General features: G+C 68.0%; 58 protein-coding genes (2 of these 58 only partly in view). 38 read left to right on the top strand and 20 right to left on the bottom strand.

Annotation, left to right across the window (positions count from 1 at the left end):
• Positions 1 to 684: the 3' portion of a LacI family DNA-binding transcriptional regulator gene (locus tag CJ179_RS42235; RefSeq protein ID WP_095865418.1), read on the top strand. 327 nt of this gene lie to the left of the window's left edge; 684 of the gene's 1,011 nt are visible here — the last part of the coding sequence; the start codon falls outside the window, past its left edge; the stop codon is at positions 682 to 684.
• 45 nt (positions 685 to 729) lie between these two features.
• On the opposite strand, the gene CJ179_RS42230 is transcribed toward CJ179_RS42235, so the two are convergent.
• Both CJ179_RS42230 and CJ179_RS42225 read right to left on the bottom strand, forming a co-directional pair.
• Complete coding sequence (locus CJ179_RS42230) at positions 730 to 1,533, bottom strand: sugar phosphate isomerase/epimerase (protein ID WP_095865417.1); 804 nt, start codon at positions 1,531 to 1,533, stop codon at positions 730 to 732.
• Between the two features lies 1 nt (position 1,534).
• Positions 1,535 to 2,692: a dihydrodipicolinate synthase family protein gene (locus CJ179_RS42225; RefSeq protein ID WP_095865416.1), complete on the bottom strand. Its 1,158-nt coding sequence runs from the start codon at positions 2,690 to 2,692 to the stop codon at positions 1,535 to 1,537.
• A 167-nt stretch (positions 2,693 to 2,859) separates the two neighbouring features.
• Here CJ179_RS42225 and CJ179_RS42220 point away from each other — a divergent pair, with 167 nt between their 5' ends.
• From CJ179_RS42220 to CJ179_RS42210, 3 genes are all read left to right on the top strand, one after another.
• Complete coding sequence (locus CJ179_RS42220; protein WP_072942614.1) at positions 2,860 to 3,609, top strand: SDR family NAD(P)-dependent oxidoreductase; 750 nt, start codon at positions 2,860 to 2,862, stop codon at positions 3,607 to 3,609.
• The gene (locus tag CJ179_RS42215) at positions 3,606 to 4,439 is read left to right on the top strand and encodes an aldo/keto reductase (RefSeq protein WP_095865415.1); all 834 of its coding nucleotides are present in this window, start codon (positions 3,606 to 3,608) and stop codon (positions 4,437 to 4,439) included. Before CJ179_RS42220 ends, CJ179_RS42215 begins: the two co-directional genes overlap by 4 nt.
• Positions 4,440 to 4,528: 89 nt before the next feature.
• Positions 4,529 to 5,173 carry a dihydrofolate reductase family protein gene (locus CJ179_RS42210; protein WP_095865414.1) on the top strand — a complete coding sequence of 215 codons (645 nt, stop codon included), beginning with the start codon at positions 4,529 to 4,531 and terminating at the stop codon, positions 5,171 to 5,173.
• A gap of 81 nt (positions 5,174 to 5,254) precedes the next feature.
• Here the strand turns inward: CJ179_RS42210 and CJ179_RS42205 are convergent, their stop codons facing one another.
• A complete protein-coding gene (locus CJ179_RS42205) occupies positions 5,255 to 6,049 on the bottom strand; it encodes an IclR family transcriptional regulator (RefSeq protein WP_072942609.1) in 795 nt (264 codons plus the stop codon).
• Between the two features lie 87 nt (positions 6,050 to 6,136).
• Here CJ179_RS42205 and CJ179_RS42200 point away from each other — a divergent pair, with 87 nt between their 5' ends.
• The 3 genes from CJ179_RS42200 to dmpG are packed head-to-tail and all read left to right on the top strand — an operon-like array spanning position 6,137 to position 8,969.
• A complete protein-coding gene (locus CJ179_RS42200) occupies positions 6,137 to 6,973 on the top strand; it encodes a 2-keto-4-pentenoate hydratase (protein ID WP_095865413.1) in 837 nt (278 codons plus the stop codon).
• On the top strand, positions 6,970 to 7,941 hold the full coding sequence (locus CJ179_RS42195; protein WP_095865412.1) for an acetaldehyde dehydrogenase (acetylating): 972 nt from the start codon (positions 6,970 to 6,972) through the stop codon (positions 7,939 to 7,941). Before CJ179_RS42200 ends, CJ179_RS42195 begins: the two co-directional genes overlap by 4 nt.
• The gene (gene dmpG / locus CJ179_RS42190) at positions 7,938 to 8,969 is read left to right on the top strand and encodes a 4-hydroxy-2-oxovalerate aldolase (RefSeq protein ID WP_072942604.1); all 1,032 of its coding nucleotides are present in this window, start codon (positions 7,938 to 7,940) and stop codon (positions 8,967 to 8,969) included. The genes CJ179_RS42195 and dmpG overlap by 4 nt, the downstream gene beginning before the upstream one ends.
• Here the strand turns inward: dmpG and CJ179_RS42185 are convergent.
• Entirely contained in the window at positions 8,952 to 10,424 is a 1,473-nt protein-coding gene (locus tag CJ179_RS42185) for a catalase (protein WP_072942603.1), read from the bottom strand. The genes dmpG and CJ179_RS42185 overlap by 18 nt on opposite strands.
• A gap of 298 nt (positions 10,425 to 10,722) precedes the next feature.
• Here CJ179_RS42185 and CJ179_RS42180 point away from each other — a divergent pair, with 298 nt between their 5' ends.
• The 15 genes from CJ179_RS42180 (at position 10,723) to CJ179_RS42110 (ending at position 25,618) form a co-directional block, all read left to right on the top strand.
• Positions 10,723 to 12,357 carry a methane monooxygenase gene (locus CJ179_RS42180; RefSeq protein ID WP_072942602.1) on the top strand — a complete coding sequence of 545 codons (1,635 nt, stop codon included), beginning with the start codon at positions 10,723 to 10,725 and terminating at the stop codon, positions 12,355 to 12,357.
• Between the two features lie 85 nt (positions 12,358 to 12,442).
• Positions 12,443 to 13,486: an FAD-binding oxidoreductase gene (locus CJ179_RS42175; RefSeq protein ID WP_095865411.1), complete on the top strand. Its 1,044-nt coding sequence runs from the start codon at positions 12,443 to 12,445 to the stop codon at positions 13,484 to 13,486.
• Between the two features lie 51 nt (positions 13,487 to 13,537).
• Positions 13,538 to 14,644, top strand: a complete 1,107-nt coding sequence (locus CJ179_RS42170; RefSeq protein WP_072942598.1) for an aromatic/alkene monooxygenase hydroxylase subunit beta — start codon at positions 13,538 to 13,540, stop codon at positions 14,642 to 14,644.
• The gene (mimD, locus tag CJ179_RS42165; protein ID WP_072942597.1) at positions 14,641 to 14,982 is read left to right on the top strand and encodes a propane 2-monooxygenase effector subunit MimD; all 342 of its coding nucleotides are present in this window, start codon (positions 14,641 to 14,643) and stop codon (positions 14,980 to 14,982) included. Before CJ179_RS42170 ends, mimD begins: the two co-directional genes overlap by 4 nt.
• 118 nt (positions 14,983 to 15,100) lie before the next feature.
• Positions 15,101 to 16,147: a zinc-binding dehydrogenase gene (locus tag CJ179_RS42160; RefSeq protein WP_095865409.1), complete on the top strand. Its 1,047-nt coding sequence runs from the start codon at positions 15,101 to 15,103 to the stop codon at positions 16,145 to 16,147.
• A 65-nt stretch (positions 16,148 to 16,212) separates the two neighbouring features.
• A complete protein-coding gene (locus CJ179_RS42155; RefSeq protein ID WP_095865408.1) occupies positions 16,213 to 17,265 on the top strand; it encodes an amidohydrolase family protein in 1,053 nt (350 codons plus the stop codon).
• Positions 17,262 to 18,005, top strand: coding sequence for an iron-sulfur cluster assembly protein (locus CJ179_RS42150; RefSeq protein WP_095865407.1), 744 nt, complete (start codon positions 17,262 to 17,264; stop codon positions 18,003 to 18,005). The genes CJ179_RS42155 and CJ179_RS42150 overlap by 4 nt, the downstream gene beginning before the upstream one ends.
• Positions 18,002 to 19,027: an NAD(P)-dependent alcohol dehydrogenase gene (locus CJ179_RS42145; protein WP_072942590.1), complete on the top strand. Its 1,026-nt coding sequence runs from the start codon at positions 18,002 to 18,004 to the stop codon at positions 19,025 to 19,027. The genes CJ179_RS42150 and CJ179_RS42145 overlap by 4 nt, the downstream gene beginning before the upstream one ends.
• A 46-nt stretch (positions 19,028 to 19,073) precedes the next feature.
• Positions 19,074 to 20,723: a chaperonin GroEL gene (gene groL / locus CJ179_RS42140; protein ID WP_095865406.1), complete on the top strand. Its 1,650-nt coding sequence runs from the start codon at positions 19,074 to 19,076 to the stop codon at positions 20,721 to 20,723.
• 112 nt (positions 20,724 to 20,835) lie between these two features.
• Entirely contained in the window at positions 20,836 to 21,162 is a 327-nt protein-coding gene (locus CJ179_RS42135; protein ID WP_072942586.1) for a putative quinol monooxygenase, read from the top strand.
• A gap of 48 nt (positions 21,163 to 21,210) precedes the next feature.
• The gene (locus CJ179_RS42130; protein ID WP_095865405.1) at positions 21,211 to 22,581 is read left to right on the top strand and encodes an FAD-binding oxidoreductase; all 1,371 of its coding nucleotides are present in this window, start codon (positions 21,211 to 21,213) and stop codon (positions 22,579 to 22,581) included.
• A complete protein-coding gene (locus CJ179_RS42125) occupies positions 22,578 to 22,898 on the top strand; it encodes a hypothetical protein (protein WP_095865404.1) in 321 nt (106 codons plus the stop codon). Before CJ179_RS42130 ends, CJ179_RS42125 begins: the two co-directional genes overlap by 4 nt.
• A gap of 190 nt (positions 22,899 to 23,088) precedes the next feature.
• Positions 23,089 to 24,837, top strand: a complete 1,749-nt coding sequence (locus CJ179_RS42120; protein WP_095865403.1) for a sigma-54-dependent Fis family transcriptional regulator — start codon at positions 23,089 to 23,091, stop codon at positions 24,835 to 24,837.
• 179 nt (positions 24,838 to 25,016) lie between these two features.
• Positions 25,017 to 25,259: a hypothetical protein gene (locus CJ179_RS42115; RefSeq protein WP_072942579.1), complete on the top strand. Its 243-nt coding sequence runs from the start codon at positions 25,017 to 25,019 to the stop codon at positions 25,257 to 25,259.
• The gene (locus CJ179_RS42110; RefSeq protein WP_179377874.1) at positions 25,256 to 25,618 is read left to right on the top strand and encodes a hypothetical protein; all 363 of its coding nucleotides are present in this window, start codon (positions 25,256 to 25,258) and stop codon (positions 25,616 to 25,618) included. Before CJ179_RS42115 ends, CJ179_RS42110 begins: the two co-directional genes overlap by 4 nt.
• Before the next feature lie 21 nt (positions 25,619 to 25,639).
• Here CJ179_RS42110 and CJ179_RS42105 read toward each other — a convergent pair whose 3' ends face one another.
• Positions 25,640 to 26,539, bottom strand: coding sequence for a DMT family transporter (locus CJ179_RS42105; RefSeq protein WP_095865402.1), 900 nt, complete (start codon positions 26,537 to 26,539; stop codon positions 25,640 to 25,642).
• A 36-nt stretch (positions 26,540 to 26,575) separates the two neighbouring features.
• Positions 26,576 to 27,205 carry a TetR/AcrR family transcriptional regulator gene (locus CJ179_RS42100; RefSeq protein WP_005249163.1) on the bottom strand — a complete coding sequence of 210 codons (630 nt, stop codon included), beginning with the start codon at positions 27,203 to 27,205 and terminating at the stop codon, positions 26,576 to 26,578.
• A gap of 254 nt (positions 27,206 to 27,459) precedes the next feature.
• On the opposite strand from CJ179_RS42100, the gene CJ179_RS42095 reads away from it, so the two are divergent.
• The 7 genes from CJ179_RS42095 (at position 27,460) to CJ179_RS42065 (ending at position 35,508) form a co-directional block, all read left to right on the top strand.
• Positions 27,460 to 28,293, top strand: coding sequence for an SDR family NAD(P)-dependent oxidoreductase (locus CJ179_RS42095; RefSeq protein WP_072942574.1), 834 nt, complete (start codon positions 27,460 to 27,462; stop codon positions 28,291 to 28,293).
• Positions 28,290 to 30,362 carry an acetate--CoA ligase family protein gene (locus CJ179_RS42090; protein WP_095865400.1) on the top strand — a complete coding sequence of 691 codons (2,073 nt, stop codon included), beginning with the start codon at positions 28,290 to 28,292 and terminating at the stop codon, positions 30,360 to 30,362. The genes CJ179_RS42095 and CJ179_RS42090 overlap by 4 nt, the downstream gene beginning before the upstream one ends.
• A gap of 19 nt (positions 30,363 to 30,381) precedes the next feature.
• Entirely contained in the window at positions 30,382 to 31,581 is a 1,200-nt protein-coding gene (locus CJ179_RS42085; protein WP_072942570.1) for an acyl-CoA dehydrogenase family protein, read from the top strand.
• A 4-nt stretch (positions 31,582 to 31,585) separates the two neighbouring features.
• A complete protein-coding gene (locus CJ179_RS42080; RefSeq protein ID WP_095865399.1) occupies positions 31,586 to 32,314 on the top strand; it encodes an enoyl-CoA hydratase/isomerase family protein in 729 nt (242 codons plus the stop codon).
• Between the two features lie 74 nt (positions 32,315 to 32,388).
• A complete protein-coding gene (locus CJ179_RS42075) occupies positions 32,389 to 33,798 on the top strand; it encodes an MFS transporter (protein ID WP_095865398.1) in 1,410 nt (469 codons plus the stop codon).
• A 161-nt stretch (positions 33,799 to 33,959) separates the two neighbouring features.
• Positions 33,960 to 34,334 carry a nuclear transport factor 2 family protein gene (locus tag CJ179_RS42070; protein WP_095865397.1) on the top strand — a complete coding sequence of 125 codons (375 nt, stop codon included), beginning with the start codon at positions 33,960 to 33,962 and terminating at the stop codon, positions 34,332 to 34,334.
• Between the two features lie 70 nt (positions 34,335 to 34,404).
• Positions 34,405 to 35,508, top strand: a complete 1,104-nt coding sequence (locus tag CJ179_RS42065) for a DUF6777 domain-containing protein (protein ID WP_095865396.1) — start codon at positions 34,405 to 34,407, stop codon at positions 35,506 to 35,508.
• 9 nt (positions 35,509 to 35,517) lie between these two features.
• Here CJ179_RS42065 and CJ179_RS42060 read toward each other — a convergent pair whose 3' ends face one another.
• Positions 35,518 to 36,327 (bottom strand): CPBP family intramembrane glutamic endopeptidase, encoded by an 810-nt coding sequence (locus CJ179_RS42060; RefSeq protein WP_072942562.1) that lies wholly within the window; start codon positions 36,325 to 36,327, stop codon positions 35,518 to 35,520.
• 184 nt (positions 36,328 to 36,511) lie between these two features.
• On the opposite strand from CJ179_RS42060, the gene CJ179_RS42055 reads away from it, so the two are divergent.
• Both CJ179_RS42055 and CJ179_RS42050 read left to right on the top strand, forming a co-directional pair.
• Positions 36,512 to 37,654 carry a TIGR03364 family FAD-dependent oxidoreductase gene (locus CJ179_RS42055; RefSeq protein ID WP_095865675.1) on the top strand — a complete coding sequence of 381 codons (1,143 nt, stop codon included), beginning with the start codon at positions 36,512 to 36,514 and terminating at the stop codon, positions 37,652 to 37,654.
• Positions 37,655 to 37,703: 49 nt separating this feature from the next.
• Positions 37,704 to 38,405: a phosphonatase-like hydrolase gene (locus tag CJ179_RS42050; protein WP_095865395.1), complete on the top strand. Its 702-nt coding sequence runs from the start codon at positions 37,704 to 37,706 to the stop codon at positions 38,403 to 38,405.
• A 93-nt stretch (positions 38,406 to 38,498) separates the two neighbouring features.
• On the opposite strand, the gene CJ179_RS42045 is transcribed toward CJ179_RS42050, so the two are convergent.
• Positions 38,499 to 39,254: a GntR family transcriptional regulator gene (locus CJ179_RS42045; protein WP_072942558.1), complete on the bottom strand. Its 756-nt coding sequence runs from the start codon at positions 39,252 to 39,254 to the stop codon at positions 38,499 to 38,501.
• A gap of 122 nt (positions 39,255 to 39,376) precedes the next feature.
• Between CJ179_RS42045 and CJ179_RS42040 the strand changes: the two genes are divergently transcribed.
• Positions 39,377 to 40,339, top strand: coding sequence for an alpha/beta fold hydrolase (locus CJ179_RS42040; RefSeq protein ID WP_072942556.1), 963 nt, complete (start codon positions 39,377 to 39,379; stop codon positions 40,337 to 40,339).
• Here the strand turns inward: CJ179_RS42040 and CJ179_RS42035 are convergent.
• Genes CJ179_RS42035 through CJ179_RS42025 form a run of 3 tightly spaced genes read right to left on the bottom strand, consistent with a single transcriptional unit; the run spans position 40,320 to position 42,336 of the window.
• The gene (locus tag CJ179_RS42035; RefSeq protein WP_371851553.1) at positions 40,320 to 40,643 is read right to left on the bottom strand and encodes a hypothetical protein; all 324 of its coding nucleotides are present in this window, start codon (positions 40,641 to 40,643) and stop codon (positions 40,320 to 40,322) included. The two genes, CJ179_RS42040 and CJ179_RS42035, sit on opposite strands and share 20 nt — an antisense overlap.
• Positions 40,640 to 41,485, bottom strand: coding sequence for a DUF692 domain-containing protein (locus tag CJ179_RS42030; RefSeq protein ID WP_095865394.1), 846 nt, complete (start codon positions 41,483 to 41,485; stop codon positions 40,640 to 40,642). Before CJ179_RS42030 ends, CJ179_RS42035 begins: the two co-directional genes overlap by 4 nt.
• A complete protein-coding gene (locus CJ179_RS42025) occupies positions 41,482 to 42,336 on the bottom strand; it encodes a TIGR04222 domain-containing membrane protein (protein ID WP_095865393.1) in 855 nt (284 codons plus the stop codon). The genes CJ179_RS42030 and CJ179_RS42025 overlap by 4 nt, the downstream gene beginning before the upstream one ends.
• Before the next feature lie 149 nt (positions 42,337 to 42,485).
• On the opposite strand from CJ179_RS42025, the gene CJ179_RS42020 reads away from it, so the two are divergent.
• On the top strand, positions 42,486 to 43,136 hold the full coding sequence (locus CJ179_RS42020; protein ID WP_095865392.1) for a maleylpyruvate isomerase family mycothiol-dependent enzyme: 651 nt from the start codon (positions 42,486 to 42,488) through the stop codon (positions 43,134 to 43,136).
• Between the two features lie 3 nt (positions 43,137 to 43,139).
• Here CJ179_RS42020 and CJ179_RS42015 read toward each other — a convergent pair whose 3' ends face one another.
• The 5 genes from CJ179_RS42015 to CJ179_RS41995 form a co-directional block, all read right to left on the bottom strand.
• Positions 43,140 to 43,481 (bottom strand): hypothetical protein, encoded by a 342-nt coding sequence (locus CJ179_RS42015; RefSeq protein WP_072942546.1) that lies wholly within the window; start codon positions 43,479 to 43,481, stop codon positions 43,140 to 43,142.
• Positions 43,482 to 43,634: 153 nt separating this feature from the next.
• Entirely contained in the window at positions 43,635 to 44,303 is a 669-nt protein-coding gene (locus CJ179_RS42010) for an SDR family oxidoreductase (protein ID WP_072942544.1), read from the bottom strand.
• Between the two features lie 56 nt (positions 44,304 to 44,359).
• Entirely contained in the window at positions 44,360 to 44,764 is a 405-nt protein-coding gene (locus tag CJ179_RS42005) for a TIGR03668 family PPOX class F420-dependent oxidoreductase (protein WP_072942541.1), read from the bottom strand.
• Positions 44,764 to 45,351 (bottom strand): hypothetical protein, encoded by a 588-nt coding sequence (locus tag CJ179_RS42000; RefSeq protein ID WP_095865391.1) that lies wholly within the window; start codon positions 45,349 to 45,351, stop codon positions 44,764 to 44,766. Before CJ179_RS42000 ends, CJ179_RS42005 begins: the two co-directional genes overlap by 1 nt.
• A 46-nt stretch (positions 45,352 to 45,397) precedes the next feature.
• On the bottom strand, positions 45,398 to 46,018 hold the full coding sequence (locus tag CJ179_RS41995) for a LysE/ArgO family amino acid transporter (protein WP_072942537.1): 621 nt from the start codon (positions 46,016 to 46,018) through the stop codon (positions 45,398 to 45,400).
• Positions 46,019 to 46,090: 72 nt separating this feature from the next.
• Between CJ179_RS41995 and CJ179_RS41990 the strand changes: the two genes are divergently transcribed.
• The gene (locus CJ179_RS41990) at positions 46,091 to 46,966 is read left to right on the top strand and encodes a LysR family transcriptional regulator ArgP (RefSeq protein ID WP_095865390.1); all 876 of its coding nucleotides are present in this window, start codon (positions 46,091 to 46,093) and stop codon (positions 46,964 to 46,966) included.
• A 45-nt stretch (positions 46,967 to 47,011) separates the two neighbouring features.
• Positions 47,012 to 48,010, top strand: a complete 999-nt coding sequence (locus tag CJ179_RS41985; RefSeq protein WP_072942652.1) for a PHP domain-containing protein — start codon at positions 47,012 to 47,014, stop codon at positions 48,008 to 48,010.
• A gap of 33 nt (positions 48,011 to 48,043) precedes the next feature.
• Here the strand turns inward: CJ179_RS41985 and CJ179_RS41980 are convergent, their stop codons facing one another.
• Positions 48,044 to 49,966 carry an AfsR/SARP family transcriptional regulator gene (locus tag CJ179_RS41980; protein WP_095865389.1) on the bottom strand — a complete coding sequence of 641 codons (1,923 nt, stop codon included), beginning with the start codon at positions 49,964 to 49,966 and terminating at the stop codon, positions 48,044 to 48,046.
• An 86-nt stretch (positions 49,967 to 50,052) separates the two neighbouring features.
• On the opposite strand from CJ179_RS41980, the gene CJ179_RS41975 reads away from it, so the two are divergent.
• On the top strand, positions 50,053 to 50,931 hold the full coding sequence (locus CJ179_RS41975; RefSeq protein ID WP_095865388.1) for an alpha/beta fold hydrolase: 879 nt from the start codon (positions 50,053 to 50,055) through the stop codon (positions 50,929 to 50,931).
• A 116-nt stretch (positions 50,932 to 51,047) separates the two neighbouring features.
• Positions 51,048 to 51,941 (top strand): class I SAM-dependent methyltransferase, encoded by an 894-nt coding sequence (locus CJ179_RS41970; protein ID WP_095865387.1) that lies wholly within the window; start codon positions 51,048 to 51,050, stop codon positions 51,939 to 51,941.
• 1 nt (position 51,942) lies between these two features.
• Here the strand turns inward: CJ179_RS41970 and CJ179_RS41965 are convergent, their stop codons facing one another.
• Together CJ179_RS41965 and CJ179_RS41960 are read right to left on the bottom strand one after the other, a co-directional pair.
• A complete protein-coding gene (locus CJ179_RS41965) occupies positions 51,943 to 52,752 on the bottom strand; it encodes an MBL fold metallo-hydrolase (protein ID WP_072942528.1) in 810 nt (269 codons plus the stop codon).
• A gap of 41 nt (positions 52,753 to 52,793) precedes the next feature.
• Positions 52,794 to 53,561: a thiazole synthase gene (locus CJ179_RS41960; RefSeq protein WP_072942526.1), complete on the bottom strand. Its 768-nt coding sequence runs from the start codon at positions 53,559 to 53,561 to the stop codon at positions 52,794 to 52,796.
• A 206-nt stretch (positions 53,562 to 53,767) separates the two neighbouring features.
• Between CJ179_RS41960 and CJ179_RS41955 the strand changes: the two genes are divergently transcribed.
• A complete protein-coding gene (locus CJ179_RS41955; protein ID WP_072942651.1) occupies positions 53,768 to 53,983 on the top strand; it encodes a hypothetical protein in 216 nt (71 codons plus the stop codon).
• Between the two features lie 8 nt (positions 53,984 to 53,991).
• Here the strand turns inward: CJ179_RS41955 and CJ179_RS41950 are convergent, their stop codons facing one another.
• Positions 53,992 to 55,422, bottom strand: partial view of a serine/threonine-protein kinase gene (locus tag CJ179_RS41950; RefSeq protein ID WP_179377889.1) — the 3' portion only. Its footprint extends 741 nt past the window's final position; only the last 1,431 of its 2,172 coding nucleotides appear in the window; its start codon lies beyond the right edge, outside the window; its stop codon occupies positions 53,992 to 53,994.

The raw sequence follows: 55,422 nt of genomic DNA, 5'->3' as shown, positions 1-55,422 counted from the left end.
GGTACGGCGGCCGACGAGTACGCCACCGCCCTCGACCTGCTCGGCCAGGTCGACGGGCTCGTTCTGCTGTCTTCGCGAATTCCGTTGGCGGGACTGACGGAACTGGCCCGGCAGCCGACTCCGGTGGTGCTGGTGAATCGGATCGAACGCGGAATCGACCTGCCCATGGTCGCGATCGACAACTTCACCCCCATGATGCAGCTGTGCGGGCACCTGGCCCGGCTCGGTCACCGCCGGGTCGTCTACCTCGCGGGATCGGAACTGTCGTGGCAGAACCGGGAACGGTGGCGCGGCCTCGAGATGGCGAGGGCATTCGGGATCGACGCGGTCGAGGTGGCCTCGGACGGCACCATCGAGGGCGCGTACACCGCCGTCGACGAGGCGCTCACCCATGAGCCGACCGCACTGATCTGCTTCAACGACCTGTCGGCCCTCGGGGCGATCTCGAAGCTACGTGGGCTCGGACTTTCCGTGCCCGAAGATATTTCGGTCACGGGGTTCGACGACATCGCCGTCGCCCGGCACATCGACCCTCGCCTGACGACCGTGGTGAGCCCGAAGTCCCGGCTCGGCGACCAGGCGTGGGCCTTGATGCACGCGGCACTCGCGTCCGCACCCAGCACCTCGCCCCCGCTTCTGCCCGCCGACATGGTGATCCGCGACTCCACCGGCCCGGCGAAGTGACACCGGTCCGAGCGCCGGCCTCACCCGAGGCCGACGCTCGGACGCTCAGATGCGGGCGAGGCCTTCGGTGGCGGCCTCGGTGGCTACCAGGGCGGTCTCGGCCCACCAGCGGTCGCTGAGGACTTCGACCTCCACGAGTCCCCGATAACCGGCGCGCTCGCACTCGGCGACGAATCCGGTCATGTCGATGCAGCCCTCGCCGGGCATGCCGCGGCTGCTCAACTCCCCGTGGATCGGGGTCACCCAGTCGGCGAGCTGGACCGAGAACAGCTTGTCGCCGGCCCGGGCGATCTGTTCCGGCAGCGCCGCGTCCCACCACACGTGATACGAGTCGATCCCGATCCCCACCAGGTCGGAGTCGATGGACTCGACCAGATCGTTCGCCTCCTGCAGCGACGTGATGACGGATCGGCTCGACGCCATCATCGGGTGCATCGGTTCGACGGCGAGCCGCACACCGGCCGCTCGCGCGTAGGGCTCGAGTTCGGCGATGCCGTCCGAGACCTGCCTGCGGCCGCCTGCGAGGTCGCCGTAGGCGGCGCCGCACACGAGGTAGAGGCATTCCGCGTCCAGGGCGTGCGCCTGATCCACGGCGACCCGGTTGTCGTCCATGGTCTTTCGCCGCAGCGTGGCGGTCGGTTGCGGGAACATCCCGCCGCGGCAGACGCTGCTGACCCGCAGGCCTGACTGCCGCAGCCGGGTGGCCGCCGCGGTCAGGTCCAGGTCCTCGAGCACGTCCCGCCACAGGCCGACGCCGCCGAACCCCCACTTCTCGGCGAGGTCGGTCACCTCCGTGAATCCCGATCCCTTGACGGTGACGGAATTCAGGCTGCACCGCGCGAGGTCCATGTCAGCGGATCCCGTGCACCGCGAAGTACGCCGAGGCGCGTGCGGCGGTGAAGTCCGGATCGGTGAACAGGCCGATCGCGTTGCCGGCGCGGACCAGTTCGGCGAGATGCGTCAGGCTGCGGCCGGTTTCGAAGCCGCCGATCATCCGGAAATGGTCCTGCTTGCCGCCCAGGTACGCCAGCCACGCCACCCCGACCTTGTAGTACTGCGTCGGTGCGGCGAACAGCAGCCGGCTCAGGGTTTCGGTGGGGCCGAGGATGTTCCGGAAGCCCTGCTCGTCGCCGTCGTCGAGGCGGGCGAACGCGGCGGACGCGAACGGGCCGAGCGCGGCGAACGCACCGAGGAGCGCGTCGCTGGTGTGGGTGCCGTCGCCGGCGATCAGGTCGACGTAGTTGTAGTCGTCGCCGGTGAATACCCGGACCCCGTCGGGCATCCGCCGCCGCAGGGCGATCTCGAGGGCGGGGTCGAGCAGCGACACCTTGATGCCACGCACCCGTTCGCGGTGGTTGTCGATGATCTGCAAAACGGTGTCCATCGCCGCTGACGGGTCGGAGAATCCCCAGTAGCCGTCGAGTGCGGGGTCGAACACCGAACCCAGCCAATGCAGCACGACCGGCCGGGTGGCCGCCGACAGCACCGCGTCGTAGACGGAGAGGTAGTCGTCGGGGCCGCTCGCCGCCCGGGCGAGGTGCCTGCTGGCCATCAGCACCACCTCGCCGCCGGCGGATTCGATCGCCTCGACCTGCTCGAGGTACGCGTCGCGGATCTCCTCCAGCGAGGGCGAATCCGTTTTCAGCTGATCGGTGGCGACACCGACGACTACCCGGCCGCCGACCGACTTCGCCTCGGTGAGGGTGCGGACCGCGAGTTCGCGCGCGCCGGCCCAGTCGAGCCCCATGCCCCGCTGCGCGGTGTCCATCGACTCGGCCACCCCGAGTCCCAGCGACCACAGGTCGCGGCGCAGTTGCAGGGTGGCGTCCCAGTCGATCTGGTCCGCGGCGTTCTCGGCGGACGCGCGCAGCGGATCGGCGACCACGTGCGAGGCCGCGTACACCGCTCTGCTGGTCGGTGCCGTGGACCGGGTGTCCAGCCTGGCGGGCTCACCGAGCACGAGCGTGCCGGTCGAACGATCGAGGTCGGGAAGAACAATCGAGGCCATGAAATCTCCTGAAATCGCTTTCTTGCTGAAGTATGGATCACGATATACTGTGATGAATAGCAAGGTCTAGACCGTATTGAGTCTCAGTTCATTCACTGAAAGCATTTTCCGGCGCGACTGGGTCGGTATTGTTCGCCGTCGCCGCGCCACCCGAAGGGAGCCACACCGTGGGCGCATCAACACAGGTCACCGAACTGAAGGGCAAGGCCGCCATCGTCACCGGCGCGGCCGGAGGAATCGGATCCGCTATCGCCCGGGCGCTCGCGGCGCAGGGCGTCGTGGTGGTGGGAGTCGACGCCGACCCGAAGATCACCGAGGTCATGGACGGGATCGGCGGGCACGGGCTGTGCGGGGATCTCACCGATCCAGCCTTCAGCGCATCCGCCGTCGACCTCGCCCAGCAGGTGGCCGGAAGCCTCGACATCCTGATCAACGCGGCAGGCATCCAGCTGCGGACCCCCGCGATCGATGTGGAGGAGGACGGCTGGCAGCGGCTGGTCGACGTGAACCTGTCGGCCGTGTACCGGCTGACCCGGCAGGCGATGAAATCGCTGATCGCGTCGGGCGGCAGTGTCGTCAACATCGCCTCGCTGTCCGCCGACCGCGCGGTGCCCGGCATCGTGCCCTACGGTGCGACCAAGGCGGCGCTCACCCAACTCGGCAAGGGCCTGGCGGTCGAACTGGGGCCGCAGGGCGTGCGCGTGAACACGATCGCGCCGGGCTACATCGAAACCCCGATGACCGCCGAGGTGCTCGGCCAGGAGGAGTTCCGCGCCCAGAAGCTGAGCCGGATTCCGTTGCAGCGGTTCGCCGACGGTGACGACGTCGCCGATGTCGTGCTCTTCCTCGTCTCCGGCGCCGCCCGCTACGTCACCGGCGTCGTGCTGCCCGTCGACGGAGGGTACTCGATCACATGACCGAAGCAACGACGATTCCGTCGGTCACCCTGAGCAACGGGGTCGTGATGCCCGCCATCGGATTCGGGGTGTTTCAGATTCCCGACGACGCCATGTGCACCACCGTCCGGCACGCACTGGCGGCCGGGTACCGGGCCTTCGACACCGCTCCGATGTACGGCAACGAACGCTCCCTCGGTCGTGCTCTCACCAATTCCGGTGTGCCCCGCGAGGAACTGTTCGTGACCACCAAGGTCTCCAACGAGGACCAGGGTTACCAGTCGACCCTCGACGCCGTCGAGAGCAGCGTTGCCCGCCTCGGCCTGGACTACGTCGACCTGTGCCTGATCCACTGGCCCGCCCCCGCTCGTGGCGCGTACCTCGACACGTGGCGGGCACTCGAACAACTCCACGCCGCCGGACGGATCCGGGCGATCGGAGTCTCGAACTTCCAGGCCGATCACCTGGACCGGCTGCTCGAGGTCGCCGCCGTGCGTCCGATGGTGAACCAGATCGAAATACATCCACTGCTCCCCCAGCAGCCGATGGTGGAACTGCACCGGAGCCTGGGCATCCACACCCAGGCATGGGCACCACTCGCCCGTGGCCGGCTGCAGGAGAATCCGGTACTCACCGAACTCGCACGCCGGCACGACGTGTCCCTCGCTCAGCTCGTGCTGCGGTGGCATCTGCACCGCGGCACAATCCCTCTGCCGAAATCGTCTTCACCGGAACGAATGCGCGCGAACATCGACGTGTTCGACTTCGCGCTCGACGCCGACGAGATCGCGCAGATCACGGCACTGGACCGGAACGAGCGAACAGGACCTCACCCCGACGACGTCCACTGAACCAGGCCCCAGGAACCCGCGCCGATGAGTTTGTCCTGCCCTCGGAGTCTCTTCCTCGTTACCATCGTCGAGAGCGCAGGAGGAACCGAATGAGTCAACTGCTGAGGGTCCAGAACTTCAACGTGTCGCGTGACGGGTTCGGTGCCGGTGACGGCCAGAGCTTCGAGAGGCCGTTCGGTCACGCCGACCCTGGTGTCCTGTTCGCGTGGGCGGGTGCCACGGCGAGTTGGCACATGCGCACCGGCCCCGGCGGGAGCCGCGGCCTCGACGACTACTTGATCCGCGACTATGACTGCAATATCGGTGCCGAGATCATGGGCCGTAACAAGTTCAGTCCGCATCGCGGGCCTTGGGCGGATTACGAGTGGCGCGGCTGGTGGGGCGACGAACCCCCGTTCCACACCCCGGTATTCGTGCTGACCCACCACGTCCGTCCGTCGTTCACGCTCTCCGACACCACGTTCCACTTCGTCGACACCGATCCGGCCACGGTCCTCGAGCAGGCGCGGGAGGCGGCGCAGGGTAAGGACGTCCGGCTCGGCGGCGGGGCGACCACCATCCGGGAGTTCCTCGACGCCGACCTCGTCGACACCCTGCACGTGGTGGTGTCACCGATCGAACTCGGATCCGGGGCGCGACTCTGGGAATCTCCCGACGAGTTGCTCGACCGGTTCCACTGCGACGTCGTGCCCAGCCCGAGCGGCGTGACCCACCACCTGTTCTGGCGGAAGTGACACAGGCGCACTTCGATATGGCCGAGGGACGAGGGCCCTACTCGTCCTGCTGTCGCCGGCCGGCTGATTCCAGCGCCGACCTCACCGACCGGTACTTCGATCCCCGACCTCGGTGAGCGCTCGTGTGATGCTCAGTGCGGTGGTGTGCACGGCGGGCCCGACGCGCCGGATGTCGACCTTGCCGATCCACCCGGACGCCGAGACGGCGGCCACCGGCGGACCGTCGTCGACGCGGACGGCACTGGCGACACACGCGACGCCGGGTGCCGACTCCTCGTGCTCGTACGCGATGCCGGTCGACGCGATCCGCCGCAACTGACGTACCAGCGCTCCGGGCGCGGTGATGGTGCGCGGACCCACCCGCGACAGCCCGGCCGCGACCACGGCCTCGAACGCCGCGGGCGGTGATCCCGCGAGCAGAGCCTTGCCCACCCCCGTCGCGTGTGCGGGGAGACGCCCACCCACGCCGGACGGCAGCCACGGCGCATCCCGCCCCGGGAGGATCTCGACGTACACCACCTCGGCCCCGTCGAGGATCGCCAGGTGCACCGTCTGCCGTGTCGCTTCCCGCAGGTCGGCGAGGAACGGCAGCGCCACCTCACGGACCGAACGTCGCCGCGACGCCCGTTCCCCGAGTTCGAACAGCCGCAGTCCGAGCCCTACCTTGACGCCGCTGCGCTCGAGAAACCCGACGCCCTCCATCTCCTTCACCAGCCGCGACACCGTCGCCTTCGGGATCCCGGTGCGCCGGGTCAACTCGTTGACGCCCAGCGTCGTGTCGGTGGGACCGAACGCCGCGAGCAGATCCGATATCCGCCGGACCACCGACGTCGGCTCGTCACCCGCTGCCGAAGTGTTCCGTTCTACGGGACTCATTCGTTGAGTATCCCCATTCGGCCCAGCACAGTACAAGCAGCAACGCGCGCAACGTCCCACTCGAACCAGCCCACAGCGAGGTCATCGATGCCACCCACTACCTCTACGGCCCTCCCGAATTCGTCTACGGCCCTCCCGAATTCGTCGATCCAGGCCGCCGCGGAGCGGCTCACGGCCGCGACCGCACGACCGTGTGCGCCCGTGCGGGACCTGCTCGGGACCACCGACATCGGCGCGGCGTATGCCGTGCAGCAACTGCTGACCGACCGGCGTCTCGCTGCCGGGGGGATGGTCACCGGCCGCAAGATCGGGTTGACCTCCCCCGCCGTGCAGCAGCAGCTCGGCGTCGACCAACCCGATTTCGGGGTGCTGTTCGCCGACATGGACGTCACCGCCCTGCCCGAGGTGCCCAGCGGCCGGTTGCTGCAACCGAAGGCCGAGGCCGAGATCGCCTTCGAACTCGGCGCCGACCTGATCGACGGAGACCTCGACGACACCCAGATCCGTGCCGCCGTCGCCCGCGCCGCCGCCGCGCTGGAGATCGTCGACTCCCGGATCGCCGACTGGGACATCACCATCACCGACACCGTCGCCGACAACGGCTCCTCCGGGTTGTACGTCCTCGGCGAGAACTGGCTCACCCTAGCCGAATTCGAACCCCGCGACGTCGTGATGCGGCTGTACTCGGGCGACGCACTCGTCTCCGAGGGCACCGGCGCCGCCTGCCTCGGCGACCCCCTACAGGCCCTGGCCTGGCTCGCCCGCACCGCCCGCGAGTACGGGCAACCGCTGCGCGCCGGGCAGGTCATCCTCTCCGGCGCCCTCGGCCCGATGGTCCCCACTCCACCCGGCACCACCGTCCGCGCCGAACTGTCCACCCTCGGCACCGTCACCGCCACCTTCTCGAAGGACACCCACTCATGAGCGAGACCCCCACGATCAAGGTCGCGATCATCGGCTCCGGCAACATCGGCACCGACCTGATGATCAAGGTCCTGCGCAACTCCGACATCCTCGAGATGGGCGCGATGGTCGGCATCGACCCGAACTCCGACGGCCTCGCCCGCGCCGCCCGCCTGAACGTCCCGACCACCGCAGACGGCGTCCAGGGTCTGATCGCCCTCGACACCTTCGCCGACATCGACATCGTCTTCGACGCCACCTCCGCCGGGGCCCACCGGGCCAACGCCGCCGCCCTCGCCCCCTACGGGAAGAAGCTGGTGGACCTCACCCCGGCCGCGATCGGCCCGTACGTGGTGCCGCCGGTCAATCTCGAGCAGCACCTCGACGGGGACGTCGACAACGTCAACATGGTCACCTGCGGCGGGCAGGCCACCATCCCCATGGTCGCCGCCATCTCCGCCGTCACCCCGGTCGCCTACGCCGAGATCGTCGCGTCCATCGCGTCGAAGTCCGCCGGCCCCGGCACCCGGGCGAACATCGACGAGTTCACCGAAACCACGTCGCACGCCATCGAACAGGTCGGCGGCGCGGCCCGCGGCAAGGCGATCATCGTCCTCAACCCCGCCGAACCACCCCTGCTGATGCGCGACACCGTCCTCGCCCTCATCGGCGACGCCGACCACGACGCCATCCGCGCCTCGATCACCGAGATGGCCGCCCGCGTCGCCGAGTACGTGCCCGGGTACCGGCTCAAGCAGGACGTCCAGTTCACCCCGATCCCCGACGGCGAACCCGTCCACACCCTGCTCCCCGACGGCACCGGACCGGTCACCACCAAGGTGTCGGTGTTCCTCGAGGTCGAGGGCGCCGCCCATTACCTGCCCGCCTACGCCGGCAACCTCGACATCATGACCTCCGCCGCCCTGCGCACCGCGGAATCCATCGCCCGACGCATCCAGAACACGATCCCCGCGGAGGTCGCACCATGACCAAGCTCTACATCCAGGACGTCACCCTGCGTGACGGCATGCACGCCGTCCGGCACCGCATCACCCCCAGCGACGTCGGCCGGATCGTCGCCGCTCTCGACGCCGCCGGGGTAGACGCCATCGAGGTCGCGCACGGCGACGGTCTCGCCGGCGGCTCCCTCAACTACGGGCCCGGCTCCAACACCGACTGGGAGTGGATCGAGGCCGCCGCCGACAACCTCACCCACGCCACCCTGACGACCCTGCTGCTGCCCGGTATCGGCACCATCGCCGAACTCGAACAGGCCCACAAGCTCGGGGTCCGCTCCATCCGGATCGCCACCCACTGCACCGAGGCCGACGTCGCCGCCCAGCACATCACCAAGGCCCGCGAACTCGGCATGGACGTCTCCGGGTTCCTGATGATGAGCCACATGACCCCCGCCGACAACCTCGCCAAGCAGGCGAAGTTGATGGAATCGTATGGGGCGCACTGTGTGTACGTCACCGACTCCGGTGGCCGGCTCACCATGAACGGTGTCCGCGACCGGGTCCGCGCCTACCGCGACATCCTCGACCCCGGCACCCAGATCGGCATCCACGCCCACGAAAACCTGTCGCTGTCCGTCGCGAACAGTGTCGTCGCCGTCGAAGAAGGCGTCACCCGCGTCGACGCCTCCCTCGCCGGGCACGGCGCCGGCGCCGGCAACTGCCCGATCGAAGCGTTCATCGCCGTCGCCAACCTCCACGACTGGGAGCACGGGTCCGACCTGTTTGCGCTGCAGGACGCCGCCGACGACCTCGTCCGGCCCCTGCAGGACCGGCCCGTGCGCGTGGACCGGGAAACCCTCACCCTCGGCTACGCCGGCGTCTACTCCAGCTTCCTCCGGCACGCCGAAACCGCCTCGAAGAACTACGGCATCGACGTCCGCACCATCCTCCAAGAAGTCGGCAAACGCGGCCTCGTCGGCGGACAGGAAGACATGATCACCGACATCGCCCTCGATGTGCTTCGCACCCGTGAGTACTTGTTAACCACGGGCGGTTAATAAGTACTCACGGGCGCGGAGCGCATGGCGCACACCTTCGCCGTAGGCGGGATCGGCTTGGGTGCAGTGGGCGATGTGGCGTTCGATGACGGCCACCGACGCCCCGGTGATGGCGCGGGCGGTGTTCTCGAACAGCGCAGTCTGCTGCTCGGCGTTCATGCTGCGGAAGAGGTTCCCGGGCTGTTCGAAGTAGTTGTCGTCGTCTGCGCGGTAGTCGAACCGGTCGGCGACGGCACCCACTCCGAGCGGCGGTTCGGCGTAGCTGGGCTGGTCGGCAAACCGGCCGTGGGAGTTGGGTTCGATGCTCGGGATGCTGCCCTGGTTGCCGTCCACTCGCATGGCACCGTCCCGGTGGAAGGAATTGACGTGCGCTGCGCCTCTCGGGCAGTTGACCGGGATCTGGTGATGGTTGACGCCGAGGCGGTAGCGGGCGGCGTCGCCGTACGAGAACAGTCTGCCTTGGAGCATGCGGTCCGGGGAGAATCCGATGCCGGGAACGATGTTCGCCGGGGAGAACGCCGCCTGTTCGACGTCGGCGTGGTAGTTCTCCGGGTTGCGGTTCAGTTCGAGTTCGCCGACCTCGATGAGGGGGTAATCCTTCTTCGACCACACCTTGGTGAGGTCGAAGGGATGGTAGCGGTAGGTCTGGGCGTCCGCTTCGGGCATGATCTGGACGAAGAGGGTCCACTTCGGGTAGTTGCCCTCCTCGATTGCGTTGAAGAGGTCGCGCTGCGCCGACTCGCGGTCGCCGGCGACGACGACGGCGGCTTCTTGGTCGGTGAGGTTCTTGATGCCCTGCTGGGTGCGGAAATGGAATTTCACCCAAGAGCGTTCCCCGGCGTCGTTGACGAACGAGTAGGTGTGTGAGCCGAAGCCGTGCATGTGCCGGTAGCCGTCGGGGATGCCGCGGTCGGACATCACGATGGTGATCTGGTGCAGGGCCTCGGGGAGATTGGTCCAGAAGTCCCAGTTATTCTGCGCCGAGCGAAGATTGGACTTCGGGTCGCGTTTGACCGCGTGGTTGAGGTCGGGGAACTTGAGGGGGTCGCGGAAGAAGAAGACGGGGGTGTTGTTGCCGACGACGTCCCAGTTGCCCTGTGCGGTGTAGAAGCGGACGGCGAAGCCGCGGATGTCGCGTTCGGCGTCGGCGGCGCCGCGCTCGCCCGCGACGGTGGAGAATCGCAGGAAGATCTCGGTCTGTTTGCCGACTTCGGAGAAGACGTCGGCATTGGTGTGCGCGGTGATGTCGTGGGTGACGCGGAAGGTGCCGAAGGCGGCGGAGCCTTTGGCGTGCATCCGGCGTTCGGGGATGACTTCGCGGTCGAAGTGCGCGAGCTTCTCGAGGAACCAGACGTCCTGCAAGAGCATCGGACCGCGCGCGCCGGCGGTGAGACTGTTCTGGTTGTCGGGTACCGGTGCACCGGCGACGGTGGTGAGTCCGTTCGGGTTGGTCATCGATTTCTCCTGTCTGTCACCCGGCGCTGGTCGGGTGAATGTGGTTCGGCGAGAGCTTCCCTCAGGACCGAGCGCGATGGCGTCTCAATTTGACATCCCCCGGTGAGCCCGTTCGGAACACGATGCCGAACTCGCGGATCGTGCGGTAGATCGTCGCCCGTCGCCCGTCACCCGCCACGCCTGGATGTGATAGCCGTCTCACACTGAGACGGTCGAGAGCTGGGTCACACGGTTCAATTCATTGCACAACGTCCCCCGCAGCCGGCACCCGGCCGGCTCTTGATCCAGGAGGCGCACATTGAGTAGGCAAAGCCTGACAAAGGCCCACGCGAAGATCACCGAACTGTCCTGGGATCCGACATTCGCAACCCCGGCCACCCGGTTCGGCACCGACTACACCTTCGAGAAGGCTCCGAAGAAGGATCCTCTCAAGCAGATCATGCGGTCCTACTTCCCGATGGAGGAGGAGAAGGACAACCGCGTGTACGGCGCCATGGACGGTGCCATCCGCGGCAACATGTTCCGCCAGGTGCAGCAACGGTGGCTCGAATGGCAGAAGCTGTTCCTGTCGATCATTCCGTTCCCCGAGATCTCGGCCGCCCGAGCGATGCCGATGGCCATCGACGCCGTCCCCAACCCGGAGATCCACAACGGTCTCGCGGTGCAGATGATCGACGAGGTGCGTCACTCGACGATTCAGATGAACCTCAAGAAGCTGTACATGAACAACTACATCGACCCGGCCGGGTTCGACATGACGGAGAAGGCGTTCGCGAACAACTACGCGGGCACCATCGGCCGGCAGTTCGGCGAAGGATTCATCACCGGTGACGCGATCACCTCGGCCAACATCTACCTGACCGTGGTCGCCGAGACCGCGTTCACGAACACCCTGTTCGTCGCCATGCCCGACGAGGCCGCCGCCAACGGTGACTACCTGTTGCCGACCGTCTTCCACTCGGTGCAGTCCGACGAGTCGCGGCACATCTCCAACGGCTACTCGATCCTGCTGATGGCCCTCGCCGACGAGAGGAATCGCCCACTGCTCGAACGCGACCTGCGGTACGCATGGTGGAACAACCACTGCGTCGTCGACGCCGCAATCGGCACGTTCATCGAATACGGCACCAAGGACCGCCGCAAGGACCGCGAGAGCTACGCCGAGATGTGGCGTCGCTGGATCTACGACGACTACTACCGCAGCTACCTCATCCCGCTCGAGAAGTACGGCCTGACGATTCCGCACGACCTGGTCGAGGAGGCGTGGAAGCGCATCACGGACAAGGGTTACGTCCACGAGGTGGCCCGGTTCTTCGCCACCGGGTGGCCGGTCAACTACTGGCGTATCGATGCCATGACCGACAAGGACTTCGAGTGGTTCGAGCACAAGTACCCGGGCTGGTACTCGAAGTACGGCAAGTGGTGGGAGGAGTACAACCGGCTCGCCTACCCCGGTCGCAACAAGCCGATCGCATTCGAAGAGGTCGGGTACCAGTACCCGCACCGGTGCTGGACCTGCATGGTGCCCGCCCTCATCCGCGAAGACATGGTCGTCGAGAAGGTGGACAACCAGTGGCGGACCTATTGCTCGGAAACCTGCTACTGGACCGACGCCGTCGCGTTCCGTGAGGAATACCAGGGTAAGCCGACCCCGAACATGGGACGACTCACCGGGTTCCGTGAATGGGAGACCCTGCACCACGGCAAGGACCTCGCCGACATCGTCTCCGATCTCGGTTACGTCCGCGACGACGGCAAGACTCTGGTCGGTCAGCCGCACCTCGATCTGGACGACCCGAAGAAGCTGTGGACCCTCGACGACGTGCGGGGCAACACCTTCCAGAGCCCGAACGTGCTGTTGAACCAGATGTCCGACGCCGAACGCGACGCTCACATCGCCGCGTACCGCGCAGGCAGTACCGTTCCTGCCTGATCCAGGCTCGGTGGGTGGCGCCGCGGCCACTTCCGGCGCCACCCACCGCTTCACCATTCACTTCACAAGCCCAGGAGAATCCCCCGTGGCCGACAAGCACCGTATCAACTTCGAGCCCGTCGACATCGAGATGGAAGTTGGCGAAGACGAGTACATCCTCGACGCCGCATTCCGGCAAGGCATCCACCTGATGCACGGCTGCCGCGAGGGGCGGTGCTCGGCCTGCAAGTCGTTCGTCCTGGACGGCGACATCCAGATGGAGAACTACTCGACATTTGCGTGCAACGAATCCGAGGTCGACGAGGGGATGGTATTGCTCTGCCGCTCAACCGCGTACAGCGACTGCACGATCGAGCTGCTCAACTTCGACGAGGACGAACTCCTCGGCGGTGTCCCCATCCAGGATGTACGCACCCAGGTGACCGGGATCGAGTCGATGACCAAGGACATCGTCTCGCTGCGATTGCAGCCCGTCGAACCCGCCGCCTACGAGTTCAGGCCCGGCCAGTACGCGGACCTGAAGATCCCGGGGACCGAGGAACATCGGTCCTTCTCGATGGCAACGACACAGTCGACACCCGGCCATATCGAATTCCTCATCAAGAAGTATCCGGGCGGAAAGTTCGCCGGGCTGCTCGACAATGCCATCTCGGTCGGCGACGAGATCAGCTTGACCGGTCCCTACGGGTCGTTCACCCTCAAGGAAGGTCACGTCCTGCCGATCGTGTTGATCGGCGGCGGAGCCGGAATGGCCCCCGTCCTCTCACTCCTGCGGCACATGAGCGAGACGGGCAATACCCGCCCGGTGCACTTCTACTACGGTGCCCGGACGCCCACCGACCTGTTCTACGTCGACGAGATTCTCCGACTCGGAGAGGGACTCACGGATTTCACGTTCGTGGCCTGCCTGTCGGAATCGATGGTCCCACAGCCGGCGGGGTCGATCGTCGTCGAAGAAGGCAATGTCACCGACGTCGTGAGCCGCCGCGAACCGGACATCGGCAAGACCGAGGTCTATCTCTGCGGACCACCACCGATGGTCGACGCGGCGCTCGCCCTGCTCGAGGCCACCGGCACCCCGAGCGATCAGATCTTCTACGACAAGTTCACCAGCCCCGCCTTCGAGTAGCCCACCACAGGAATTCACAGCCCTCTTTCCCCGACAGAACTGAGAAACGAGATGACCGCAACCTCCGAGCCCAAGCAGCGGAGCTTTCCGAAGATCGAGTTCACCGACTCCGAAGCGGGTGCGCTGGAGTTCCCCAGCTCCCGCAGCCGCACGTTCAACTACTACACGCCGGCCAAGAAGCGGTCGACGATGTACGAGGACGTGACCGTCGACGTCCAACCCGACCCGGACCGCCACCTCTCCCAGGGGTGGATCTACGGATTCGGCAATGGACCGGGCGGATATCCGCAGGACTGGACCGTCGCGAAGTCGTCGAACTGGCATGCCTTCCTCGACCCGAACGAGGAGTGGGACCAGACGATCTTTCGCAACAACTCCAAGGTCGTCCACCAGGTCGAATTGTGCCTCTCCAACGCCAAGCGCGCCCGCGTCTACGACGCCTGGAACACCCCCTGGTTGACGTTCATCTCCCGCAATCTCGGCGCGTGGATGCATGCCGAGAACGGTTTGGCGTTGCATGTCTTCACGTCCATCCAGCGGTCCGGGCCGACCAACATGATCAACACGGCCGTCGCGGTGAACGCCGCCCACAAGATGCGCTTCGCCCAGGACCTGGCGTTGTTCAACCTGGACCTGTCCGAGGCCACCGAGGATTTCGACGGCGACGCGCACAAGGCCGTCTGGCAGTCGGCGCCCGAGTGGCAGCCGACCCGGGAGGTCGTCGAGCGGCTCACCGCCGTTCCGGATTGGTGTGAGCTTTTGTTCGGCTCCAACATCGTCTTCGAACAGCTGGTCGGTTCGCTGTTCCGCACGGAACTGGTCATGCAGATCGCCGCAGGCAACGGCGACTACATCACCCCCACGATCGTCGGCACCGGTGAGCACGACTACGACCGCGACCTCGCGTACACCCGTAACCTGTTCCGGTTGCTCACCCGCGACCCCGAGCACGGTGAGTCGAACAAGGAACTGTTCGGCACGTGGCTGGCCACCTGGGTGCCCCGCTGCCTCGACGCCGCCCGCGCGCTGCAACCGATCTGGTCGCAGCCCGCCGACAAGGCTGTCACCTTCGCCGACAGTCTCGACGCCGCCACGGCGAAGTTCCGTTCCCTGCTCGAGGAGATCGGGCTCGACATCCCCAAGGAGTTGGACCAGTGAGCATGCAATTCGGATCGTCCACCGAGTTCTCCAACATGTGCGGCGTCACGTTGATGAACACCCCGATCGGCCGGGTCGTCGCGGAGGTGATGGGCGCGAAGGACGGTGTGGAGCTGACCGAGTACCCGTCGATGATCCGCGTCGACGGCCAGAAGCTGCTCGACTTCGACTACGAGGAACTGACCGACGCCCTGGGGCAGGATTTCGACGGCTCGATCTTCGAGGAGATCAGCTCCACCCACTACGGGCGCATGGTCCACCTCGACGAGAAGACCCTACTGTTCGCCAGCCCCGAGGATGCCGCCGAGTACATCGGATTCGACCTCACGGAGCACTAGACCGCAGTTGTCCGGGGCCGACGCCGCCGACCGAACAGTGGTGGGCGGCGCCGGTTGACCGAGAGGCAACCCGGGAAGCGGTGGCTGCTTCGCCAACCCCTCAGAGAATGAGATCACTGTGAAAGCACTTGTGTTCCAAGGTACGGGCGCGATGTCGTGGACCGATGTGCCCGACGCACGCCTGATCGACCCCACTGACGTAGTGGTCCGCGTCGATACCACCACGATCTGCGGTACCGACCTGCACATTCTCGGGGGAGATGTGCCCGCCGTCATCCCCGGCCGCGTGCTCGGGCACGAGGCGGTCGGTGTCATCACCGAAGTCGGGTCGGCGGTGACGTCGCTCGCGGTCGGGGACCGAGTACTGGTGCCGGCCATCACTTCCTGCGGCAAGTGCGGTCCCTGCAAGACCGCCATGCCCTCACATTGCGCCTCGGTCGGTGGTATCGGCTGGATCTTCGGACACCTCATCGACGGCACGCAGGCCGAGTACGTTCGCGTGCCGTACGCCGAGACCAGTGTCCATGTGCTGCCCGACGCCGTCGCCAACGAGCAGGCCATCTTCCTGGCCGACATTCTGCCCACCGGATTCGAGATCGGTGTGCAGAACGGTCACGTACAACCGGGTGACACCGTTGTCGTCGTCGGTGTCGGACCGGTCGGGCTCGCCTCGATCCGTACCGCTGGTCTCTACGGCGCCGCCACCGTCGTAGCGGTCGATCTCTCCGAGGCGAGACTGAAGCGGTCACTGAGTTTCGGTGCCGACGAGACGATCAACAGCAGCACCGAGGACGTCCGCGCCCGGGTTCTCGAACTCACCAATGGTCTGGGCGCACATGTGGTGGTCGAAGCGGTCGGAATTCCCGCGACCTTCGAACTGTGCACAACGCTGGTGCGTCCCGGAGGTCGCATTGCCAACGTCGGTGTGCACGGCAAACCCGTCGACCTGCATCTCGAAGACCTGTGGATCAACAACATCACGATCACCACGGGACTCGTCAACGGCACCACCATTCCGACCCTGCTGGACCTGCTGGCCAACGGCAAACTCGACGCCGGCGCCTTCAGCACTCATTCCTTCGGTCTCGACCAGATGATCGACGCGTACGACGTCTTCGCGCACGCGGACTCACACGATGCCTTGAAGGTGACCATCAGCCGATGAATGCCGCTACGGGAGTTCCGTAGTCAGTTCTGTACCAATAGTTCCCGAGCATTGGAGACTCCAGCATGTATGAGAAGAACGGCGAAAAGTACTTCATCGTCGACGGGCACGTGCATATCTGGGACGGCCGCGAGTCGAACCAGAAGAACGTGCACGGCAAACAGTTCATCGATTGCTTCTACGACTACCACAAGAACCTCAGCCCCGAAGAGGTCGTGTGGGACTACGACACCTACACGTACTACGGCAGCGAACGTTTCGAGCGCGACCTCTTCGTGGACGGATACGTCGACCACGCGATCTTCCAGGCCACCCTGCTGAGCGACTTCTACCACAACGGATTCGGGCAGACGGACGAAGCGCTGGCCCTGGTCGCAAAGAATCCGGGCAAGCTCACCTATAACCACGCCTACGACCCGCGTCACGAGGAAGCCGGTCTCGAACAGCTCCGCCGGGACGCGGACCGGATGAACCTGCAGGGCGTCAAGCTCTACACCGCCGAATGGCACGGCGACTCCCGCGGCTACAAACTCGACGACCCGTGGTCGCGGCGCTACCTCGAAGAGTGCATCACGCTGGGGATCAAGAACATTCACGTCCACAAGGGCCCGACGATCCGTCCCCTGGACCGCGACGCGTTCGACGTCTCCGACGTCGACAAGGTCGCCACTGACTACCTGGACCTGCGATTCGTCGTCGAGCACGTGGGTCTGCCGCGGCTCGAGGACTTCTGCTGGATCGCCACCCAGGAGTCGAATGTGTACGGCGGTCTGGCAGTGGCGTTGCCGTTCATCCACACCCGGCCCCGCTATTTCGCCCAGATCATCGGCGAACTGCTCTACTGGATCGGCGAGGACAAGATCCTCTTCGGCAGCGACTACGCGCTGTGGACCCCGAAGTGGCTGATCGAGAAGTTCGTCGACTTCCAGATCCCCGAGGACATGCAGAGCGAGTACGCCCCGATCACCGTGGAGCAAAAGCAGAAGATTCTCGGCCTCAACGCGGCAGCGCTGTACGACATCGACGTTCCCGCCGACCTGCAACTGGCCGAACCGGCCGGGCAGGAAGGTGTGGAGGTCGCCGCCGGGGCGCGAGAGCCGGAATCCGTACCGTCATGACCGCCGCCGTCGTCTGCACCGAAGAGGACGTCCTGATGGCCCTGTCGACGGTCAGCGACCCGGAACTGGACGAACCCATCACCGATCTCGGGTTCGTCCGGTCGGTCACCCTCGACGACGACGGGGTCACCGTGCACCTGCGGTTGCCCACCGCGTTCTGCTCGCCGAACTTCGCCTACCTCATGGCCTCCGATTCCCTCGACGCGCTGCGTCTGATCGAGGACATCGGTGAGGTGCGGGTGCTGCTCGACGACCATCACGACAGCGACAAGATCAACGCCGGCCTCGCCGCCGACGCCGGATACGTCGGGACGTTCGGTTCCGAGGCGGAGGACAGTCTGCACGAGTTGCGTCGAACGTTCCGGTCCAAGGCGCACGCCGCCGCGATGGAACGCTGCGTGGAAGCGCACCTGAAGACCACCGATCTCGGTGTGAACGAGATCTACCGGCTCACTCTCAGCGACCTCGCTTCGGGAAAATCCAAGGCCGCGCTGCTGCGCCGCCGGATCGGCATCGGGTTGAGCATCTGCCCGGCCAGTCGGGTGTTCGTCGACGACGACGGCAAGCGCATCCCCCCGGATTCGGTGCCGCTGCGACTGCGCTTCGCCAAATCGGTGCGCATCTCGATGGAGGGCAACGCCCACTTCTGCCGCGGCCTGCTCGCCACCCGCTACGCCGACACCGAATCCGTCGGCGCCACACCGCGAATCACCAACCTCAGAACCAGGAGCCCGCGATGAAGGCCGTGCAAGTGGTGGGATACCACACCAAACTGCAGCTCACCGACATTCCCGAACCCACGGTCGAGGGCCCCCTCGACGTCGTCGTGCGCATCGGCGGCGCAGGCGTGTGCCGCACCGATCTGCACATCCTCGAGGGGCAGTGGGAGGAGAAATCCGGTGTCGCGCTGCCGTACACGATCGGCCACGAGAACGCAGGCTGGGTCCACGCTGTCGGTGATGCCGTCACCAACGTCGCGGTCGGCGACAAGGTGATCCTGCACCCCCTGATCACGTGCGGGCTGTGCCGGGCTTGCCGATTCGGTGACGACGTCCACTGCGAGAACAGCCAGTTCCCCGGTATCGACGTCAACGGCGGCTACGCCGAGTACCTGCGCACCACCGCCCGTAGCGTCGTGAAGATCGACGACACGCTCGAACCGGCGGACGTCGCCGCACTCGCCGACGCCGGCCTGACCGCGTACCACGCGGTTGCCAAGGCCGCGAACACGACCCGGCCCGGGGACGTCTGCGTGGTGATCGGGGCCGGCGGCCTCGGCCACATCGGCATCCAGGTCCTCAAAGCCATCTCGGGCGTCACCGTCGTCGTGCTCGACCGCAACCCCGAAGCCGTCGAACTGGCCGTGAAGATCGGTGCCGACCACGGCATCGTCGCCGACGGCACCCACATCCAGCAGGTACTCGACCTGACCGGCGGACACGGCGCCGAGGCCGTCGTCGACTTCGTCGGCGAAGGCGGCGCCACCCGGGAAGGCATCGCGATGCTGCGCCGCGCCGGGAACTATTACGTCGTCGGATACGGCGAGAACATCGACGTCCCGACCATCGATGTGATCTCCACCGAGATCAACTTCATCGGAAACCTCGTCGGCTCCTACAACGACCTCCAGGAGCTCATGACCCTTGCCGCCCAGGGCAAGGTCACGTTGCACACAACCCGGTACCGGCTCGAGGACTTCCAGCAAGCCCTCGACGATCTCGATGCCGGGCGGGTGCGCGGCCGGGCGATTCTCGTCCCGTAGCACGCCGCATTCTCCGCACAAGAAAAGTAGGAAAGGACCATCAGCCATGGCAAAAGAGCTGCGGTACAACACGGACGCCCGAGCCCGACTCGAACACGGCGTCAACGCCCTCGCCGACGCGGTCAAGGTGACCCTCGGCCCCAAGGGGCGCAACGCGGTGCTCGAGAAACTCACCGGGCCGCCGACCATCACCAACGACGGCGTGACCATCGCGCGCGAGATCCAGCTCCGCGAACCGTTCGCGAACATGGGCGCCCAGCTGGTGAAGGAGGTGGCGATGAAGACCAACGGTGTCGTCGGCGATGGCACCACCACCGCAACCGTGCTCGCCCAGGCCATGGTCCGTGAGGGGCTGCGCTCCGTCGAGGCCGGAGCCAACCCCATGCGGGTCCGACGCGGCATCGAACGAGCCGTGTCCGTCGTCGTCGACTCCCTCCGCGAGCAGGCCTCGCAGATCGGCGGCCAGAGCGATCTGCAACGCATCGCGACGCTCGCCGCCAGCGACGACGAAGTGATCGGACACGCCATCTCGAAGGCCGTCGACTACGTCGGCAAGTCCGGAGTCGTCACCACCGAGGAAAGCGACACACTCGGGTTGTCGGTCGACATCGTCGACGGCATCGAGTTCGACCACGGTTACACCTCGGGGTACATGGTCACCGACCCGGAGCGGATGGAAGCGGTCCACACCAATCCGCTGATCCTGCTGACCAACAAGAAGATCACCCAGGTCCAGGAGATCATGCCGGCCGTCGAGGTCGCCAAGCGCGCCGACCGGCCGCTGGTGGTGCTCGCCGAGGAGGTCGACGGACCGGCCCTGCAACTGCTCGTCGGCGGCAACATGCACAAGACGATGCAGTCGGTGGTCGTTCGGGCCCCCGGTTTCGGGCACCGTCGGGTCGCCGAGCTCGAAGACCTCGCGGTGGCGCTCGGTGGGCACGTGATCGCCAAGGACACCGGGATCGAACTGTCCGAGGTCAGCGTCGAGCATCTCGGTTCGTGTGACCGGATCACGGTGACCGAGAACGAGACCACGATCGTCGGTGGCCACGGCGACCAGCGCCTCCTCGACGCGCGCATCGCCCAATTGGAGTCCCAGCTCGAGCGCGCCAAGATCGAGGCAGATCAGGAAAGCCTCGAACTGCGTATCGCCCGGCTCACCGGGCGGGTCGCCGTCATCCGCGTCGGCGGCGCGACCAGTGTCGAACTCAAGGAGCGGATGCTGCGCGTCGAGGACGCCCTGGCCGCCACCCGCGCGGCGGTGGAGGCGGGCATCGTCTCCGGTGGTGGCACCGCGCTGGCACAGTCACACCGGGCACTCTCCGACCTCGACCTGTCCGGAGACGAGGCCATCGGGTGCGACGTCGTACGGCGCGCCCTCGCCGAACCGCTGCGCTGGATCGCGATCAACGCCGGATTCGACGGCGACGAAGTCGTCGAGGTGGTCGCCGGTCTCCCGCTCGGGCACGGATTCAACGCGCTCACCGGTGAATACGGAGACATGTTCGACGACGGGGTGATCGACCCGTTCAAGGTCACCCGCGCCGCACTCGAAAGTGCGGCCTCGATCGCGGCACTGCTGATCACCACCGAAACCGCTGTGGTGGAGGAGATCATCGGCAATCCCGGCGCCATCATGGCGCCCGGCTTCGGCGATCTCGCCGAAGGCATGGTCCGCCCGTCGAACATTTACTGACGCAGCCGAGTGGGTTGCCGCCACGACCGTCTGACGAGGCGGTGACCCGCTCTCCCTGCTCGCACAAACCCACCTCTCCGGCGTCCGTATGCCCGAAAGAAAGTGAAGCATCGTGATTTTCATCGTGGTGAAGTTCAAGGTCCTCGACAAGCATCAGAACGACTGGCTGCTCGTCACCAAGGAGTTCACCGACGCGACCCGATCCGAACCGGGCAATCTGTGGTTCGAGTGGCACCGCAGCGCCGACGACCCCGCCGAATTCGTATTGATCGAGGCTTTCCGGGACGGGCAGGCCGGTTCCGACCACGTCGCCGCCGACCACTTCCGGAAGGGACTGGACGCGATGCGTCCCGCGCTGAGTGAGACACCGCGCATCATCCACACCGACCTACCCGGCACCGACTGGTCCCGCATGGGCGAACTGGAAATCACCTCGTAATCGATCTGGACCGGCGCATCACATCCGGCCCGCAGGGAAGGACAAGGCATGACGGTCGTGACGAGCGGCCCCGTCGCGGATCTGATCGCGGAACTGGGCGATGCCGCGGTAACCGACAGCGACACCATGATCGCCTACACCCGCGATCAGGCGTTACTCTGCCAGTCGGGGCTTCCGCTCGCCGTCGTCCGCGCCCGGACCGTCGATCATGTCGTCGCGACTCTGAAAACAGCGCACCGACATGGTATTCCGGTCGTGACGAGAGGTGCGGGCACCGGGCTGGCCGGCGGAGCCAACGCTATCGACGGCTGCTTCGTGCTGAGTACCGAGAAACTCGACCGCATCCTCGCCGTCGACGAACAGTCCCGCACCGCCACGGTCGAGGCGGGAGTGATCAACGGTGACCTCGCGACCGCGGCGGCAGCGCGCGGACTGTGGTACGTCCCCGACCCCGGCAGTCGCGCCATCTCCACGATCGGCGGGAACCTCGCAACCGACGCCGGCGGCGCCTGCTGTGCAAAATACGGGGTCACCGGCGACCACGTCGCCCGGATCAAGGCGGTCCTCGCCGACGGCCGGATCATCCACACCGGGGCCGTCACCCGCAAGAATGTGGCCGGTTTGAACCTGACTCGACTACTGGTCGGGTCCGAGGGGACCCTGGCGGTGATCGTCGAGGCGACCATGCGGCTGCGCCGGACGCCGGTGCACACGGCCACCGTCGCCGCCGCCTTCCCCGATACCGTCCAGGCGGTCGACGCGGTGCTGGCGATTCAGGCGGTGGCCGACCCGAGCCTGGTCGAACTCATGGACCGCACCACCATCGCGGCCGTCAACGACATGACCCACATGGGTCTCGACGAGACGGCCGGCGCGCTGCTGCTGATCCAGTGCGACGGTGACGCCGCCGAGGCGGAAGCCCAGCGCAGCGCGGACGCCTGCCGCGCCGCCGCGGCCACCGAGTTGTACGTGAGCACCGACGCCGCCGAAGGTGACGCCCTCATGCAGGCGCGCCGTGTGGCGCTGACCGCCCTGGAACGCCGCGGCAGCACCCTGCTCGACGACCTGGCCGTGCCGGTCCCCCGGCTACCGCACATGCTCGAGGCCATTACCCGGATCGCCGACCGCCACCGACTGCTCATCGGCACGTTCGGGCACGCCGCCGACGGGAACCTCCACCCCACGATCGTGTTCGACGCGGCCGACCCCGACTCCGCCGACCGGGCCCATCGGGCCTTCGACGAGATGGTGACCCGATGTCTGGCGCTGGGCGGATCGATCACGGGCGAGCACGGCGTCGGCAGCCTCAAACGCCGCTACCTCGAACCCATGATCGGCTCGGTGGAGAGATCCCTGATGACAGGCATCAAGGCGGCGTTCGACCCGACCGGAATTCTGAACCCGGGCCGCGCGATATGACGACCACGACCCTGCATGCCCGGTCGACGCGGGACGACGACCTGGTCCTGGAATTCGGCACACGGTGGGCGGTGTTCGGCGGCGGCAACGCCGAAGACATCTTCATGACCTTCGGCTGGACGGAGGCGCGGTACTTCCGACGACTGCAGGTCCTGGCCGGGCGTCGGTTCTCGCCCCTCGACGCCTCACTCCGGCACCGTCTTCTCGCCGTCTGCACCGAGCGCATACAGCAGATCGATCATCCGCCCCACCCTGCGACGAAAGGCCCCGACCATGACAGCGCACCCCGGACGGCGGCGCGGCCGTCCCGCCACTGAACCCGGCCCTCCTCCGGTTCCGGGCACTCTCACTCCGGCCGACCTCGCCAGCGTCCTCGAAGTACTGACCGGTACCCGGGCAGCGGTCGAACACCCCCCGACGGACCGTCTCATATTGAGACGCGTCTCACATCGAGACGACGTACGCTCAGGTTCATAGACCTGTGGAGAAACGGGGCGTAAACACGGCATGACCACCAAGGACCTGCAGAAGGCGCGAGAGCTGTTTCTCGCCGACAACGATCTCGACAGCTCCGTTCGCCAACCCATCTCGTTCTCCTGGCAACGATCGAAGTCGCTCAAGGTGAGCCCCGATCAGCTCGACCTCCCATTCGTCCGAGAGCCGAATCTGGACTGTCCTCTCGTCGCGGCCGCCGAACCCGTGTTGCGACAACTAGCGGACGGCCTGGTCGACGAACCGGTCAGCGTGATCCTGACGTCGGCTGACGGAGTGATCCTGACCAGGATCACCGCCAGCCGGCAACTCAATCGCACCCTCGACGACGTCCAACTGATACCCGGATACAGCTACTCGGAAGAGTTCGCCGGCACCAACGGCATCGGCACGACCCTGGAAACCCGCCAGCCCACCCTCGTCACGGGCGCCGAACACTATGCCGACTGCCTCGGGCAACTGGCCTGCGCGGGCGTCCCGATCACCCATCCGATGTCCGGCACTCTCGTGGGTGCACTCGATCTCACCGGCTGGGTAGAGGACGGCGGCCCGTTGCTGGCCACGCTCGCCAAATCCGCCACGGCTCAGATCGAAGGCCGTCTCCTGGCGCAGGCCAGCGCCGACCAGACCTCGTTGCTCAACGCGTATCTCAAGGCGTGTCGCCGATCGCCGCAGACCGGGGTGCTTGCGCTCGGAGACGATGTCGTCCTCGTCAACCGACGACTTCGCGTGGCGCTGGACGCCCAGGATCAGGCAGCGCTACTCGAACACGCCGTCGACCTGAGCAGCGTAAACGCCACCTATCGGCATATCGTCGCCCTGCCCAGCGGTCAGACGGCCAGGTTGTCCTCGATCGAGGACTTCGGGCTCGGAGCCCGCAGGCCGATGGCCTTGTTCTACGTACATCTCCTCGACGTCCCCACATCATCTGTCGCCTCTGCACCGGCAAGCGCCGTGCTTCCCGGCGTCACCGGCACCAGCGCGTCCTGGCGCCGCACTTGCCAGCAGATCGCTCGCTGCGCACGCGAGCAGCAGTGGGTCATCGTGTCGGGTGAGCCCGGAAGTGGTCGCGGATCCGCTCTCAAAGCTGTTGCCGTCGAGCATATTCCCATTCGAACCCGGATCTTCACGGCAGCCGAACTCTCCGACGACGGAACCGCGCTGCCGGCCCTCGAACAGGAACTCGACCAGGAACGATTCAGCGTGATCCTGCGCGACATCGACCTGCTCAGCGAGCCACAGCAGCGGGTTGTCGCCGACCTGATCCAAGGGCGCGAACATGCCGGATGGATCGGCGCGACCATCGGCGGCACCGATCACAACACCGATCTCGATGCACTGCTTCTTCCCCACTTCAGCCACACCGTCACGATGCCGGCCCTCCGGCATCGCATCGACGATCTGCACAGTCTGGTACCGCATCTGCTACGACAACTCGGTCGCGGCGCGGAGCTGTCCCTCTCGCCTGCGGCAATGCGCCAACTCTGCAAGTACAGTTGGCCCGGAAACGTCACCGAACTCCGGCAGGTCCTGCACGAGGTCGTCCAACGTCAGCGCTCCGGCGTCGTCGAAGTCGAGCAGCTGCCCCCGATGTGCCGGGCCTTGAGCCGGCACACCCTCACCCAGATCGAAGCCCTCGAACGCGACGCTATCGTGCGCAGCCTCGAAGAGAACCACGGCAACAAGAAGGCCGCGGCAACAGCTCTCGGCATCTCGCGCGCCACGATCTACCGCAAGATCAAGGAATTCGGCATCGACGTGTGACGCGCCGTTCGTCAGACAACCTATTGTCATCCCTCCGTTCGTGTCAGGAAATGAGACAGTCACCGCGCCGCAGTCGGCGGAACATGAGGTCAGACAGAAAAACCCACGCGGATCTCGACTCGTCGACGAGCAACCCCTTTCGGGTACGGATCCGCGGCCGGAGTGGACTAGGACGACCCATGAACACGAATCCGCTTGGCGCAGTGACCCGCTCGGAATCGCACTGCAAGACCGCCCGCGTGTGGCTGGTCGCCGGGCTGGCGCACACGTCCGAACCCGCCGACCGTCCCGCCGTACGTGACGATCTCATGCGAACCTGGGTTCCGGAGCCGGGCAGCGGTTACCGCACTCCCGACGGCCGGCGTCGCACGACGTGGGCGCAACTGCACTCCCGGTTCGATCTCGTCGAGGTGACCCCATGACAACCCCCTGCACGATCCGGCCGGCCCCGCGCCTTCGCCACGCGACACTGAATGATCAACTCGCGCGGGAGGACGCCGCCGAGGACGCGCACCGCCTGTCCCCGGACGACCGCATGACGTGTCCGTTGCACCGGCGGTGGATCCACCAGTGCGTCGCCTCGCCGGTCCACGTCAACGCAATCACCCGGCACCGCTGGTGCCGTCGATGCGCCGTGCCGCTCACGGTGACCGTGGACGAGGTGACCCGGACGGTCACGATGGTCTGCCCGGCCTGCGGTGACGGTGGCAGCCCGGCCACCGCGCGTCTGGTGGTCGCCTGTCGTGCCAGTTTGGGCTTCGCCCCCGTGAGTACTTATTAACCACGGGCGGTTAATAAGTACTCACGGGCGCGGAGCGCACGCGGGCAGGGCCGCGGACGCGAGGAGGACCACGGCCATCCCCGCCCACTGCGGTGGGGACAGTTGCTCGCCCAGCAGGGCCTGTGCGGCGAGCACCCCGACCACCGGTTCGAGCAGCCCGAGGAGGGCGACGGACGCCGATCCGAGTGCGCGCACGGCGATGAAGGAGCAGCCGATCCCGATGGGCATCAGGAGGAGTCCCTGGACCAGGATGGACGCCCACCCGCTGGGTGCGAACGTCCAGGACTGTCCGTCGACGACGGCGATCGCGCCGGTGGCGATTCCGGCGCCGAGTGATGCGAGTGCGCCCGCGGCGACGGGGCTGACCTGGTGCACCCACCGTTCCCCGACTACCAGGTACAGCGCGTACCCGGCGGCGCTGAGGAGGGCGAGCACGGCACCGTTCACGGCGACCGTGGAGGTGCCCGCGCCCGCGACGAGTGCGATGCCGCCGGACATCGCGACGGCCAGCACCAGCTGACCGCGGTTGATCCTGTTCCGGGTGACCACCCAGACGAGTGCCATCACGAACAGCGGGTAGATGTGGACGATCACGACCGCGATCTGGGCACCGGTGACCCGCACCGCGGCGAAGAAGCACAGCAACTGGATGCCGAACAGCGGGCCGCAGACGCAGCACAGTCCGACGGCGGACTTCCAGGTGACGCCCTTCAGCCTTCCGGTGGACCAGGCGAGAAGGAACAGCAGTGCGGCACCGACGAGGCTGCGGAGGCAGACGAGGACGGCCGGTGACACGCCGCCGGCGTAGCCGATCGCGGCGAACGTGGGGGTGAGTCCGTAGGCGATCGCGGAGGCCGCACCGCATCCCCAGGCGACCGCACCGCCGCCGCGCGTCCGCCGTTCCGTGGTGCTAGCGACCATGGGCCCGAACGCGCCGGGCGGCCCGTGGAGGCCGGGTCACCATGTGCGCGGCGCGACGAGTTCGTCGTGGACGAACTGCACGAGTACCTCTTTCATCGCGGCGACGGTCATGTTCGGTGCGCCGGTGAGGACCTGGATGGCGGTCCCGTCGGTGAGCGCGGTCAGCCGCTGCGCGATCGTCTCCGGGTCGACGTCGGTGCGGAAGATTTCCTGCCGTTGTCCGCGCCGGACGATCTTGACGACGGTCTCGTGCCAGCGCGCGTAGTACGTGTTGTGGAAGGGGCGGAGTTCGGGCCGGAGGGTTGCCTCGGCCCAGAACTGCAACCAGATGGACCACTCGTCGCGCAGCGGCCCGACTCGGGGCAACTGCATGTCGATCAGGCGGAGCAGTCGTTCGTGGGCGTTGTCGATCGCCTTGAGTTCACGGCTCTGCCGGTCGAAGGCATTGTCGATGGCGTGGCGGAGGGCCGCGGTCAGGACGTCGCTCTTGCCGGGGAAGTAGTAGTGCACCGCCCCGGTGCTGGTGCCGACGACCTGGGCGATGTCGGAGATGCGGACCGAGTGGTATCCGCGCTCGGCGATCAGTTGAGCCGCAGCATCGAGTATCGCCGTTCGGCGCGCGTCCTCGGTGAGTTGAGCGGTCACTGTCCCTCCTTCGATTGTCATCTGACTGATCCATCAAATCATACGCCGCAAACTGACGCATCAGTCAGACCGCTCTATCCGGACCCGGAAATCGCCAACGGCCGATCTGAACGCGCATAACAGCAGGTAAAAGCTGGTAATCACGCTAAATTCACATCTGATCGTCGGATCAGTTTCGACGCAACCCTTGACATCTGTGGGCTGGATCACGGTATAACTGATGCATCAGTCAGACCCCATTGGTCGGAACAGTAGCGACGAGAGGCGAACGCTCGATGGAATGTGAGAACCCAGGTGGAGGCGCCGGGCAGGTGCTGCGCCCCGACGTCCATCGCGGGCGGGTGGCACTGATCACCGGTGGAGGCACCGGGATAGGGCGCGCGATCGCACTGGACATGGCGCGGTGTGGAGCCGACGTCGTGATCAGCGGCCGCAGGCCCGAGCCCCTCGAGAAGACCGTCGCCGAGATCGAGGCACTGGGCGGACGGGCGCTCGCCGTGCCCGCGGACATTCGCGAAGAAGAGCAGGTGACCGCCCTGGTCGATCGGGCCCTGGAGCGGTTCGGACGCATCGACATTCTGGTCAACAACGCCGGCGGTCAGTTCGCGGCGCCGGCCGAGGACATCACGAGCAAGGGGTGGCGCGCCGTTCACCGTCTCGCCGTCGACGCCACGTGGGCGGTCACCCGGGAGGTCGCCGTCCGAGCGATGATTCCGCAGCGGTCGGGATGCATCTTCTTCATGGCGTTCTCCCCGCGCAGGGGGATCGCATCGATGGTCCACGCGACGTCGGCCCGCGCGGCCCTCGAAAATCTCGCCTCCGGACTGTCGCTGGAGTGGAGCCGGTACGGAATCCGGTCGATCTGCATCGCCCCCGGCACCATCGCCACGGAGGGCATGGAGGAGAACTACACGGAAGAGGCCCGCGCGCAGTGGACGTCGGCGGTGCCGCTCGGACGCCTGGGCACGGCCGAGGACGTGTCCGGGGTCGTCACGTTCCTCGCCTCGCCCGCAGGCAGTTACGTCACCGGGACCACGCTGGTGATCGACGGCGGCGCCGACGCCTGGGGCACGGGCCACCCCGCACCGAAGGTCGAGGAGACCCGATGAGCACGATCACCGGCCGCGACCTCACGGCACTGTTCGACCCACGGTCGGTCGCCGTCCTCGGTGCGAGCAACGACGAAACCAAGTACGGCAACTGGATCAGCGTCCAGGCGCTCCGGATGACGGGCCACCGGTCGGTCCACCTCGTCAACCGGCGCGGCGAGCGCATTCTCGGTCAGCCGTCGCTCCGGAGCCTGTCGGAACTCGACGAACGGGTCGACCTCGTCGTCATCACCGTTCCGGCACAGGGTTTCGAGGAGGCGGTCGACGACGCCCTCGCGGCGGGCGCCACCGCGATCGTCGGTGTCACCGCCGGCTTCGCCGAACTCGGCGCTGCCGGAAAGGCGGTGCAGGATCGGGTGGTGGCGCGGGTGCGGGCGGCCGGAGCGGTTCTCCTCGGGCCGAACTGCCTGGGTGTGCTGGATTCGAGCACCGCGCTGACGCTGGCGTCGAACCCGCTGCCCGCCGGACGGGTCGCGCTGCTCTCGCAGAGCGGCAACATGGCACTCGAACTCAGCCAGTTCCTCGAGGCTCGCGGACACGGGTTCTCCCGGTTCGCCTCGCTGGGGAACCAGGCGGACCTCGGCGCCGCCGACCTCATCCGCTCGTGCGTCGAGCACGACGAGACCGAACTCATCGCCGTGTACTGCGAGGACTTCGGCGACGGGCGGGCGTTCGTCGATGCCGCCGCCCAGGCGTCGCGGGCCGGAAAGCCGGTGCTGCTGCTGACGGTGGGTGGCAGCGAGGCCTCCATCCGCGGGGCGCAGTCACACACGGGATCGCTGACGTCCGACAGCGCGGTCATCGACGCGGCTTGCCGCGCAGCCGGGGTGTACCGGGTGTCGAGTCCGCGGCAACTCGCGGACGTCGCCGCGACACTCCTCGGGTACGGACCGGCGGAGGTGCGCCGGGTCGGTGTCGTCGCCGACGGCGGCGGGCACGCGGGTGTCGCGTCCGACGTGGTGGAGGCGGCCGGACTCACGGTTCCGGAGTTCCCCGCCGACATCAGTGGCGCACTGCGCGACCTGTTGCCGCCGTCCGCCGGAGTGACCAATCCGGTCGACCTCGCGGGCGCCGGGGAACAGGACATCACCTCGTTCGTCTCGGTCCTCGACACCATCCTGCAGAGCCCGGCGGTCGATTCCGTGCTTCTCACCGGATATTTCGGCGGCTACGGCAGTTACGGCGAGAACCTGGCGCGCAAGGAGATCGACACCGCCCGGGCGATGGCGGAAACGGCGCGTGCCCACGGCAAGCCGGTCGTCGTGCACACGATGCATCCCGACAGCGCCGCGGCGAGGGTGCTCGCCGACAGCGGGGTCCCCGTCTTCCGTGCGGTGGAGGACGCCGCCGGGGCGCTCGGCGTCATCGCCGAAACCGCTGCACCGCAACATCGGACGAGTACGAACAGCCTGCCGTCCGTCTCGGTGACCAGCGACGCGTACTGGGATTCGCGTGAACTGTTCCGCGCCGCCGGCGTCGAATTCCCCGCGGCACGCCTGGTGCAGAATTGTGCGGAGGCGGTGGCGGCGGCCGAAACCGTCGGATTCCCGGTGGTCCTGAAAGCGATGGGCCTGCTGCACAAGTCCGACTCCGGCGGGGTCGCCCTGGGTCTGGGGTCGGCGGAACAACTCGCCGACGCGTTCACCCGCATGGATGCCTCGCTCGGAGCGTCCGCCTACTGCGTCGAGGCGATGGCCGACCTGAGCGAGGGCGTCGAACTCATCGTCGGGGTCCAGACCGACCCGCGGTTCGGTCCGGTGGCGATGGTGGGTCTCGGCGGCATCTTCACCGAGGTTCTCGCCGACGTGTCCTTCGCACTGGCGCCGGTCGACGCGGAGACCGCCCGCGGCCTGCTCGACAACCTGCGGGCGTCCGCTCTGCTCCGAGGGGTGCGCGGCAGGCCGCCGATCGACATCGACGCCGCCGCGGACGCCGTCGCCGCGATCACGGCCGTGGCCACCGCACACCCCGAGATCGCGGAACTCGAGATCAACCCCCTGCTCGTCACCCCGAAGCAAGCCCTCGGACTCGACGCGCGCATCGTCCTGAACTCATCGAAAACCAACTGACACAAGGAAGTTCTGAACCATGGAATTCGCATACAGCCCCCGCCTCGCCGACCTCAAGGAGCGCGCCCGCGCCCTGACCGACACGATCATGCAGTTCGAGGACGAGTGCGAACGCAACAACGGGATCTCCGACGAATCCCACGCCACCATCAAGGCGGCCGTCCTCGCATCGGGACTGCAGGCGATCAACACCCCCGTCGAATACGGCGGCGCCGGACTGACGGTGCTCGAGCAGGCCGTCGTGCAGGACGAACTCGGCAAGCTCACCAATGCGCTGTGGGACACGGTGTGGCGGCCGGCGAACCCGCTGACCCACGCGACCCCCGAACAGCGGGAGCGCTACCTGATCCCCGGCGCCCGCGGCGACCGCCGCGACGCCGTCGCGATCTCCGAGGCCAACGCCGGTTCGGACTTCTCCGCGGCGAGCACCACCGCGACCCCCGACGGCAACGGCGGCTACATCATCAACGGCGAGAAGTGGTTCGTCACGGTCGGTGACGTCGCCGACTACCTCATCGTGCTGGCCAACGTCGAACCCGATCACGCCGCGACGATCTTCCTGATCGACGTCGACACGCCGGGCGTGAAGATCAAGCACATCCCCCGCTACACGCACACGTTCGTCTACGAGCACCCCGAGTTCACGTTCGAGAACGTGCGCGTCGGCGCGGACGCCGTGCTCGGCGGCATCGGGCAGGGCCACGACCTCACCCGGGACTGGTTCACGGAGGAGCGGCTGATGATCGGCGCACGCACGATCGGTGCGGCCGAGCGGGCGCTGACCCTGGCCGTCGACTGGGCGCGGGAGCGGGTGCAGGGCGGCGAGCCGCTGATCAACCGTCAGCTGATCCAGGGCATGATCGCCGATTCCGTCGTGGACATCACCACCAACCGGGCGCTGACCCACCAGGTGGCGTGGGAGTTCGACCAGGCCGACCCGAACGATGCCGACCTGCGAAAGACCCTGCACGCCAAGGCCGCGACGGTGAAGCTCGCCGCCTCCGAGGCGTCCAACCGGGTGGTGGACCGGGCCGTCCAGATCTTCGGCGGCCGCGGCTACATCCGCGACTACCCCGTCGAGCGGCTGTGGCGCGAACTGCGCGTCGACCGCATCTGGGAGGGCACGTCGGAGATCCAGCGCCTGGTCATCGCGAACGAGGCCAACAAGCGGGGTCTCGAGAACCTGCTGTCCTTCCGCTACGAGGCCGGGGAGAAGTAGCACAATGCCGACCGAGAACACCGGAACCGTCGACGTGGGCCGGGACGGCGCCGTCGCCGTCGTCACCCTCCGGCGCGAACAGAAGCGGAATGCGCTGTCCACGCACATGGAAGCCGCACTGCTCGCCGCGCTGGGCTCACCCGAGGTGAAGTCCAGTCGGGCCGTGGTCGTCACCGGGGGCGACTCGGTGTTCTCGGCCGGCGCGGACGTCACCGAACTGCGGGAGATGACGCCGGAGGCGATCGCCGAGTACTACCGGACCTCCGGGTCGGTGTACGAGGCGCTCGCGGCGCTCCCCCAGCCCACGGTGTCCGCGATCACCGGCTACTGCCTCGGCGGCGGCCTCGAACTGGCCCTCGCCACCGACATCCGGGTCGCCGATCCGGCCGCGGTCTTCGGGTTCCCGGAGATCGGCATAGGGATCCTCCCCAGCTCCGGCGGCGTCACCCGCATCACCCGCATCGTCGGGGCCGGCCGTGCCCGCGACCTTGTGCTGCGCGGTCGGCGCTTCGATCACGCGGACGCCGAACGCTGGGGCGTCGTCAGCGAGATCGCCCCGCCGGCGGAGCACGTGAAGCAGGCGCTGAGCATCGCACACGAACTCGCGGCGTATTCGCCGCTGGCGCTGAGCATCACCAAGCAGGTGCTGGACGTCAGCGCGGACGCCCCGCACCACGCGTCGCTGCTGCTCGAGCAACTCGCCTACTCGGCGCTGAACAAGACAACCCCTTAGCGGTACCGGCCGAGTACGGCCGACTCGACCGCCACCCCGAGGGTGACGGCACCAATCTACGTAGTGGAGACGACATGAGTTCCTTCGACGTGATGGACAGACCCGCCAAACGCGGGTTTCACACCAAGCTCCTGATCGCGTGCTGTGGCGGACCATTCCTGGACGGGTACGTCATGAGCATCATCGGCGTGGCCCTGCTCGGCGTGCACGAGCAGCTACACCCGACGACGGCCGAGGCGGGGTTGATCGGTGCGGCCTCGCTGATCGGTATCTTCTTCGGCGCCACCGTGTTCGGTTTCCTCACCGACCGGGTCGGCAGGGAGAAGATGTACGCCCTCGACCTGGTGGTGCTGGTCGTCGCGTGCGTGCTGTCGGTGTTCGTCCAGTTGCCGTGGCAGCTGATCGTGCTGCGGTTCGTCATCGGCGCGGCCATCGGTGCGGACTACCCCATCGCCACCTCGCTCCTCACCGAGTTCACCCCCACCAGGAAACGCGGCGCGATGGTCGGGATGTCCGCCGTCGCATGGTCGGCGGGCGCCGTGGCCGCCTACGTGGTCGGGGCACTCGTCGTCGGGATCTCCGGCGGCAACGACCACTGGCGTCTGCTGCTCGCGTCGAGTGCGGTTCTGGGTCTGATCGTGATCCTCGTGCGGCGCGGAATCCCGGAGTCGCCGCGGTGGCTCCTGAAGAACGGCCGGGTCGCGGACGCGGAGGCCGTGGTCGAGCAGATCTACGGCGAAAAGCTGGATCTGAGCACCGTCACCGTCGAAGACACCGCCGACAAGCCGAAGGCGGACATCAAGATCTACTTCCGGGGCCAGTACCTCGCCCGGCTGATCATGTGCAGCGCTTTGTATCTGGCGGTCGTCACCCCGCTCTACGCGCTGCTGACGTTCCTGCCCACGATCCTGTCCGGCTTCTCGATCTCCGGCGACGGTTCCGCGGGGCTCATCGTCGAGACCGTCATCATCGGGCTCATCGTCGCCGGATCCATTCCCGCGCTGTTCCTGGTCGAGAAGTGGGGCCGGCGCCCGATCGCCGTGGTCCCGTTGGCGCTGATGGTGATTCCGCTGGCCGGGCTGTGGTTGTGGGCGGACGGACCGCTCTGGTTCGTCGTCGCCGCGTTCTGCGCGTACGCGTTCATCTCCGGCGGCCCGAGCATCCTGGTGTGGATCTACCCGAACGAACTCTTCCCCACGGAGTTCCGGGCCACGGCCGTGGGAATCGCCACCGCCGTCAGCCGGTTCGGCGCCGCGACCGGCACCTACCTGCTGCCGCTGAGCATCTCCTCGCTGGGCACCGGCACCACGATGCTGTTCGGGGCGGTCCTGACGGCGGTCGCGTTCGTGATCTGCTTCTTCATGTCGCCCGAAACCAAGGGCAAGTCGCTGGAGGAGGTGTCGTCCGTGTCCGCGGCGCCGGTGACGGGGACGAGCGCTCCGCGGCTGGAGAAGCTGGAGGAGGCGTCCGCGCCGCGAACCTGAGAGATCGCCTTCCTCCGCCCCTGCCGACCTTCGCTCCCGTCGGCAGGGGCGGACCCCTGTGCGGTCATGTCCCGCTGCCTGGGAGAAGGGGCTCCCCACCGGCGCAGTGCTGCGTTACTCTCTCGGCTAGAACACGTTCTATTCGACTGAGGAGTCGCATCATGGCACCGTCCGCAGAAGACATCCGCAAGACCGTCGAGAGGTACATCGAGGCGGTGGCCACCGGGACCGCCCACGACGTCGTCGCGCTGTACGCCGAGGGCGCCACCGTGGAGGACCCGGTGGGCACCGAGCCGCGGACCTCGGTGGAATCGCTGCGCGAGTTCTACGGGGTGATCGAACCGCTGAAGCAGACCGGCGAACTCCTGACGCTGAAGATCGCCGGCAACTCGGCGGCGTTCCACTTCTCCCTCGTCACCGACCTCGGTGAGCAGAAGCTCGAGATCGCGCCGATCGACGTCATGACCTTCGACGACGACGGCAAGATCACGTCGATGCGGGCGTTCTGGTCGCAGGAGGACATGATCACCGGCTGACCGACGGCCGGGCCGGCAACCACACCGCAATACGGCCCGGCCGATCAGCGACTGTGCCTACGATGGCGGGGTGGCCACCGACGACGCCGGGCCGGCTGTACGGCGTGCCCGACGCAGACGAGTCGTTCGAGCCGGTACGCGCCCCGGGCGCGCACCGCGTAGCTGGCTGGCGGTGCTCGGGGCCCTCACCGCGGCGGTGGCCGTGGCATGCTCCTCCGGTTCCGGGGGCAACCCCGACCCGATCGACCTCGATCGGGCCACCGACCAGGGACAACTTCCGTGGACCGAGGTGCTGCTCCCGCCGCAGACGCCGACGACGGTCCCGTTCGGCCCGCCCGGAACCGACCTGCCGGGCGAGCCCCGGGCCGCCGGTATCCGGGTGATCGGTGACCGCGCCGGACTCTACGGCGGAAGCCCCGACCGGGTGCTCTGCGACCGGCAGCGTCTCGTCGACGACCTCGAGGGGGATCCGGCGAGGTTGGAGGCCTGGTTGAGTGTGTTCCAGGTCGATGACGTGCGCAATTACGTCCGGACCCTCACCCCCGTCCTGCTCCGCGCGGACACCCGCGTCACCAATCACGGCTTCGACGACGGCCACGCGACGGCATTCCAGTCGGTGCTCCAGGCCGGGACCATCGTGCTGATCGACGACCACGGCGTTCCCCGCGTCCGGTGCATGCGCGGCAGCCCGCTGCTGTCCCCGGTGGTGAACCAGGACGCGAAACTCGAGGGCGATCCGTGGCCGACTTTCCAGCAGGACCGGCTGTACGTCGTGCAGCCCTCCAACCTGGCGATGACCGAAGTGGCCGTGGTCGACCTGATGACCGGCGGATTGTCGTCGGTGCCGATCGGCTCCGGTCCGCAGCAGCCCGCGGAGCGCCCGAATCCGGTAGCCCCCGTGGAAGCCCAGGCGCCGGTGGTCGATTCGCCGCCCGCCGTGGTGCAGCAGGCCGCTCCCCGGCCCGCGCCTGTCCCCTCCCCGGAACCCGCGCCTCCGCCACCGCCGCCGCCACCACCTCCCCCGCCGCCTGCACCCGTCGCCGTGCCGCCGCCCGCACCCGAGCCGCCGGTGTACAACCCGCCGCCAGCTCCCGCGCCGGTGCCCGCTCCGCCGCAACAGATTCAGGTGCAGATACCGGGTCTGCCGCCGATCGTCATCCCGATTCCGAACTGACGACCTCGCCTACAGGGTGACGAGCGCGGCGTTGATCACGATCGCCTGGGTGAAGAGCGTCCAGTCGTTGATGATGTGCGCGCCGGTCGACACCCACAGATTCTTGGTGCGGATGTACGCGAGCGTGAGCACCAGCCGGGCCCCGCCGATCACGATGAACGCCTGAGCGAAGTTCCAGTCGTAGGTTTGCAGATGCGCGGCGCCGAACCAGACCGCGCTGAGCAGCCAGGCGAGGACGATCGCCGTCTTGCGGGACAGCTTCGCCTTGGCGTACAGGAAATACAGCAACGCGAGGAACGGGACGATGGTGAAGACTTCCTCGCCCACCAACTGGATCCCGGTTCCCACGTAGAACGCGGCCGTGTCGAGCACGCCACCCTTGCCTGCATCCTCGACGGCTTCGTTGGACGCCACCCCGAACAGGGCCTGCACGATCAGCGCCAGCGCGGACGTGACCACGAGGTTGAGTACCGCGAAGCCGATCATCGTGAGAACGTCCCGGCCGTGCACCTTCCGGAACAGTGCGGTCCAGTGCTCCCGCGTCACCATCGCCAGCACGACGAGTGGGATGCCGACGAACAGAATCCGCGGAATCAGCGCCACGAGATTGCCGGGTTGCGGGATGAGGACCAGGGCCGCGAATCCGACAACGACGGACACCCACATCAGGATCCACTGCCGCGTCGACAGCGCTGTGGGCGTCCCGTTGTAGAACGGGAAGTCGGTGTCGTCGCGGCGTTCGATCAGGGGTCCGAAGCGGTCGCCGGGCGACGCCGGTTCGTAGACGGGGGCTGCGCTGGATCCGGAAGCACCACTCATATTCGCCCCTCTGCGGTGGGTGGACGCGAGAGGCAATTTTCGCAGCAACCGCCTGCCGGTGCCACCCGGCGCGCCCGCACAGACTCGCAACGGACGGTGAACGGACGGAAACTTATCTATACCTGTGGTGAATTCGAACCACTTGTATTGACAAGTTGAAGGTCCGGGGGCCAAGGTGGAATTCATGACACAACAACGACGCTACGACGTGGTGGTGGTCGGCGCCGGAATCCTCGGTCTCGCGCACGCCTACCACGCGCTCGACCGCGGCCTGTCGGTAGCGGTGATCGATCATGCCGACCGCGTCGCCGGCGCATCCGTCCAGAACTTCGGCCACGTCTGCATCACCGCCCAGTCGGGTGGCGCCCGCGACTACGCGCTGGCCGGCCGGGAGCACTGGCTCGACCTGTCGCGCAAGGCGGGGTTCTGGATCTCCGAGTCCGGAACATATTGTGTGGCAAGGCACGACGACGAAATGGCCGTCATGACCGAGTTCGCGGACAGGCGCGGACCTGCCGAGGTGGAACTGCTGCCGCGCGAGCGGATCCTCGCCGCGCTCCCCGTCTCCGGCGATCGCGTCGTCGGAGGCATGTATCTGGCCGGCGACCTCCAGGTGGACCCGAGGGAGGCGGCCCCCGCCATCGCGCGGTGGCTCGACGCGTCCGGCGTCGACTTCTTCTGGCGCACCGCCGCAGCCGGATTCGGCACCGGAGTGGTCCACACCTCGCGGGGCGATCTGCATGCGGAGACGGTGTTCGTCACCGTCAACCACGACATCGACCGCCTGTTCCCGGAGCAGGCCGAGCGGCGGGGGCTCCTGCGGTGCCGGCTCCACATGCTGCGCGCGAGGATGCCGTTGCCCGCACCGTTGCCCGGGCCGCTGTTCACCGGCTGGTCGCTCGTGCGGTACAGCGGTTTCGCGGAACTGCCCACGACGGCGGCACTCGCGGCGCGGCTGCGCGAGGAGCACCCCGACTACGCCGACCTCGACCTCCACCAGATGTACACCCCACAGCCCGACGGCTCGATCCTGCTGGGAGACACCCACATCCGTGATATTTCGGCGGAGCCGTTCCAGGCGGAGCAGGGGTTCGAGGTGCTGATCCGCGAGGCCGCTGCCCTGTTCGGCGTCCCGGACGTCACCGTCACCGCGCGCTGGCAGGGCGTGTACAGCTCGGCCCCCGACTCGGAGTTCCTGATCGAGGAGCCCCTCGACGGGGTGCACATCGTCACCGTCACCACCGGCATCGGCATGACGACCGGCATGGGTCTGGCGAAGGACCGGATCGACCACCTCTTCGGCCGCGAAGCCGCACCAGAGCACTGAACAAGTTATCCCACAAACACATTCACCGAGATTCGAGAGGAACACGACAATGGGAACACATCACCGGGACATCAGCCTCGTCGTCTTCGACATGGCAGGCACCACCGTGGAGGACAGCGGGCTGGTGCAGCAGTCCTTCCTCGCCGCGGACGCGCATGCCGGGCTGTCGAAGACGGACGACGATCGGCAGCGGATGCTCGAGTACGTCTCCGACACCATGGGCCAGTCCAAGATCGTCGTCTTCCGCCACCTCAGCGGCGGAAACGAGGAACAGGCGCAGGCGGCGAACAAGGAATTCGAACGCTGCTACGCGCAACTCGTCGACGACGGCCGGTGCAGCGCCGTTCCCGGCGCCGAGGAACTCCTCGGCTCCCTGCGGGAGCAGAGCATCAAGACGGCGCTCACCACCGGGTTCGCCCACGAGACGCAGATGTCGATCATCCGCGCGCTCGGCTGGGAGGACGTCGCCGACGTCGTGCTCTGTCCCGGTGACGGCGTCCGCGGCCGCCCCTTCCCCGACATGCCGCTGACCGCGCTGATGCGCGCCGGCGCCCCGTCCGTGCAGTCCATGGTGGTGCTCGGCGACACCACGTCGGACATCACCACCGGCCTGCGCGCCGGAGCGCTCGCCTCCGTCGGCGTGCTCACCGGCGCCCACGACGCCACCCAGCTGTCCGCGGCCGGGGCCACCCACGTCCTCGACAGCGTCGCGGACCTGCCCGGTCTGCTCGACCGGCTGCGCAGCGCCTGATCCGCCCCCGCCTCCGCGACGAACGGGACGCTCGTTGCGTCAGATCGAACGAGCGTCCCGTTCGTCGCACCGGAATCGCCTGCCGGCCGCCGACTAGAGGCCGTTGCTGTCGCCCGGCGGGACCCGCGGGTCGACGGTCCGGGCGTTCACGATGCTGAAGGCGACGAGGTCGGGCCGGTACCGGTCGTCGGCGTACTCGAAGATGTCGCCGTGCTGATCCCGCGACGTCCGGCGTTCCCGCAGCAAGGGGCTGCCGGGGGCGATGCCGAGATGTTCGGCCTCGGCCTCGGCGGCGGCGACGGCGTCGAGTACGTGCTCCATCGATTCGAACCGGACGCCGCGGGAGGTGAGGTAGTCGGTGATCGACCCGGAGTCGATGTCGAACTCGAACAGCAGGGAGCCGACGCGGTCGGTGAACGTGCTCCGCTCGAGCATCGTCGGTTCGCCGTCGAGCAGTCGGACGCGGAGAACCTCGACGACGAAGTCGTCCGGGTCCGCTCCCAATGCGGCGGCGGCGGGTTCGGACACCCGGCGGCGGGAGATCTCGAGCGTGCGGCTCCCCGCGGTGCGGCCGGTGCGCCGCGCCCACTGGGTGAACGGGGTGAACGTGTCCAGCGTCTGTGTGATGTCGTGGCTGCGGACCACGGCCGGCTTGCCCTGGGACAGCTGGATGAGCCCCTCGTTCTTCAACGTCGCGAGGGCCTGGCGCACCGGGCCGCGCGACACCTCGAATTCTGCGCACAGCATGCTCTCACTCGGCAGAGACTCTCCCACCGCGTACTGCCGCTGCATGATGCGCTGCCGGAGCTGGACCGCGACGAACTCATGGCGGGAGCGTGCCTCCACCATTGCGCATCACTCCACTTCCCCGGTCGGTCGACGGTTACCACTGCGAATCAAGTGCATTCTAGTGGCGTCGCCGTTACGGTACACTGCGAGAACGCGTTCCAGCCGGTGGAGGGATTCGGAGCATGGCGACGTCGACGGAGCGATCGATCACGGTCGACGGATTCCGTTGGCAAATCAGCGAACTGGGTGACGGTCCGCCCGTGATCCTGTGCCACGGGTTCCCGGGCCTCGGCTACAGCTTTCGGCACCAGATGCTGGCCCTCGCGGCGTCCGGGTACCGCGCGATCGCCCCGGACATGCCCGGCTACGGCGGCACCGACGTGCCCCGCGACATCGACGACTACACCAACGAGCGGGTGTCGGACGCACTGATCGGTCTGCTCGACGCCCTCGGACTCGACCGTGCCGTGTTCGTCGGCCACGACTTCGGCGCTCCGGTGGCCTGGACCGTCGCGCTGCGTCACCGCGAACGCGTGTCCGGGCTGGTGCTGCTGTCCGTTCCCTACATGCCCGATCGTTTCCCACTGCGCCCGTCGGAACTCTATGCGTCGCTGGCGCGCAAGCACTTCCTGCACATCCACTACTTCCAGGAACCGGGTGTCGCCGACCGCGAACTCGACGGCGACCCCCGTGGCTTCCTGCAGCGAGTGTTCTACGCATTGTCGGGCGACTACCGCTACCTGGACATCTGGCAGCACCCGTCGGAAGGCAACGGGTACCTGGACGTGCTGCCCGACGCCCCACCCCTGCCGTGGTCGTGGCTGACGGAGGACGAGTTCGCGCACTACGTGGAGGTCTTCACCCGGACGGGATTTACCGGCGGCCTGAACTGGTACCGGGCTTACGACGCCAACTGGGAACGCGCCGCGAGAGTCGGGGTGGCCCAGATCGAGGTGCCGACGTTGTTCGTGGCCGGTGCGAACGATCCCGTCGTCGCGATGAGCGGTGCGCAGGCACTCGACCGGATGCGCGACACCGTCCCCGACCTGCGCGGCGTGCACCTCCTCGACGGCGCCGGCCACTTCGTCCAGCTGGAACGGGCCGAAGAGGTGAACGAGCTGCTGCTCAATTTCGCCGCAGGCTGAACAGGCGCCGCCGCGTCGGTGCGGGCAGTTCGCCGATCGATTCGAGGTGCGCGGTGAACGCCGCGGCGTCGGCGCGCGTGCTCACCTTCGGCCTGCCCTCCGCCCAGGCGGTGAACAGCACGACGAATCGTTCGCCGCATGCTGCGCGGACGTGCGGAATGCACTCACCCACCTCGCCGGACCGCTTGCGCAGCAATGCCTTCGATGCGATGCCGAGTGCGTCGCGGTCGAATCCCTCGGGCGGTTCCCCCGACGCAACGAGAGCCCGCACCAGCGCCGCCTGCCGATCGGCCAGCCCTGTCACGACAGGCTCCATTCGGCGCCCCGGGTGATCCGCTCGAAACCGGCCGCGTCCGCTATCGCATCCAGTTCGCCGAACAACTCCGAGGCGGGCGGATAGTTCCCGTCGCGCTCGAGCATCATCGCGGGGGCGCCCCCGGATGCCCACTCCCGGACCAGGTCCAGCACCTCGACGGGCACCGGGTCGGTGTGGGTGTCGTGGTACGCGCCGTCCCGTTCGGATCCGCCTGCGACGTGGCAGTACGCCACGCGTTCGAGGGGGAGCCGCCGGAGTTCCTCGGCGGCGTCGCGGCCGCGGTTGCGGGCGTTCGCGTAGACGTTCGCGACGTCCAGCAGCAGGTGGACCCCGGTGCGTTCGACCAGTTCGGCAAGGAACTCACCCTCGGAGTACTCGTCGTCCGGCCAGTCGAACAGGGCCGCGATGTTCTCCACCGCCAGGGGCACCGGCACACACTCCTGCGTGCGCCGGACGTTGCGCACCAACACGTCCAGCGCCTCCGCCGAGCGCGGCACCGGCAGCAGATGCCCGGCCTCGAGACCGCCCGCACGCACGAACGCGACGTGCTCGCTGACGAGCGGCGCCCCGAGCGCGTCGGCGCACCGCGCGAGGTGCTCGATCCGGTGCTGCTCGACGGGCTCGGCGCCACCCAGCGACAGTGAAATGCCGTGCGGGACGACGGGAACCCCCAGCGATCGAAGCTCGTTCGGAACGTCGACCCCGCGTCGGCGGGCGGGCAGCGATTCGGCGATCACCTCGCAGAACCGCAGGCCGTCCAGTCGGTCGATGATCCCACAGATCTCCGGCCGCCAGCCGATGCCGAGGCCCGGCTCGATCAGGGCGGTCATCCCCCGCACCCGCCTCCGCAGCCACCGCCACCGCCGCAGGAGGAGGAGCTGCTGCCACCGTCGCCGCCGCTGCTGCTGTCGGAGATGCCGGCCGCGCTCGCGAACCCCGGCGAGAACAGGGCGACGGAACCCATCCCGAACAGTGCCGTCGACAAGGCGATCGGCGTCGGACCGTATGCGGTCAGGGCCGGGCGCATCCGCGGCGACAGGTACGAGTGTTCGCGGCGCAGTCGCTGCAATTCCGCCGTCCCCTGGCGCGTCCTGCGGCCGGTCCGTCGAACCAGCTCACGTGAGGCCGAGAGCAGCACCACCGCGACCAGCAGGAATCCGATCGGCTTGCCCGCGGCGAACCCGGCGACGAGGCGTGCGACGCCGATGGCCACGACGACGAGGATCGGGATGGTCGCCCGGCGGTTCCACGCCTTCTGCTCGGCTCCGGTGAGCAGTCCCTGCGCGACGAGGATGGTCCGCAACTCGTCGAGTGGGGCCCGCAACCGGCCTGGGAGCCGAAGGTTGCCGAGGGCGCCGCGCCCGGAGGCGAGTTCGTCGTAGACGGCGCGCGTGAACCACCCGCGGGCGTTGTCGGGGACTCCCCACGCCCGCAGGATCGTGCCGTCGTCGGAGATGATGCCGGCTCCCCGCAACAGCGTCAGGGATGCGGCGACGGCGCGATCGTCGCTGGTCAGCATGCCGGTCTGCACCGGGTCGAGGCGAACACCGGCGGTCGGCGCGGGAGGGTTGCCGTGGGAACGAAGAAACAGAGCCAGCCCGACCGAGAGCACGGCGGCGGCGATGTAGATCACCAGGAAGGTCTCACTCGGTATCCCCCACGTAGCGGATTCGTTGTACATCACACACCACCTTTCAACCACGTTGTCCGACAGTCGATCTCAGTATCAGTACGATTGTCCCAGATGCACCCGCCGGAAGCCGATCGTCACCGTTCCGTTATCGGGATCCTGGGACTTCGCCGTGGTCGAGTTGTGGGAGCATCGTCTGCATGACGTCACCGGGGCCCGCACTGTCGTATGTCGAACTGCTCGATGCTGTTGCCGAATCACACCGGACGGTGGAGGCCGCGCTGGCGGGGTTGACCGACGATCAGGCGCGGGGGCCGTCGCTGCTGCCGGGGTGGAGCCGGGGGCATGTCGTCACGCACCTCGCGAGGAACGCCGATGCGCTCCACCGATTCGCCGTCGGGGTGCTCACCGGCGAGGCCGCGCCCGAGATGTACCCGGGCGGTCCGGCCGCACGGGCCGCGGCGATCGAGGAGGGAGCCGGGCGTCCGGCGGAACTACTGGTGGCCGATTTCCGCTTCGCGGGACGGCGGGTGATCGAGTCGCTGCGCGGGATCACCGAAGATCTGTACGAGACGCCGGTGAACTGGCGTCAGCGGGTGCCGGCGCGTCAGGTGCCGGTGCTGCGATGGCGTGAACTCGAGATCCACCACGTGGACCTCGGCCTCGACTACACGGCGGCCGACTGGCCGGAACTTTTCGTGGAGCACACCTTGGAATCGGAGCTACCCGCGCTGGCCGTCCGATACCCGGAGGTCCGGGCGCCGGAACTTCCGCGCACCGAACTGCTGGCCTGGGTCGTCGGACGCCCCACGCGGGAGGGCCTGCCGCCCGTCCCCGCGTGGCCGTTCTGACCGTCAGGCGTATTCGACGCTCTCGAACGTGTCGACGTCGTCGAGCGCGTCCCAGATGATCGCGTAGCGCTTGTGGGTCATCTCGTCGGCATCGACGAGGAGCGCGTCGAACAGGGACTTCGGGTTCTCCTGCCACTGCTGAACCAGGGCCGCGACCGCCTGCGGCGTGAACAGACCGGACCGCGCTGCCGCCTCGATCCACTCGTCGAAGTCGCCGCCGTGAATCCGCTCGACCGCGTCGCGATCGACCTCGCCGTCACCGAGATCGAGAGTGAACATCGTCGCGAAGACGTCGCCGTCGACCGCGACGACGGTGTCGCTGTGCATACGCTGTTCGGTGTTCATCGTGGGGATACCTCCTGGGAGTCAGCTCGCTGGAGCCGACTCGCGTTTGCGATCTCTGCTGATGAGAAGAACTGTAGGGCGACTGATTGTGAGCAGCTTAAAGCCTTTCTGCGAGATCAATCTGTGATGTATCTCACGCAGGTTTCTCCGCTGTCACCGCACCCTCAGCACGACTTCTGTGGGGTGCGCGTCACGCGGCGTCTCCACCGCAGTACGCACGGCTTTTGCGACGGTCGACGGCTGCAGGTACTTCTCCGGCCGGTACTCGTCGCCCTCGCCGGCCACGATGGCACGCTGCATATCGGTGTCGATCCGACCGGGGTGAACAGATGTGACGCGCAGTAACGGCTCCTCGAGCCGCAGCGCGTCCCCGAACGCCCGGAGCGCGAATTTGCTCGCCGCATACGACGCCCAGCCGGCGTTCGCGCGGATGCCGGCACCCGAATTGATGAGCACCACGTGGCCGCCTGCGGCGCGCAGAGCGGGCAGCAGCAGTCGCGTCAGTTCGGCCACCGCGATCACGTTCGCCTCGAGCGTGTGCCGCCACTGTTCGACGGTCGACTCCGCGACGGTCGCGAGGTCGGCGACGCCGGCGTTGTGGACGAGGACGTCGAGCCGGTCGATCGGTGCGCACGCCGCCGCCACCGCGTCGTAGTCGGTCAGCTCGACCGGCCAGGGTTTCGCGCCCGGCAGCTCGGCGAGGATGCCGGTCAGCGACCCGGCCGACCGGGCGCCGAGCAGGAGGTCGTGGGTCGGTGCGAGTTCGCGGGCGATGGCGGCTCCGAGGCCACGGCTGGCGCCGGTGATCAGGGCTGTGGGCATGCGGAAGAGGCTATCGCCCTGTGAGTACTTGTTAACCGCCGGCGGTTAACAAGTACTCACAGGGCGGACCAGTGATGCCACCTCAGGTCGCGGATCGCGATCACCGGTCCGTCCGGGCGGCGGTCGACGTATTGCGGATACTTCGCGGCGAGGACGTCGAGCGCGGCGGCGCCCTCGTCGGAGTCCGGGTCGAGGATCCGGGCCCGGCCGTCGACCCGCACCCACCACAGGTGGTCCCAGTTCTCGTCGTAGTGATCCACCAGCAGGGTGACGGCGGGGTTGCCGGAGATGTTCTTCAGGCGCCGCAAGGCCGTGGTGCGTTTGGGTTTGTGATCGACGCAGGAATAGATGGCGTCGGAGTCGAGCGCGAAGACGAGCGGGACGAGGTGCGGCACCCCGTCCGCCCCGACCGTGGCGAGCCGGGCGACGCGGGCGGCCGCGAATCGTGCGACGGCGTCCATCACGGTTCCATCAGGTAGTCGCCGCTCACCGGTTCGGGGAGCGCGGGGATGCCCAGCGGGCGCGTGAAGTACGCCCACGGGAACCACAGCGTCCCGACCTTCTGCCAGCCGTCGGCCTCGAGTTTCTCGCGGCTCGCGAGCGCCGACGCCCGGGTGTGCTCCCACTGTTCGTCGGACTTGCGGACGGTGTGGAACAGGGTGCCGAATCCGACGGAGTGCCAGCCGTACGAGCCGGCGCGGTTGAGGATGCGCATCTCGTTGAACGCGGTCAGTGGGGTGAGCCGGCGGGTGCGGCCGTCCGGGTCCGGGTCCGGGTCGGGGGCGTCGCCGATCCGTTTGCCGAAGCGTTGTTGCGCCGCCTGCCGCGACATGCCGAGGGCGGCGCCGACCGTGTCCCAGCTGTGGCCGGCGGAGCGTGCGGCGGAGATCGCGGAGATCAGCAGTTCGTCGACCGAGTCCCGCGCCTGCGACGTGAGCCGGACGAGGGCCAGGTAGGCGGCGGGGTCGTGGTCGAGCCCCGGGTCGATCCGGGGGTCCGCCTTGGCGATCGCGTCCGACAGCAGCTGGGTGAGCGCGACATCCGACATCTGTCAAGTATTGGTTGACAGATGTGCTCTGTCAACAAAAAGTTGACTAGCTGGTGACGAGGGTGATGCCGAGGGCGAGCATCAGCGCGGCGATCCCGGCGTCGAGCACGCGCCACGCGTTCGGGCGGGCGAACACGCGATGCAGGAACTGGGCGCCGTAGCCGAGTGCGAGGAACCAGATGACACTCGCGGTGGCGGCGCCGAGACCGAACAGCCACCGCCCCGAATCGCCCTGGTTGTTGGCCACCGAGCCGAGCATCAGCACCGTGTCGAGGTAGACGTGCGGGTTGAGCCACGTGAGCGCGAGGCAGGTGAGGATCGACGTCGCGAGGGTCGCCGATCCGACTTCCATCGTGGCGTCCAGCGTTCCGGGGCGCAGAGCGCGACGGGCGGCGAGCACGGCATAGGAGACGAGGAATGCCGCTCCCGCCCAGCGGATCACGGTGACGGCGGCGGGAGCGTGGGCGAGTACGGCCCCGATTCCGCTGATCCCGACGGCGATGAGTGCGACGTCGGACACCGCGCACAGCACGACCACCGGCAGGACGTGCCTGCGGACGATCCCCTGTCGCAGGACGAACGCATTCTGCGCGCCGATCGCGACGATCAGCGACAGGCCGGTGCCGAAGCCGGCCGCCGCCGTGAGCAGGGCAGGGGTGAGGTGCATGGGAACCACGCTACGAACCCCACCGTCATCAATCCAGCTAATTATCCTTCATTGCCATTAGCATCGCTTCATATGGATCTGGACCTGGCCGCTCTCCGCACCTTCGCCGCCGTGATCGACGAAGGCACCTTCGACGCCGCGGCCCGGGTACTGCACATCACGCCGTCAGCGGTGAGCCAGCGGATCAAGGCGCTCGAGCAGCAGGTGGGACGCGTCCTGGTGCAGCGGGCCAAGCCGGTCCGGGCCACCGACTCCGGGCACGTCGTGCTCACGCTCGCCCGCCAGATGGCGCACCTCGAGCGTGAGGCCATGTCTTCCCTCAATCCCGAACAGGCGGCGACGAGCACGCTGCCGCTCGTCGTCAACGCGGATTCGCTGTCCACGTGGATCATTCCCGCTCTCGCCCGGCTGGCGCCGGAGTACCGGGCGCTGTTCCACCTGCACCGGGAGGACGAATTCCACTCGACCACCCTGCTGCGGGAGGGCACGGTGATGGCCGCGGTGACGTCCGTTCCGGAGGCGGTGCAGGGCTGCACCGTCGAGAAGCTGGGGTCGATGCGGTACCGCGCGCTGTGCAGCCGCGACTACGCCGAACGCTGGCTTCCCGACGGCCCGACCGCGGACGCCCTCGCGGTGGCACCGATGCTCGACTTCGATCGCAAGGACGAACTGCAGGCCCGGTTCCTGCGCGGATTCACCCGGCGCCGGTTGCAGCCGCCGCGACATTTCGTGCCCGGGTCCTCGGCGTTCTCCGACGCCGTCCGCTACGGACTGGGCTGGGGACTGCTGCCGGAATTGCACACCGGCGACGACCACGGGCTCGTGGAACTCGACCCGTCCCGTCCGATCGACGTTCCGCTGTACTGGCAGCGGTGGAAGCTGGATTCGCCCATTCTCGCGGCGCTCACGACCGCGGTCCGGGACGGGGCGCGCGAAGCGTTGCGGTGACGTCCGGGTGGGCGCAACACTGGAGTCATGGACGCCGACAGCCCGATGGACCCGGTGCAGGCCCTGCGAGAGACAGCGTTCTGGCTCGAACGGTCGCGGGCGGAGACGCACCGTGTGAAGGCGTACCGGCGGGCGGCCGACGTGGTCGCCGAACTGTCCGACGAGCAGCGGGACGTCCGCGGGCGTACCGACAGCTGGAAGGACCTGCCGGGCATCGGGCCGAAGACGGCGACGGTGATCCGGGAGGCGCTCGACGGGGTGCCCGTCTATCTGGCGGAACTGCGAGAGAATGCGGAGCCGATCGGCGGCGGCGCGTTGCGTCAGGCGCTCAAGGGCGATCTGCACACCCATTCGGACTGGTCCGACGGCGGCAGCCCGATCGACGAGATGATGCGCAGCGCGGCCCTCATCGGCCACGAATATTGCGCTCTGACAGACCATTCCCCACGGTTGACCGTCGCGAACGGGCTGTCGGCGGAGCGGCTGCGGTCTCAGCTGGAGGTGATCGCCGAGCTGAACGAGGAACTCGCGCCGTTCCGCATCCTCACCGGCATCGAGGTCGACATCCTCGAGGACGGGTCGCTCGATCAGGATCCGGACCTGCTCGACGAACTCGACATCGTCGTCGCCAGCGTGCACTCCAAGTTGCGGGCGGAGCGCGGGGCGATGACCCGGCGGATGGTCAGAGCCGTCGAGAACCCGCTGGTGGACGTGCTGGGTCACTGCACGGGCCGGCTCGTCGAGGGCGGGCGCGGGACCAGGCCGGAGTCGACGTTCGACGCCGAGCAGGTGTTCACGGCCTGCCGCGACCACGGCACCGCCGTCGAGATCAACAGCCGTCCCGAGCGCCGCGACCCCCCGAGCCGGCTCATCGATCTGGCCATGGACCTGGGGTGTCTGTTCTCCATCGACACCGACGCGCACGCCCCGGGTCAACTCGCCTGGCAGGGTTACGGATGCGAGCGCGCGATGCGGTGCGGGGTCGACGCCGACCGCGTCGTGAACACGTGGTCCGCCGACGACCTGCTGGAGTGGGCCAAGTGACGCCTGTGAGTGGCTAGCGAGTGCAGGGACTCGTCAACAACGCACGGGCCGAAGGCCCATCGTGAGCATCCCGCTCCCCGCCCCCGCGATTTCGCCTGCGGCGGGTGCTAATTCGTCTCGGGCCCGTTCGATCAGCCGAGCGTCGCCGACGGCGGCCGCGGCGTGTTCGATCAGCGACCACAGCGCCTCGACGAGCAGATCGCGCGGCGGATCGGGTGCCCGGCGCAGGGCGGCCGCCGCGTCGTCCGGGCGACCGTCCGCCAGCAGGAGGTGGGGCCGCGCCCACGGTTCGTACGGTCCCCACTCGGTGTCGGCGTCGAACGTCGCCGGCAGGCCCCGCGACACCCGCAGGCACAGCAGCGCCAGCGGGAGGATCCCGTGCTCGAGGCCGGGCATCCCGCTGCCGTCGAGGAGCTTCGCCGCCGCCCGGTAGCCGGCCTCGGCGTCCGCGTCGGACGCACCCGTCGCCGCCGCGCGCATCGCCCGGTACCACGTCGTGAACACGGCGACGAGCGGTCGCTCGTGCCGCTCGGCCAGGTCGTCCGCGGCGGCGGCGTGCTCGTCGGCGCCGGCGAAGTCGCCGAGCGCCCCGAGCGCCTGCAGCCGAACGAGATGCCCGAGTACCTCGAAGTTCACGAACCCGTGTCGCACCGACAGTGTGATCAGTTCCCGGCCGATCGCGTCCCGCTCGGGAGCGAGGCCCGAGCGGTGAAACGTGTGCATGAAGACGCCGTTCAGCGCGGATGCGAGCAGCGCCGGGTCGTCGAGTGCGCGGGCGATCGCCTCGGACTCCCGGCCCGCCCGCAACCCGCGGTCGCCCGGTGTCCCGCGGGACTCCAGGGCGATCGTGGCCAGCAACCGAGCACGGGCAGTGTCGTGGACGCCGGGCGACAGCCGTGCGAGGGTGCGTTCGGCGGCGGCGACGATCAGCGCCGCCTGCTGCGGGTCGTCGGACCGGGTCCAGATGCCGGGAACGTCGTAGGCCCCGATCACGCGGGCGGTCAGCTCTGGGTCGCCCAGTCGTTCGGCGGCGACGATCGTCGCGAGCCGTTGCTCCCGGGCCGCCGCGAGACCGCTGCCGCCGGCCACGGCGAGGCTGCGCAGCAGCCCGACCGTCGATTCGAGTCGCGCCCGGGCACCGGACGCCACCGTGCGGTCGTAGGCGGCGGCCGCGCGCTCCCACATCCGGTCGGGGTCGAGTTCGAGGCGGTCGTCGCGGCGCAGGATGTCGGTCTCGAGGGACGTCAGCTGCGGGCTCGGGTCGATTCCGAGTTCCTCGGCGAGCAGCTCCCGCGCCCGGCGCAACACGGCCAGTGCCTCACCCTGGCGGCCGCAGCGGTAGAGGGCGAGGGCCAGCAGCCGCCACGCCCCTTCCCGCCAAGGGTGTTCGGCCACAAAGGCATCGAGGTCCGGTACGGCCTCGGGGGCGAGCCCGACGGCCAGCCGGGCCTCCGCCCGCCGCTCCACCGCGGACAGTCGCAACTCCTCGAGCCGCGTCCTGTCGGCGTGGGCCCACGACTCCCCGGCGAACTCCGCGTACGACGGGCCGCGCCACCACCCCAGCGCTTCCTCCAACAGCTCGAGTGCCCGCCCCGGTGCGGCGGTCGCGGCCTCGGCGACCGCGTGCTGGAACCGCCACGCGTCCACGGACTCCGGGCCGGCCCGGAGCGCGTACCCGGGACCGTCGGTGACGAGCAGCCTCGCGGCGGTACGGGCCGCGCGCTGCGGCTCGAGGGCACGCCGCAGCGCCGAGACGAACGTCCGGACAGCGCCCTTCGCTCCGGCGGGTGGGTCGACCCAGAGGTCGTCGACGATGACGCCGACCGGGACGACCCGTCCGCGGGCGACGATCAGGCGGGCGAGCACCGCCCGGTGACGTGGTCCCTTCAGCTCGACGGGGCCGCCCGTCTCGTCCCACGCGACCACCGGCCCGAGCACACCGAACGTAGGAGTCACTCCGCCACGGTATAGCGCTCATCGAATACTCATCGACCGCCCCGAGACTGGACGAGAACCACCCCGAGCACGGAAGGCCACCACCCATGACCCCAGTCATCCCCGGATTCGACTACCAGCGCGTGACCGTCGCCGACGACGTGGACCTACACGTCGCGGTCGGCGGTTCCGGCAGCCCGATCGTCCTGCTGCACGGCTTCCCGCAGACGCACCTGATGTGGCGGCACGTCGCCACCGACCTGGCCGCCGAGCACACCGTCATCTGCCCGGACCTGCGCGGTTACGGCGCCAGCGGCAAACCCGCCGAGACGGACGGCACCGTCTATTCGAAGCGGACGATGGCCGCCGACGTCGTCGCGCTCGCGAAGGAACTGGGCTACGACCGGTTCGCGCTGGCCGGGCACGACCGCGGCGCGCTGGTCGCCATCCGCGCCGGACTCGATCACCCCGATGCGATCAGCCATCTCGCGTCGCTCGACGTGCTGCCCACGTTGGACATGTGGGACATCCTGCACGGCGCGGACGCCGCGGTCGCGTTCCACCTGTACCTGATGGCGCAGCCGCCCGGACTGCCCGAGCAGATGATCGGTGCGAGCGCCGACGCGTTCTTCGGTCACTTCCTGGACTCCTGGACCGCTGATCCAGGCGCGATGCCCGCCGACGTGCGCGCCGAGTACCTGCGGGCGTCCCGGGACGCCGTGCCGTCCATCGTCGCCGACTACCGGGCGTCCGCGGGCATCGACGTCGAACACGACCGGGCGGACCGGGCAGCCGGGAACCACCTGCGGATGCCCGTCACCGTCGTCCAGCAGGACTGGGGCAGCGTGCTCGGCTACGACGCCGCGGGCCTCTGGCGGGCCTGGGCACCCGACCTGGTGCACGACACCCTCGCCGCGGGTCACTTCATGGCGGAGGAAGCGCCCGGGGACATCGTCGACGCGCTGCGTGCGCTTCTGAAGAGGTAGGCGCCGAAACGGGTTGTACGGCAGCATGATAGATGCAGTGAGCGTGGCGGCGTAGAATCGCCGGGGAGCCTGGTCGGTCGTCATGTCCGACACTTCGGCACGATCGGGAGGTATTCATGCGCACCGACGGTGATTCCTGGGACATTGTCAGCAGCGTGGGGCTCACGGCCCTGGGGGTGGCGACGTTCCGGGCGCTGGAAACCGGCCGTCCCGATGCCCTGATCCGCGACGACTACGCGCCGTGGTTCGTGGAGGCGGCGGGCGAACCGCATTTCACCGGGCTGCTGGCCGACCCGTCCTCGCTGGGAGACACACCGTTCTCCGGTTTCATGGGGTTCCGGACGCGGTTCTTCGACGAATTCTTCCTGACGGCCGCGGCGGACGGAGTGTCGCAGGCGGTGATCCTCGCAGCCGGGTTGGATGCGCGGGCGTATCGCCTCGACTGGCCGGCGGGCACGACGGTGTTCGAGGTCGATCAGCCGAAGGTGCTGGAGTTCAAGGGGGAAGTGCTGTCCGAGCACGATGCGCGGCCGAAGGCCGATCGCCGCGCGGTGCCGGTCGATCTCCGGGACGATTGGCCGGCCGCCCTCGACGCCGCAGGCCTCGACCGCGGCAAGCCCACCGCGTGGTCGGCCGAGGGATTGCTGGCGTACCTGCCGGGCGCGGCACACGACGCGCTGTTCGAGCGGATCGACGAACTGTCGAGCCCGGGTAGCCACATCGCTGTGGACAACTTCGCGCCGGGCACCGACGCGAAGCGTTTCGACGAGATCAGGAAGAAGTATTTCGACAAGGACCCGTTCGGCGACCTCGACATCACCCAGTTGTTCTACGGCGACGAGCGCGCCGACCCGGAGCACTGGTTGACCGAGCACGGCTGGTCGGTGCGGAGTTATTCTCCGTTCGCGCTGGCCGAGTCGTACGGCAGGCCCGCGCCCGAACTCCCGGAGGAACTCGCGGACCTGGCCGACCGCGCGACCTACCTGACGGCAGTGAAGACCGGCGGCTGAGTCAGCCCCGCTCGGCGGCGAGTTCCTCGAACAGCGTCGGGTCGTGGGCGGAGAAGACCCGGACCCGCGGGGCCACCTGATTGTTCAGTTCCCGGAGCCGGCGGTGATTTCCGCGGATCTTCGAACGGTCCACCGCGATCAGCTCTTCCATCACCCGCAGCGCGCGACCGGCGGTTCCCGGCGACACCTGCCCGGGGGCGGCGACGGTGCTGCGGTGGTAGAACGCGTCGCCCGCGTGCAGCAGCCAACCGCGGTCGCCGGTGTCGACGGCCACCGCCGCGTGACCGCGGGTGTGCCCGGGCATCGGGACGAGCACGATGCGGTCGCCGACCCCGTCGATCGGGTGGGCGCCGGAGAAACCGAGCACGGATTCGCCCGGCCCCGAATAAGTGTGCGTCCTCGGCCGCGGGGTGAGCTGGGCGGGGCGGTACCGCACCTTCTCTCGGAACGACGAACGTCCTTCCGACGCAGCCTCTTCCGCGGCGGTGGTGTGCAGGGTGGCATTCGGGAAGTCGGCGACCCCGCCGATGTGGTCGAAGTCGAGGTGCGTCGCGACGATGTGGGTCACGTCCGAGGGATCCAGCCCCAGCTTGCCCAGTTGGCGGACCGCCGTCTCCGACTCGCGGAACCGGGCGCCGGTCAACTTCGCGTACTTGCCGACGCGACCGGTGGGGTCGGCGACATCCGCCAGCCCGAAACCGGAGTCGACCAGCACGATGCCCGTGTCGGTCTCGCATGCCAGCACGTGGCACACCAACCGCCCGATGAGCGCCGAGGAGAACGAGCCGCAATTGAGGTGGTGTACCCGCATGGGCGTTCACGCTAGCCGAGTCGGCGTTCGCGGGCGCCCGATTACACCGCGACCGGGGACGACGCCTGCGCCCAGAACCGTTTCGGTATCCGCCCGGCGGTCCTGGCGCGACGTCCGGCCGTGACCGCCCCGGCCATCGCCGCCGCCATCAGCGGCGGGTCCGACGCCCGCGTCACCGCGGAGGCGAGCAGGACGGCGTCGCAGCCGAGTTCCATCGCCAGCGCCGCATCGCTCGCGGTGCCGATCCCGGCGTCGAGAATGACCGGGATGTCCGTGCGCGCGACGATCATCTCGATGTTGCGGGGATTGGAGATGCCGAGCCCGGTGCCGATCGGCGACCCGAGGGGCATCACGGCGGCGCACCCGGCGTCGACCAGACGCTGCGCGAGCACCGGGTCGTCGTTGGTGTACGGCAGCACGACGAAGCCGTCGTCGACGAGTTGTTCTGCTGCCGAGACGAGTTCGATCCCGTCGGGTAGGAGGGTGCGCTCGTCGGCGATCACCTCGAGCTTGATCCAGTTGGTGCCCAGTGCCTCCCGGGCCAGCTGTGCTGTCAGCACCGCCTCCGCGGCGCCGCGGCAGCCGGCGGTGTTCGGCAACAACGCGATGCCCAGCCGATCCAGCAGTTCGAGCAGGCCGGTTCTCCCCACGGCATCCACCCGGCGCATCGCGACCGTGGTCAGTTCGGTGCCGGAGGCGATCAGCGCCTCTTCGAGAACGGCCAGGTTGGCCGCACCCCCGGTACCCATGACCAGCCGCGACGAGAAGTCCCGGCCCGCGATCGTGAGTGCGTCGGTGTGATTGCGCATAGGTACCTCTCCGATCGGGTTGAGTACTCGAACCGTACGATCGAACCGTCTCCGACGTCAGAGCCACTTGTGTGCTGTGTCATAGGTCCAGATTGGACCCCTGCGCCGCCGTTCTTCTGGATCTTCTGGACCCGTACCAGATGCCGCAGAGTTGTCGGTCAGATGAGCTGAGTGGCACACGCCGCGACGTCACGATGGGAGCAGGCATGAACACGATGGTCGCCGGCAGGAACCGCACCGCGAGGTCGAGGGAGGAGCAGCGCCTGGCCGCGGAATTGGAGGATGCCCGGCGTCGCATCATCGAACTTATGGGGCAGCTCGCCGAAACAGTGCGCAGTCGTGACGCTTTGAGCGACCGGATGCAGGTGATGGCGTGGAATGCCCGGTGGGGCCGTGAATCCGTCGGATTCGGCGGCCTCTGACACCGGCGCTACAGCCACGTGGTCGGGCGGATCAGATTCGCGAGATCCACCAGCGTGTACCGGTGCCTGCGCTCGGGCGCCTTGCGGGCGAGGGCACGGAGCGCCGCCTCCGCCCCGGTGCGCAGACCGCGCTCGGTGAACGGCACACCGAGGATCCTCGTCGCCTCGGGGACACCGCCGGCATGCAACCAGTCCACGGCCACCCCGAGAACGAGCACGCGGGTCTGGAGCGCGCGTCGCTCGTCGTGGGCGAGCAGTTCGACGCGGCGGGCCGCCTCCTGCAGATCCAGTTCGCTCACCTCCGCGAGGGGCCGATCGTGGACGAGCATCAGCACACTCGTCAACCGCGCCTCGGCGTAGTGCCGGGACGTCGGCGGCACCTCGTCGAGCGCCTCCACCGCGTTGACCCGGTCGTCGCGGTGCTCGAGTTGCCGTGCCAGCCCGAACGCGGCACTGACCGCGCCGTGATCGGTGCGCCACACCGTGCGGTAGTACTTCTCGGCGGTCCCGCGCCACCGCCCGAGGTTCTCGGCGGCGCGGTATTCGCACCACATCTCGGACGTCGCCGCGAGCGCGAGTTTCGGGGCCTCCTCGCCCGGTAGCGCCGTCAGGACCGAATCGAAGCGGGTGAACGCCTCCTCGAAGTCGCCGCCCACCAGAGCGCACAGCCCGGTGTGCCAGTCGACGCGCCACGTGTCCTCGAGTTCGTGGTCGAGGGATTCGAGGATGGTGGTGGCATCACGCGGCTGCCCGAGGTCGAGGTGCGCGCGCACCTCGGCGAGCGGGATCTCGATGCTCGTGGACTCCACGCCCTCCTTCGCCGCCACCTCCTTCGCCCGGTGCAGCGAATCGAGGAGTTCCCGCGGTCTGCTGTGCACGACGGACAACAGCGGGGCGGCCGGATCGTCCGGGTCCACCAGCGGAATCGGCAGTGCCCGAACGATGCTCATCGCGCTGATGCGTTCGTCCCGGCGATGCCCGTCGACGTAGACGTCGGTGCGACTGATCGTGAGGTCGGTCCCGAACGTCGTTCGCTGCGGGCTGAAACGGTGGGACAGTCCCGGCTGCGGGTTTCCGGTCCGCTGGGCCCGGACCTCTCGCAGAACACCCTGGAGCTGCGTCGACATCTCGTCTGCCGACGCGAAACGCTTGGCCGGGTCGGGGTGGATGGACCGGAGCAGCAGCCGCTGGTAGAACTCGTATTCCGCCAGCAGCGGCGACGCCTCCGGAGTCGGCAGGCCGTCGACGTAACAGCCCCCGGCGGTGGGCATGTCGAGGGTCAGGACGGCGAGCGTCCGCCCGACGGTGTAGATGTCCGAGGCGACGGTGGGCCCGGTGGTGGCGATCTCGGGGGCTTGGTAACCCTGTGTGCCGTAGATGTATCCGTGATCGCCGATCCTGGCGACCGCGCCCATGTCGATGAGCTTGAGCTGGTCGTA

The sequence above is a fragment of the Rhodococcus sp. ACS1 genome (assembly GCF_002300155.1).
GTDB lineage: Bacteria > Actinomycetota > Actinomycetes > Mycobacteriales > Mycobacteriaceae > Rhodococcus_F > Rhodococcus_F koreensis.
This window is presented reverse-complemented; position numbering and strand designations above follow the sequence as displayed.

Coding starts and splice junctions, on each gene's coding strand:
- CJ179_RS42230 (WP_095865417.1), bottom strand. CDS start 1,533: ATGGACCTCGCGCGGTGCAGCCTGAATTCCGTCACCGTCAAGGGATCG.
- CJ179_RS42225 (WP_095865416.1), bottom strand. CDS start 2,692: ATGGCCTCGATTGTTCTTCCCGACCTCGATCGTTCGACCGGCACGCTC.
- CJ179_RS42215 (WP_095865415.1), top strand. CDS start 3,606: ATGACCGAAGCAACGACGATTCCGTCGGTCACCCTGAGCAACGGGGTC.
- CJ179_RS42210 (WP_095865414.1), top strand. CDS start 4,529: ATGAGTCAACTGCTGAGGGTCCAGAACTTCAACGTGTCGCGTGACGGG.
- CJ179_RS42205 (WP_072942609.1), bottom strand. CDS start 6,049: ATGAGTCCCGTAGAACGGAACACTTCGGCAGCGGGTGACGAGCCGACG.
- CJ179_RS42200 (WP_095865413.1), top strand. CDS start 6,137: ATGCCACCCACTACCTCTACGGCCCTCCCGAATTCGTCTACGGCCCTC.
- CJ179_RS42195 (WP_095865412.1), top strand. CDS start 6,970: ATGAGCGAGACCCCCACGATCAAGGTCGCGATCATCGGCTCCGGCAAC.
- dmpG (WP_072942604.1), top strand. CDS start 7,938: ATGACCAAGCTCTACATCCAGGACGTCACCCTGCGTGACGGCATGCAC.
- CJ179_RS42185 (WP_072942603.1), bottom strand. CDS start 10,424: ATGACCAACCCGAACGGACTCACCACCGTCGCCGGTGCACCGGTACCC.
- CJ179_RS42170 (WP_072942598.1), top strand. CDS start 13,538: ATGACCGCAACCTCCGAGCCCAAGCAGCGGAGCTTTCCGAAGATCGAG.
- CJ179_RS42155 (WP_095865408.1), top strand. CDS start 16,213: ATGTATGAGAAGAACGGCGAAAAGTACTTCATCGTCGACGGGCACGTG.
- CJ179_RS42150 (WP_095865407.1), top strand. CDS start 17,262: ATGACCGCCGCCGTCGTCTGCACCGAAGAGGACGTCCTGATGGCCCTG.
- CJ179_RS42145 (WP_072942590.1), top strand. CDS start 18,002: ATGAAGGCCGTGCAAGTGGTGGGATACCACACCAAACTGCAGCTCACC.
- groL (WP_095865406.1), top strand. CDS start 19,074: ATGGCAAAAGAGCTGCGGTACAACACGGACGCCCGAGCCCGACTCGAA.
- CJ179_RS42130 (WP_095865405.1), top strand. CDS start 21,211: ATGACGGTCGTGACGAGCGGCCCCGTCGCGGATCTGATCGCGGAACTG.
- CJ179_RS42125 (WP_095865404.1), top strand. CDS start 22,578: ATGACGACCACGACCCTGCATGCCCGGTCGACGCGGGACGACGACCTG.
- CJ179_RS42120 (WP_095865403.1), top strand. CDS start 23,089: ATGACCACCAAGGACCTGCAGAAGGCGCGAGAGCTGTTTCTCGCCGAC.
- CJ179_RS42115 (WP_072942579.1), top strand. CDS start 25,017: ATGAACACGAATCCGCTTGGCGCAGTGACCCGCTCGGAATCGCACTGC.
- CJ179_RS42110 (WP_179377874.1), top strand. CDS start 25,256: ATGACAACCCCCTGCACGATCCGGCCGGCCCCGCGCCTTCGCCACGCG.
- CJ179_RS42105 (WP_095865402.1), bottom strand. CDS start 26,539: ATGGTCGCTAGCACCACGGAACGGCGGACGCGCGGCGGCGGTGCGGTC.
- CJ179_RS42100 (WP_005249163.1), bottom strand. CDS start 27,205: ATGACAATCGAAGGAGGGACAGTGACCGCTCAACTCACCGAGGACGCG.
- CJ179_RS42095 (WP_072942574.1), top strand. CDS start 27,460: ATGGAATGTGAGAACCCAGGTGGAGGCGCCGGGCAGGTGCTGCGCCCC.
- CJ179_RS42090 (WP_095865400.1), top strand. CDS start 28,290: ATGAGCACGATCACCGGCCGCGACCTCACGGCACTGTTCGACCCACGG.
- CJ179_RS42085 (WP_072942570.1), top strand. CDS start 30,382: ATGGAATTCGCATACAGCCCCCGCCTCGCCGACCTCAAGGAGCGCGCC.
- CJ179_RS42080 (WP_095865399.1), top strand. CDS start 31,586: ATGCCGACCGAGAACACCGGAACCGTCGACGTGGGCCGGGACGGCGCC.
- CJ179_RS42075 (WP_095865398.1), top strand. CDS start 32,389: ATGAGTTCCTTCGACGTGATGGACAGACCCGCCAAACGCGGGTTTCAC.
- CJ179_RS42070 (WP_095865397.1), top strand. CDS start 33,960: ATGGCACCGTCCGCAGAAGACATCCGCAAGACCGTCGAGAGGTACATC.
- CJ179_RS42060 (WP_072942562.1), bottom strand. CDS start 36,327: ATGAGTGGTGCTTCCGGATCCAGCGCAGCCCCCGTCTACGAACCGGCG.
- CJ179_RS42055 (WP_095865675.1), top strand. CDS start 36,512: ATGACACAACAACGACGCTACGACGTGGTGGTGGTCGGCGCCGGAATC.
- CJ179_RS42050 (WP_095865395.1), top strand. CDS start 37,704: ATGGGAACACATCACCGGGACATCAGCCTCGTCGTCTTCGACATGGCA.
- CJ179_RS42045 (WP_072942558.1), bottom strand. CDS start 39,254: ATGGTGGAGGCACGCTCCCGCCATGAGTTCGTCGCGGTCCAGCTCCGG.
- CJ179_RS42040 (WP_072942556.1), top strand. CDS start 39,377: ATGGCGACGTCGACGGAGCGATCGATCACGGTCGACGGATTCCGTTGG.
- CJ179_RS42030 (WP_095865394.1), bottom strand. CDS start 41,485: ATGACCGCCCTGATCGAGCCGGGCCTCGGCATCGGCTGGCGGCCGGAG.
- CJ179_RS42025 (WP_095865393.1), bottom strand. CDS start 42,336: ATGTACAACGAATCCGCTACGTGGGGGATACCGAGTGAGACCTTCCTG.
- CJ179_RS42020 (WP_095865392.1), top strand. CDS start 42,486: ATGACGTCACCGGGGCCCGCACTGTCGTATGTCGAACTGCTCGATGCT.
- CJ179_RS42015 (WP_072942546.1), bottom strand. CDS start 43,481: ATGAACACCGAACAGCGTATGCACAGCGACACCGTCGTCGCGGTCGAC.
- CJ179_RS42010 (WP_072942544.1), bottom strand. CDS start 44,303: ATGCCCACAGCCCTGATCACCGGCGCCAGCCGTGGCCTCGGAGCCGCC.
- CJ179_RS42005 (WP_072942541.1), bottom strand. CDS start 44,764: ATGGACGCCGTCGCACGATTCGCGGCCGCCCGCGTCGCCCGGCTCGCC.
- CJ179_RS42000 (WP_095865391.1), bottom strand. CDS start 45,351: ATGTCGGATGTCGCGCTCACCCAGCTGCTGTCGGACGCGATCGCCAAG.
- CJ179_RS41995 (WP_072942537.1), bottom strand. CDS start 46,018: ATGCACCTCACCCCTGCCCTGCTCACGGCGGCGGCCGGCTTCGGCACC.
- CJ179_RS41990 (WP_095865390.1), top strand. CDS start 46,091: ATGGATCTGGACCTGGCCGCTCTCCGCACCTTCGCCGCCGTGATCGAC.
- CJ179_RS41985 (WP_072942652.1), top strand. CDS start 47,012: ATGGACCCGGTGCAGGCCCTGCGAGAGACAGCGTTCTGGCTCGAACGG.
- CJ179_RS41975 (WP_095865388.1), top strand. CDS start 50,053: ATGACCCCAGTCATCCCCGGATTCGACTACCAGCGCGTGACCGTCGCC.
- CJ179_RS41970 (WP_095865387.1), top strand. CDS start 51,048: ATGCGCACCGACGGTGATTCCTGGGACATTGTCAGCAGCGTGGGGCTC.
- CJ179_RS41965 (WP_072942528.1), bottom strand. CDS start 52,752: ATGCGGGTACACCACCTCAATTGCGGCTCGTTCTCCTCGGCGCTCATC.
- CJ179_RS41960 (WP_072942526.1), bottom strand. CDS start 53,561: ATGCGCAATCACACCGACGCACTCACGATCGCGGGCCGGGACTTCTCG.
- CJ179_RS41955 (WP_072942651.1), top strand. CDS start 53,768: ATGAACACGATGGTCGCCGGCAGGAACCGCACCGCGAGGTCGAGGGAG.